This is a genomic window from Kushneria sp. AK178 (assembly GCF_053903105.1).
Genome location: NZ_CP096381.1, coordinates 2,063,482 through 2,120,566 on the forward strand (window position 1 = coordinate 2,063,482; position 57,085 = coordinate 2,120,566).

Consider the following 57,085-nt stretch of genomic DNA (forward strand, 5'->3'; position numbering starts at 1 on the left):
AATGGCGCAAAGTGGCCGCATGAGGGCGGCCACGCGTCACGCCGGGAGGTAGCCATGCCGCACAGGACACTCTGGATCATTACCCTGACCAATGAACGCCCGGTGAGCGAAATGGCCAGTCGCCTCAGCCAGGAGGGCCTCGCGATCAGGGAACAGCTGGATGAAATCGGCTGTATTACCGGTGAAGCGGACAACGACGTGGCCGAGCGCATACGCGGTCTCGAAGGCGTGGTCGATATTGCGCTCAACACCCCCATGGACATCGGCTTTTCCTGAGTCACGCCCGTCAGGAGAACGAGCAAGGGTCCGGTTTGAACAGCACCGCGCCCTGGCTAGCGCGACACGCGGCGACGACAGATCACCATAAAAGCCCCGCCATTTGGCGGGGCTTTTTGCGTCGATCATCACGCTCAGACAGTGCCCTGATCGTCGCCACTCTTATTATCACGGCGGGTCAACGGCCCTCCCCGATCGCGAAGATGCGCCAGCGGCGTGTTCGATCCGGGTTCGGCTGTTGGTTCACATGCCCTACTGACGCATCCCGATGGCGAGGCGGTTGTAGGCGCTCATCAATGAGACGGCGAAGGTGAGATCGCTGATCTCGGCGTCAGAAAAGTGCACTTTCAGCGGCTCGAAGTCCCTGTCGGCGGCGTGAGAACCGGCGATGTTCACCAGCGATTCGGCCCAGCCGAGAGCGGCACGTTCGCGCTCACTGAACCGGGCGCTGACGCGCCAACCGGCGAGGCTATCAATTTTGGCGTCGGGCACGTTTTTCGCCCGGAGTGCTTCGGCGTGCATTTCGAGGCAGAAGGCGCAGCCGTTGATCTGCGAGACGCGCAGGTACACCAGCTCGATCAGTTCCTTGCCGAGGCTGCTGTCATCGAGTGCTTTTTTGGTGGCGCTCAAACCCTTGTAGGCGTCCGGGGAGAGTGAGGCGTACGGCAGACGAGGGGTCGACATGGCAAAGCTCCTGCGATGAACGAGGTTGAACGGGTCATCAAAAAAGACCGTCCTAGAGTCAAGCCTACGCGCCGGGTCGTACGCAAGGGCGGGTTTGCCAATACCGGATACTGGTGCGACGGCCAACTGCGGTAGATTCATCAAGTGGCCAGGGCCCGGCCACGACGATACGACCAACAATAACACCGCAAAGGCGACCCCCGATGAAGAGACCCGCGCTTCTTTTGATCACCACCCTGCTTGCGATGACGAGTACGAGTGCATTCAGCGGCGACAAGGCCCCGAACCGCGATAACCGGCCAACCCGGAAGAACCCGGACCGCGATTACGCTCGCAGCGTGCTGAGCTTCGAGGCGCCGATCGATAGCCCGTACGAGTGGATGAACAAATCCATCTTTCTGGGCACGGTCGAACGTGGGCCAAACTTCGAGAACGACCCGTCCGTCATCATTCGCGTGTGGGAAGTGCTGTAAGCCAGGATTTCATGACACCAAACAAGCGCCGGGCTGTGTAATGCGGCAAGGCTGCAGAAGACACGATGGCGTCGTGCACAAGCAGTTCATGTGTCAGCAATTTGAGACGCGAGGCACGTACTGGGAATGCTGGAAGGGTCAGTGGCGCCCGAGGCAGGACTCGAACCTGCAACCCACGGCTTCGAAGGCCGTTGCTCTATCCAATTGAGCCACTCGGGCAGTGATGCGTTGCACATCGGCGCTTATTCTAACGGCTCATGCCCCGAGTGAACAGGGGCGGTTTTCATTGTCTTTTCAAGATGCTGTGGCACCGCCTGCCATCGACGGACCCCCGGATCGGGGGCCAGCCGGATCAGCACGGGTCAACGCTGGCACGAGCGGCGTTTCTCCCTCATGCTGAGAGGTACCGCCCCTGCCCGCCCGGCCCTGTCGCATCACCGGGCCGTGGCGCCGCGCCACCAGGATGCGAGACAATACCGTCACCGGCCGGGTCGATGCCCCGGCCGGGGTCACTCGTTACCGGAGCCGTGCTCGCCGTCATATGCCGATTCCCGATTTTCACGCCCTGATGTACCCGCTGCTGCAGCTGACCGCCGGGGCCGAAACGCTGCGCCTGCGCGACAGCTACGCAACGCTTGCCGATGCCTTCGAGCTGACGCCACAGGAGCGCCATCAGCTCAGCCCCAGCGGCCAGCAGTATCTGTTCAACAACCGCGTGACCTGGGCGGCCAGCTATCTACGCAAGGCCGGGCTTCTGGAGTCCCGCGGCCGCGGGCTGGTGGCGATCACGCCGCAGGGCTACATCACCCTGCGCGAGGTGCGCCATATCGACATGGCCTATCTGATGGGCTTTGAATCCTTTCAGGCGTTTCGCCGGCGCACCAGCAGCACGCCTCGCGTCCGTGGCCCGGACGATCAGGACACCATGGAGGACGTGCCGGACTGTCTCACCCCGCTGGAGAGCATGGAAGTTTCATGGCGCGCCATTCGTGCCGATCTCGAATTCGACCTGATCGAGCGGATGCAGCAGATCCATCCGGCGCGCTTTGAACAGCTGGTCATCGATGTGTTGATGACGATGGGCTACGGCTGCGGCGAATCGGCGGGCCAGAACGTGGGGCAAAGCGGGGATGGCGGCATCGACGGCATCATCAACGAGGACCCGCTGGGCCTTGAAACCCTCTATCTGCAGGCCAAGCGCTGGGCCAATCCGGTGGGCCGCCCGGACATTCAGAAATTTTCCGGCGCGCTGTCCGGCAAGCGGGCGCGCAAGGGCGTGTTCATCACCACCTCGCATTTCACCCGCGAGGCGCAGGAGTACGTCACCGGCCTTGAAGCCCGCATCATTTTGATCGACGGCCCGCAGCTGGCGCGGCTGATGATCGATCACAACGTCGGCGTCTCCACCGTGGACCGCTTCGAGATCAAGCGGCTGGACAGCGACTATTTTCTGGAGGAGTGACGGGCTGGAAGCCTGACGTTCAAACGCCGTGACGCGTCGAAAGCAGAGCATACCTGACATGCCATCGCCGCCGCCCTCTCGGGTCGGCGGCGATGGTGTCTCAAGCAGACGTTTTCTAGAAAAACAGCCGCACGCCCAGAAACAGCACCGTGGGCGCCAGCAGAATCCCCAGTCCGGTATAGAAGGTGGCGGTCATCGCCCCGTAGGGCACCAGACGCGCGTCGGTGGCGGCAAGCCCCGCCGCCACGCCGCTGGTGGTGCCGATCAGCCCGCCAAAGATCATCGCCGAGCGCGGGTTATCCAGCCCGATCAGACGCGCCACCATGGGCGTGGCGATCATGGTCAGAATCGATTTCACCAGCCCCGCAGCGATCGACAGCGCCACGACCTCGGAGCTGGCGCCCAGCGTCGCCCCGGTGACCGGGCCGACGATGTAGGTCACCGCGCCGGCCGCAATGGTGGTGATGTCCACGGCGCTGGTGTAGCCAAAGCCGATGGCGACCACGGCACCGGCCAGAAACGACACCAGTACACCGGCAAACAGCGCGACCAGCCCGCGCATGCCGGCCTTTTTGATCTCGTTGAAGCGTACCCCATAGGCGGTGGCGATGATCGCCAGATCACGCAGCATCCCGCCGCCCATCAGGCCCAGGCCCGTAAACAGGGAGATATCCGCCAGCCCGTTGCTGCCGCCAGTGTAAATGCCACCGAAATAGGCCAGTGCCAGCCCGATCAGAATGGCGATCGCCGAGCCGTGCAGCCGGTTGGCGGTCAGATGTTTGCTCATCCAGTGCGACACGAACATGGTCAGGCCGATCACGGCGAAGGCAGCGATCAGGTGATACTTGTCCAGCAGTGACATGATGGAATCGTTCATGAAACTCTCCGTAAGCCGTCGCGCAACGCCCTGTGACGGCCCTCAGTGGTAGGGTGGCAGGACAGGATCAATGCTGTGCACGGCCCTGAACCGGCGGTGCCGGACGAGCATCCAGCGGCGCGGCGTCTTCCACGCGCTTGCCGGTGAGCAGCGGCACCATGGCAAGCCCCAGCGCCACGGCCAGCGCGCCGGCCAGAATGGCCACCATGCCACCGCTGAACGCCGCCGCCACGTTCTGGCTGGCGGCCATGGCCACCACGATGGGGATATACATCGCGTTCCAGAAGTTGATGCCGCTTTCGGTACTCGCCGGCAGGTGGTCATGCGCCTTGAGATAGCCGGTCACGAAAATCAGCAGCAGCATGGCGATCCCCACGCCGCCGAGGTTGGCGTTGATGCCCAGAAGCTGCCCCAGCACATCACCAATGATCAGACCGACCAGCATGCAGCCGGCCAGCAGTGCCACACCATAAATCACCATGATCCATCTCCTTGTATTTGTCGGGTCGGCCCAACCACCGCAGACACGCTGTGATGGCCGCGGCCGACCATGACGTCATGGAAGGCGTTATTGTTGTTGCCCGTCGGTCTCAGTGATGGGCGGCCGCCGCCTGATAGATGTCGGCGTAGCGCTCGCGCAGGACGTTTTTTTGCACCTTGCCCATCACGTTGCGCGGCAGCGCCTCGATGAAAAACACACGCCCGGGCTGTTTGTAGCGGGCCAGCTTTTCCTTTAGCGCGGCCAGTACCTGCGCTTCCTCGAGCCGCGCGTTGTCCCGCAGTACCACCGCCGCCGTCACACCCTCGCCCAGATCCGGATGCGGCACGCCGATGACCGCCGACTCCAGCACCTCGGGCAACTCATCGATCCACTGCTCGACCTCTTTGGGGTAGACGTTGTAGCCCCCCGAGATCACCAGATCCTTGTCACGGCCGACGATGCTGAGATAGCCCTTGTCATCGATCAGACCCAGATCGCCGGTGATGAAAAAGCCGTCGTCACGGAACTCCTCGCGGGTTTTCTCCGGCATGCGCCAGTAGCCCTTGAAGACGTTGGGCCCGCGCACCTCGACCAGCCCCGTCTCACCGTCCGGCAGTGTTTCGCCGCTGTCGCGGTCGGTAATGCGCACCTCGCTGCCGGGCAGGGCCATGCCCACCGTGCCGGGGCGACGCTCACCGTCGTAGGGATTGGAGGTGTTCATGTTGGTCTCGGTCATGCCGTAGCGCTCCAGAATGGCGTGACCGGTGCGCTCGGAAAACTCGCGATGGGTCTCGGCCAGCAGCGGCGCCGAGCCCGAGATGAAAAGGCGCATGTTGGCGGTGCGCTCGCGATCGAGCCGCGGGCTGGTCAGCAGTCGCGTATAGAAGGTCGGCACGCCCATCAGCACCGTGGCGCGCGGCATCAGATCCAGCAGCTGCTCGATATCCAGTTTCGGCAGCAGCGTCATGGAGCCGCCCACCGTCAGCGTGACGTTGCAGGCCACGAACAGGCCGTGGGTGTGGAAGATCGGCAGCGCATGCAGCAGGTGATCGGCCTCGGAGAACTGCCAGGTCTCGACCAGCGCCTGGCTGTTGGCGGCCAGATTGCCGTGGGTCAGCATGGCGCCCTTGGAGCGCCCGGTGGTGCCGGAGGTGTACAGGATCGAGGCCAGATCATCCCGACCCACTTCGGCAATCCCGGTCTCCTCGGCGGCCGCTTCGGCCTTTTCCATCAGGGTGCCGTCACGCGCCACCCCCAGACTCTCGACATGGGCCACACCGCAGCGGCTGGCCAGCTCGCGGGCCCGCCCCAGATCCTCGGGTCGGCAGACATACAGGCGCGGCTCGGCGTCATTCAAGAAGTATTCGATCTCGGATTCGGTATAGGCGGTGTTGAGCGGCAGCCAGGCCGCGCCGACCTGCAGCGCGGCCAGATAGAGCATCAGCGCCTGCGCACTCTTGTCGACCTGCACCACCACGCGATCGCCCGGCGTCACGCCCTGCGCCAGCAAAACGCCGGCAAACCGCCGCGACTGTGCCAGTACGTCGGCGTAGCGATACTGCTCGCCTTCGGGCGTATCGATGAGCACCTTGTCGGGATGGCGCTCGAAGTGCGGATAAAACTGCAGATAAAGATTATGGTTCATGGGAACTCCTGCCAGTAGATCCTTGCCCCCTTGCTGCCCCGCAAGAGGCCGACTGCCCTGCTCGCGTCAGGCGTTGTCCCGCGAGGCCAGACGCTTGCGCCCGGTTCTGGCCAGACGACGGATGTCGCTGGCGCAGACCACCGTGCCCTCCCGGCTGAAGGCCTCGTGGTTCTGTTCAATGCGATCGAGCTCGTAGAGATAGTTGACCATCAGGCCATGGGCCTGCTGACACCCCTTCTCCGAGGTATCCCCCGGCCAGTTGATGCGGTGCAGGCTGGCGCCGTTGCCCAGATGAAAGCGGGCCACCGGGTCCAGCGGCTGCCCGCGGTTGTTGCGCGCCTCCAGCAGATAGTGTGCGGCCAGCCCGCGCAGCTCGGGGGCCAGACGCTGGCGCTCCTTGTCATCGATGGCCCAGGTGCCGCGATCAAGGGCGGCGCAGACGTCATCGTCCTCGGCGAGCTCGCCCTCTTCACGCTGTGTCTCCAGCCAGCGGGCAAAGCCCGGGACCGGCGAAAGCGTGACGAAGTTGGTCAGCCCCGGCAGGTCGCGCTTGAGCTCCTGAACCACCTGCTTGATCAGGAAATTGCCGAACGAGATGCCCTTGAGCCCGGTCTGGCAGTTGCTGATGCTGTAAAAGGCCGCCGTATCCGCCTCGCCCGGCGCGACCTCCTGACCGCCGGCCAGAATGGTCTGAATGTTGTCGGGAATGCCCTTGCACAGCGCCACTTCAACGAAGATCAGCGGCTCATCGCCGGTGGCCGGGTGGAAAAAGGCGTAGCAGCGCCGATCACCGGGATCGAGCCGGCGGCGCAGGTCCGACCAGTCCTGGATGGCGTGGACCGCCTCGTAGCGGATGATCTTTTCCAGCACCGCCGCCGGCGTGTTCCAGCCGATGCTCTCCAGCATCAGAAAACCGCGATTGAACCAGGAGGCGAACAAGTGCTCGAAGTCATCATCGAGCGGCGCCAGTTCGGGATTGGTTTTCAAAAAGCGCAGCAGATCGGCGCGCATGGTGACCAGTTCATAGGTGCCGCCCGGGCAGAGGTTGAGCCGGCGCAACAGGTGCTGGCGACGCGGTTCGCAGGCGGCAAAGAGCTTTTGAAGGTTGGCGTTGTCCTCGCGCTCGCTCCAGTCCCGGTAGGCCTTGTGAATGTCGTCGCTGTCAGCGGCGTAGCGTTCGGCCAGCATCTCGAAAAAGGCCAGCTTGTCGGCGTCATCCAGACTTCGATAGCGCACCAGCGCCTGCTGGGCGATCAGGATCTGGGAGGCCTCCCCGCCGCGCTGCATGAGCGTGTCGCAGCTCGAGGCCAGCTGCGCCAGGCTGGCCTTTTTATCGTTGCCTTCACCACCGGTGCTGCGAAACCGCTCACGAGTGCGGCGCTCGATGCCCGATAGCAGCTCCTGGAGAAAGTTCATGTTGACGTTCATGGCGGCCCTCATCGGTGGCGTGAACGGGAGTCGCGGTGCCCGGTGCTGTCGCTTGCCTGTCATTCACCGGAAAGGTATTTTTCATATACATGTCACCGCGTTGTTATATACAACAATCTGCGCGCCGCCATGGGGTGTCAACATGAAAGAAAGTCTATTGAATGAAAGTCCAGGAGGGCGCATTCCACAGGCGCAGCGGCTTCGTGATCTGCTGGAAGACGCCATCGTGGAAGGCCACTACGCCCCGGGAGATCGCCTCGACCCCGAAGCGCTGGCGCGCCAGTATCAGTGCTCGCGCACGCCCATTCGTGAAGCGCTGACCCAGCTGGCCGCCTCCGGCATGGTGAAGGTGGCCCCCAAGCGCGGCACCTTTGTGGCGCGGCTGAGCGTGACCGAACTGGTCGAGCGCTTTGAGGTCATGGCAGAACTTGAAGGCATGTGCGGCCGGCTGGCCGCGCGACGCATGCCCCGTGAGACCCTGACGGCGCTGCAGCAGGCGCAGGCCGAGTGTCGTCAGTGCATGCTCGAAGGGAATGTCAACGGCTACTACTACAAAAACGGCGAATTTCATCGCCTGATCTATGAAGGCGGCCAGAACGGTTTTCTGGCTCAGGAAGCCAGGCGACTGCACGCCATGTTGAAGCCCTACCGACGCCTGCAGCTGCACGCCCGCCACCGGCTGGAAAGCTCCTGGTGCGAGCATGAGCGCATCGTGGCAGCACTGATGGCCGGCGATGCCGACACCGCGCAGCGCGAACTCAGAGACCATGTTCTGCTTCAGGGGGAGCGGTTCAACGACTTCGTCGCGTCGATGCAGCGCCTGGGACAGGGGCAGGCGCAGGCCTGACCCGAACCGTGGCAACATCGACGTCCGACCCCGGCATCAGTGCTGTTCGCGGTAGGCCGAATAGGTCTGTCTGGCCCGGGAGAAGTGATCCCTGACAGCCTGGTCGGCGCGCTCGGGGTCACGCGCCAGTACAGCATCCAGAATGGCCTGATGCTCTCCCGCCACCATCTCCAGATAACGCCGGGCCGCCTCGACATTCAGCTCGTTGTCGACCAGCCGGGCACGGGGAATGGCCTCCTGGCTGAGCGGCTCGTAGAAGGAGAGAAAGAAGGGATTGTGTGTCGCCTCGATCAGGGCGTGGTGGAACCGGTAGTCCTCGTGACGGGCCTGTCGGCCCTCCTTCATCGCCTCCAGAAAGGCCGCATGGGCGCTTTCGAGCCGGCGCGCATCTTCCTCGTCATGGCGCTCGGCGGCCAGGGCGGCCGCCTGCGGCTCCAGCGTCAGGCGAAGCTCCAGCACGTGCAGGATATCCTCCACCGTATGGGCACTGATACGCCGGGCCGGCGACGGCTCCGACTGACGCGCCTGGATGACACGCGTGCCGATACCGCGACGGGTTTCGATCAGCCCCGAGGAGCGCAGGTGCGCGATCGCTTCGCGCACCGCGGTGCGGCTGACGCCAAACATGTCACACAGCTCACTCTCCGTGGGCAGCTTGTCGCCCACGGCAATCTGCCCGTTGGCGATCGAGGTTTCCAGCTGCCGGGCAATCTGCCCCGACAGACTGCCCTGCTGGGTAATACGTTCAAGCTTGAGCGTTTTCATGTTGACCATCTTCTGCCCTGTCGTGGCACATATCCGTTCCATGAAACACAGCGCCCGATGGCACATCGAAGTGTCGAACACGGCGCGTTCACGGGTCAGGGTAATACATCATACATGGACCATATCGCTTTTTTGAGCGTCGCACCCGGCCGGCGTGAGCAGCGTCGAGCGCTACCATGAGCTGACGTTATCATGAAAAGGGCCCGCCTCTCGGCGGGCCCTTTCGTTTACAGCTGATCTGACAGCAGACCGGATCAGCCCTCTTCGCGCTTGCCATCCACCAGTCGATTGAGCTGATGCGGATTGTCATCGCGCAGCGCCTGCGGACGCAGGGCATCCGGCAGGTTCTGATAGCAGACCGGACGCAGAAAGCGCTTGATGGCGGCCGTACCGACCGACGTGGTACGGCCATCGGAGGTTGCCGGGAACGGACCACCGTGGACCATCGCATCGCTGACCTCGACACCGGTCGGCCAGCCGTTGACCAGAATACGGCCCGCCTTGCGCTCCAGAATCGGCACCAGCGCGCGAGCGCTTTCCATATCGGCATCATCCATCTGCAGCGTGGCGGTCAGCTGCCCTTCCAGATGCTCGGTCACCGCCTTGAGCTCGTCGCTGTCAACGCATTCAACGATCAGCGAGGTGGCCCCGAAGACCTCATCCTGCAGCCCGGTATCGGCCAGAAAGGTCTGCGCCGAGGCAGTATAAAGACCGGCCTGACACATGTAGGCGCCCTCACCGGTCGGGCCGCGGCCCAGCTCGGTCACACCGCTGTGCTGCGACAGACGTTCAACGCCCTCGCGGTAGGCATCGCTGATACCGGGGGTGAGCATGGTCTGGGCATTGGCATCGGCCAGCGCTTCAGTCGCCGCCTGTTTGAAGGTCTCGAGCGCCTCGCCCTTGATGGCGATGACCAGCCCCGGATTGGTGCAGAACTGACCGGCACCCATGTTCAGGGAGCCGACAAAGGCCTTGCCCATGTCGCGACCGCGCGCCTTGAGCGCTTCCGGCAGCGGGAAGACCGGGTTGATGCTGCTCATTTCGGCGTAGAAGGGAATCGGTTCCTCGCGCGACTGCGCCACTTTCCACAGCGCCATGCCGCCGCTGCGCGACCCGGTAAAGCCGGCCGCCTTGATGCGCTTGTCGCTGACCAGCGCCGTGCCCACGTCGCGGCCCGTGCCGTACAGCAGCGAGAAGACGCCTTCCGGCAGGTTGCAGCGCGCCACCGCTTTCTGAATGGCACGACCGACCAGCTCGGACGTGCCCGGGTGGGCGCCGTGGGCCTTGACGATGACCGGGCAGCCGGCGGCGAGCGCCGAGGCCGTGTCGCCACCGGCGACCGAGAAGGCCAGCGGGAAGTTACTGGCGCCGAAGACCACCACCGGGCCCAGGCCGATGTGGCGCTGGCGCAGATCGGTACGCGGCATCGGCTGACGATCCGGCATGGCCGGGTCAACGCGCACGTCCAGCCACTCGCCGTCGCGCACCACGCGAGCAAACAGCCTCAGCTGCCCGCAGGTCCGCCCGCGCTCGCCCTGAATGCGCCCTTCGGGCAGACCGGTTTCAGCCACGGCGCGCTCGACCAGCGCATCGCCGATTGCCTCGATCTCCTCGGCAACGGTTTCCAGAAAGACGGCGCGGTCTTCCAGTGACGTCTCCCGGTACTGATCAAAGGCCTGCCAGGCCAGCGCACAGGCCTGTTCGACCTCGTTGCTGCTGCCGCCGTTGTAGACCGGCTCCATTGTCTCGCCCGTAGCGGGATTGATGGCCTGAACCGGATCGCGTGTGCCCTTGATGGCGTGCTGTCCGATAAGAAGTTCGCCTGTCAGTTGCATCTTTGTCTCCTGATGGTTGCATTGCGTCTTGCCAGGTTCAGCGCACCAGCGCGGGGCGCTTGGGATCGAAGGTCCAGCCATCGATCAGATACTGCATGGCGGTGGCATCGTTGCGGGCGCGAACGTCCAGCGAGCGATACAGCGCATGCGCTTCATCCAGCTTGCCCTGATCCAGTGTCACGCCAAGCCCGGGCGTTTGCGGCACGCTCAGCTTGCCGTCACGAATGTCAAAGGGCTGCTCGGTCAGGCGCTGACCGTCCTGCCAGATCCAGTGGGTATCGATCGCCGTGATCTCGCCCGGGCAGGCCGCGGCCACGTGGGTCATCATGGCCAGCGAGATATCAAAGTGGTTGTTGGAGTGCGATCCCCACGTCATGCCCCACTCGTCGCAGAGCTCGCCGACCATGACCGCGCCCTGCATGGTCCAGAAGTGGCAGTCCGCCAGCGGGATGTCGACCGAGTTCATGATGGCGGCGTACTGCAGCTGCTTGAAGTCGGTGGCAATCATGTTGGTGGCCGTGCGCAGTCCGGTACGGCGCTTGAACTCCGACATGGTTTCGCGCCCCGACCAGCTGCCCTCCTGACCACAGGGGTCCTCGGCATAGCTGAGAATGTCGCGGATCGGCTCCAGCACTCGAATGGCCTCCTCCAGTGACCAGGCCCCGTTGGGATCCAGCGTCAGGCGCGCCTCGGGGAAGATCTCGTGCATGGCGCGGATGCAGTCGGCTTCCTGTTCGCCCGGCAGCACGCCGCCTTTCAGCTTGAAATCGCGAAAGCCGTAGCGCTCGTGCGCGGCCCGGGCCAGCTCGGCCACGGCGTCCGGCGTCAGTGCCTCCTGACAGCGTAGACGCTCCCAGTCATCGCGCGGGTTGTCGGCCTTCGGATAAGGGAGATCCGTCTTGTCGGGATCACCCAGCAAAAAGAGATAGCCCAGCGCCTCGACCTCATCACGCTGGCGCCCCATGCGGCCCAGCAGATCGGCGACCGGCGTCTCGACGGCCTGACCGTAAAGGTCCAGCAGCGCCGATTCGATCGCGGTCAGCACATGCACTGCCACCCGCAGGTCAAAGGTCTGGCGCCCGCGCTCTTCCGGCCCACCCCGGGCCAGCAGCTGTCGGGCGTTGTTGAGCGTGCCCTTCCAGGCATTGAGACGGGTGCCCTCCACCAGCGAACGGCACTTTTCGAGCCCTTTCAGAATCCCCTCGCTGGAGGGGATTTCGCCTACACCGCGATTGCCGGCATTGTCTTCCAGAATCAGGACACAGCGCACGAACCAGGGCGCGTGACCTCCGCTGAGATTGAGCAGGAAGCTGTCGTGACCCGCGACCGGCACGATGGTCATGCGTGTAATGGTAGGCAGTGACATACAGGGCTTCTCCTATGAATGGGGGGTCGTTTGGCGACGGTTCTGCCACAGGGTGAAGAACAAAAAGGCCGCGGATACCAGCAAAAAGGTCAGGCTGATCGGCCGTGTGACCAGCACGCTCCAGTCTCCTCCGGAGAGCAGCAGCGCCCGGCGGATGTTGGATTCGGCGATCGGCCCCAGAATCAGCCCCAGAATGACCGGCGCCGTGCCGAAGTCATAGCGGTTGAGGAAATAACCCAGCACCCCGAAGCCCAGCATCAGATAGACGTTGAAGATGTCAGCATCCACGGCATACACGCCGATCACACAGAACATCAGGATCAGCGCCATCAGCAGCTTGCGCGGCACCTGCAGCACCTTGACGAACATCCGGATGCCGAACCACTGAATCAGCAGCATGAAGACGTTGGCGACCAGAAAGGCGATAAAGATGCCGTAGATGATCGACCCGTTATCGGTAAACAGCGTCGGCCCCGGGCTGATGCCCTGGATCATCAATCCGCCCATCAGCACCGCCGTGGCCGCTTCCCCCGGGATGCCCAGCGTCAGCATCGGAATCAGCGCCCCGCCGACCAGCGCATTGTTGGAAGACTCGGACGCCACAATTCCTTCAGGATGGCCGGTGCCGAATTTTTCCGGCGTCTTCGACATCTTCTTGGCCTGATCGTAGGACAGAAACGAGCCGATACTGCCGCCGGCGCCCGGAATGGCGCCGACCACCGTCCCGATCACCGAACTCGAGGCCAGCACCTTCCAGTGGCGCAGGGTTTCCACCCAGCGCGGCCGGGCGTGGTCCATCCTGCTCTTGCTGTGCTCAATGGGTCCGCCGCCGAAATAGTCAACCACGTCCTTGAGCACCTGGGAGACGGCAAACAGACCGATCAGCGCCGGCAGCAGGTTAACGCCGGTCAAAAGCGACAGATTGTTGAAGGTATAACGCTGCACGCCGGCCACCGGGTCGGTACCAACCGTGGCGATCAGCAGCCCGATCAGACCGGCCACCAGCCCCTTGATCAGCGACTTGCTGGAGACCGAGGCGATGATGACCAGCCCGAAGACGCTCAGCGCGAAGTATTCGGCCGGACCGAAACGCAGCGCGAAATCGGCAATGGGCGGTGCCAGTATGCTGAGCACAAACGCACTGAACACACCGCCGATGAACGAGGAGACGATACAGATGCCCAGCGCCCGACCGGCCTCGCCCCGGCGCGCCATGGGGAAAGCATCCAGCGTCGTGGCCACCGAGGATGGCGTACCCGGAATGTTCAAAAGCGTGGCCGACACCGACCCGCCCGCAATGGCACCGCACAGGGTGCCCAGCAGCATGCCCATGCCCATGACCGGCGGCATGCCAAAGGTCAGCGGCAGCAGCAGCGCAATCGCCATCGCCGCCGTCAGACCCGGCAGGGCCCCCATGATCAGGCCCAGCAGTGTGCCGGCACCGATCACCAGCAGCACATGCCACTGAAAGACCAGACCGAGCGCTTCCAGATAATCTCCCATGTTATACCCCCATCACGCCGATGGTGGGCAGCACGAGTTCGAACCCCACCGAGAAGATTAAAAAGATGGCAACGGATACGGCTGCAGCAAACAGGGCCAGCATCAGGACACGAACGGGTTTGATCGTGTCTCCGTGTCGGTGTGACAACGCGCTGACAATGGCCACGCACAAAAAGAGGAACAGCGTCGTGGAAATGACATACCCCAGCGGCTCCAGCAGCACGGCATAGAGCACCAGCAACAGGGCGACGGCACACCAGGCCACTACCGGCACCCATACCGGCGCCGCATCCGCCTCACCGGAGGCGTCACGCGCGAACAGCGTGCCCGCGATCAGACCGCGCACCATCGACAAAAGCAGCAAAACCACGATGGCCGAGGAGATGGCCCGGGGGAAAAACGCGGGGGAGAGACTCCCCCCCGCGGCATTGGCCGGCAGATGCCAGGCCTGCTGCAGAAACCAGCCCGCCAGCGCCAACAACACCAGATGGAAAAGCGCATCGCTGCGTGTCTTGACCATGGAGCCTCCCGGTTCCTTACTGGCGAATGGCCTGGGCTTCTTCGATCAGCGGTCCGGACGTTCTTTCAACGAACCGGTCCAGCTCATCGCCATACAGCGGACTGATGTCAGACCCCATACTGCGGGCGGCCTTCTGGAACTGCGGGTCTTCCACGGCCTGCTTGACCGCCTCGACCCACTTCGCCTCGATCTCCGGATCAAGTCCTTTCGGGGCGGCGATACCGCGCCACTGGGCCAGTTCGAAGTCATGACCGGCCTCGGTCATGGTCGGCGTATCCGGCAGTGCTCCGCTGCGCTCTTCGCCGGTGGTAACAATGGAGGTCAAACGGTCACCGTTGATGGCAGACACCACCTCGGAGGGGTTGAGTACCACACCGTCGATGTGGCCCCCCATGGCCGCGGACACCGCCGCGGAACCGCTGTCAAACGGAATGACCTGCATCTCGAGGCCCAGCTCCTCTCCCAGCATCAGGGTCATGATGTGCGTCGATGATCCCACCCCGGAGGCGCCCATGCGCAGCGGCTCACCGGAGGCCTGGCGCTCGGCGATCAGGCTTTCCAGATCCGACCAGTCGTCGTTGGGACGCACCGCCATGACATAGGGCTCGACCAGCACGCGTGCGATGTAATCGAAATCATCCTTCGTGAAGGCGACGTTCCCCAGCCCTTCCAGTGTGAAGGTGGCATTGGTCGGGATGGTAACGGTATAACCATCCGGTTTTGAGGCGATCGCGCGTGAAAATCCCACGGCACCGCCGCCCCCTGAAATGTTGCGTACCACGATCGTGGTGCCCAGTGCCTTTTCCAGTGACGGCTGTAGGGCACGTACCACGTTGTCTGCACCACCGCCGGCCGACCAGGGGACGATAAACTCAACGTTTCTGGACGGGTAATCGGCCGCCATCGCCATGCTGCTGGACAACAGCGTGGCAGCACCCAGAAGACTCATCAGCTTTTTCATGTCATCGATCTCCTCGACTGCCCGGGCCGGTGATCCCGCACGAGCAGACTGCTGTAATAAACGTTTAGCGAACGCGCTCGATCAGGGTCTTGAGCTGCTCAACTTCTTCAACGCTGGGCATGGTCAGCGGCGCACGCACGTTGCCCGCAGGGTGTCCGACCTGTGCGGCCCCGGCCTTGATCAGGCTCACCGCATAGCCACGGCAGGTATCGCGCAGGGCGATGAAGGGGATGAAAAAGTCATTGGTCAGGCGGGCCACGGTGTCGTGGTCGCCGGCACGCAGGGACTTGTAGAAGTGGATGGCCATTTCCGGCACGAAATTGAACACCGCCGAGGAGTAGGTGTTCACGCCGATGGAGAGATAGGCTTCGGCAAAGATTTCGGCGGTCGGTACCCCGCCGATATAGATCAGACGATCGCCAACGGTCTTGATGATGGTGTTGAGCGACTGAATGTCGCCGCGACCGTCCTTGAGACCGATCAGATTGGGGCAGCGGTCGGCCAGCGCTTTCACGGCCGGGGCTTCCAGCGCCCCGTTGGCACGGTTGTAGTAGATGACGTTGATGCTGGTCGAGTTACAGATTTCGGCCGCGTATTCGACGATGCCTTCCTGTGAGCACTCGGTCAGATAGGGCGGCATCAAAAGGATGCCATCGGCACCGGCGGCTTCGGCCGCGGCAGCATGGGCCTTCGCCATGGTGATGCTCTGGCCGGCGCTGGCAATCACGGGAACGCGACCCGCGGTTTCCTCTACGGCGACGCGTACCACTTCCTCGAACTCTTCAAGGCCCAGATTGAAGAACTCGCCCGTCCCGCCGGCGACGAACAGCGTGGAGATCTCGTATTCAAGCAGCCAGGCGATGCGCTGGCGATAGCTGTCGGCGTCGAAGCGGCCGTCGCTGTCGAAATCCGTCACCGGGAAGGAAAGCAGGCCATCGCCTGCAGCACGCGTCACGTCAGATCGTGAAAACATCATAAGGGATCCTCTGGTTTGGCCTGCTCCGCCGCGCGGTGGAGCGTTAAAGCTACTTTGTCATACATCATACTTTTAAAGCCATTATACGAAGGGCATAGTCCGCCCTTCGCACGATGCTCAGGCACCGAAGGTCTGATGAGCCACCGTCCACTGGCGTGCCTGCTCGGTCAGGGTAATGCCAAGGCCCGGGCGGTCCGGCACGATCATGCGGCCATCGCGGGTTTCAAGCGACTCGTTGAACAGCGGCGCCAGCCAGTCGAAATGTTCGACCCACGGCTCGGTGGGATAGGCCGCCGCCAGATGCAGGTGAATTTCCATGGCAAAGTGCGGCGCCAGCTGCAGTCCGGCCTGCGAGGCCATGGTGGCCAGTTTCAGAAACTGGGTAATGCCGCCGATGCGCGGTGCGTCGGGCTGGATAATGTCGGCGCTGCGGTGCTCAATGAGTGTCATGTGTTCGGCAACGCTCGAGAGCATTTCGCCGGTGGCGATCGGCGTGTCCAGCGCCGCGGCCAGGGCGGCATGGCCTTCGGCGTCGTGGGCATCCAGCGGCTCCTCGATCCAGACCAGCTCGTATTTTTCCATGGCGCGGCCAAAGCGCAGGGCACTGGCGCGGTCCCACTGCTGATTGGCGTCCACCATCAGCGGCACATCATCACCGATATGGGCACGCACCGCCGCCACCCGCTCCAGATCGATGCGCATGTCGGGCTGGCCGACCTTGATCTTGATGCCCTTGATACCGCTTTCCAGCGACTGCGTGGCGTTTTTGAGTACCTCGTCGATCGGCGTGTGCAAAAACCCGCCGGAAGTGTTGTAACACTGTACCGAATCGCGGTGTGCGCCGATCAGCTTGGCCAATGGCAGACCGGCCCGTTTGGCCTTGAGATCCCACAATCCGATATCGACCGCCGCGATTGCCTGGGTGGAGACACCGCCCCGCCCCACCGACGCGCCGGCCCAGACCAGTTTCTGCCACAGCTTGTCGATGTCGTTGGGGTCTTCACCGATGATGGCCGGCGCGATTTCACAGGCGTGGGCGTACTGGGCATAGCCGCCGGCGCGCTTGGAGTAGCTGAAACCGATGCCGGTATGGCCGTCCCGCGTTTTGATCTCGGCAAACAGAAAGGAAACTTCGGTCATCGGCTTTTGCCGGCCGGTCAGCACCTTGGCATCGCTGATGGGGGTGGCCAGCGGCAGCAGGACATGGGAGAAGGTAATCGAGGCAATGGCATCAAGGGACATGGGGACTCCGAAGGCACGTGGACCGGCCCGGGCGGGGCTGCGGCCTGATTATGTTAGCGCTATCATTTCGCGGCGGTCAGCGCGTCATGTCAACCGGAACCAAGGTCTAATGCACGCGATACTGCCTGCGCAGGGGCTGTTCAGCGGCCATTGAAGCCCTTTAAGACCGGGGCGCCAGCGTGGTCTGGCGCGGCACGATCTCGAAACCGACATCAAGGACATCACGGGCAGGTGCCGACCTGCCGGCATTAAAGCGCTGCAGCAGATGGGTCGCGGTCAGTCGCCCGATTTCGGCGCCATCGATACGCACCGTGCTCAGCGCCGGCCAGGTCGCCGCGGCAAAGCTCATGTCGCCAAAGCCCATGACCGCCAGCGTCTCCGGAATGGTCATGGCACGGCTCTGCGCCTCGGCAATGACGCCCATCGCCAGGGTATCCGAGCCGCAGACAATCGCTTCGCAGCCGGGCATGTCGGCCAGCACGGCCGCGGCGGCCGTACGTCCGCCGGCCAGACTTGCCGGTATTTCTGCCCAGTGCGTGATAACGGTGATACCAGCGTCCGGATGCGCCTTCTGTTCGGCCGTGATGCGCGCGTTGAAGCCTTCGGCACGCTCATGCGAGCGCGGATCATCGGCCATGACCTGGCCGAAACGCCGATAGCCGCACTCCAGCAGATAGTCGGCCACCGCCTCCCCGACCGCACGGTGGGAAAAGCCGATCAGCATGTCCAACGGATCGTGACTCATGTCCCAGATCTCGACCACCGGGATACGGGCTGCTTCAAGACGCTGCCGCGTGGCTTTTGAGTGGCGGGTGCCGGCCACGACCAGCGCATCCGGTCGTCGGCTCAGCACGGTTTCCACCACTGCGGCCTCCTCCCCGGTCTGATAGCCGGTCAGCCCCAGCAGCACCTGATAGCCCTCGCCGGCCAGCGTATCGGTAATCGACTGCACCACATCGGCAAACAGGGAGTGCGCCACGGTAGGCACCAGCACTGCCACCATTTTGCTGCGGCTCGACGCTAGGGCGCCGGCCACCCGATTGGGAACGTAGCCGGTCTCGATCACAGCGCGCTGAACGCGCTCGCGGGTGCGTTCGCTGACCAGCTCCGGCTGATTGAGCGCCCGCGACACGGTCATGGACGCCACGCCGGCGGCAGCGGCCACGTCGCTCAGACGTACGGCACCGGTCGCGCGCGGATTGTCGCGGCCGCCACCGCCAGCCTCGTCAGTGCGGGAATCGGAAAAACGTCCCATGCATATCTCCAGCAGACCATTCCAGCAAAACATCGGGTACACGGCGGAGTTCATGGTACAGGCAAGGCACCACCCCCGGGTAATGGCGCCTGTCATATCGCCTTCAATCCCCGGCCTCCCCTTCCCTGTCCTGGATCCTTCAGTGCCACGATGGTCGCAATGATAGCGCTAACAGAATCGGCGTAAGATGCCTTCTGCTGTCCGACAACAACCGTGGGCGAGCGTGACACTGCCTGGCGGTCGTCATGTTTCTACCCGAGAGGGGTTTGCCACACATGAAAAAGACACTCTCCGTACTGGTCATGGCCACTGCCCTGCCGACAGCGGCATTCGCAGCCGACTATCCGACCCGCAATCTCGACATGATCGTGCCCGCCTCCCCCGGCGGCGCCTCTGATACCCTGATGCGGGCGCTGCAGCCCGGGCTCGAGTCTGCCTTGGGTCGCACCATCGTGGTTCGCAACATGGGTGCCGGCGGCGGTGCGCTGGCACTGACCCGCACCGTGACCGCCAAACCCGATGGCTACACCCTGACGCTGGCCAACAACCAGAACTTCACGCTGGAGGGCCTTGGCAACGTCGACTTCAAGTATCAGGACTTCGACTATCTGGCACGTGTGACCGAAGAGCCCTATCTGCTGGTCAGTACGCCCAATGACCAGTGGCAGGATGCCGAGGCGCTGGTCGCCGATCTCGGGGACAGCGGCCGACCGCTGCAGGTCGGCACCTCGGGGGTGGGTTCCTCGACCTATGTCGTGGCCTCCACGCTGGGCAGCCAGCTGGGTATCGAGGTGCAGGTGGTGCCCTTTGACGGCGGCTCACCGGCCATCTCGGCGCTGATGGGCGGTCATGTGGATGCCGTGGTGGTCAATCCTTCCGAAGTGCTGTCCCAGATCCGGGGCGATCGATTGCAGGCCGTGCTCTCGACTGGCAGTCAGCGCAGCGAACTGCTGCCCGAGGTCAGGACCATGCAGGAGCAGGGCTACGATCTGGCGGTCAGCCAGTGGCGCGGCATCGCCGTGCCTTCCGGGGTCAGCGACGAGGTGGAAGATGCCTGGGTCGAGGCGGTCAAGCAGGCCATCGAGGCGCCGGAGTTCAAACGCTTTGCCGACAGTACCGGCGTCGAGGTCAGCCCGCTGTTCGGCGAAGAGCTGGACGCCTACGTCACCGGGATGGCCGAGATCATGATTCCCGCCTCACGGAGGGTCGCCGAAGACAACAATCAGTAACCCCTTTCCGCGCCGTGCACCGACCGATCGGGCGGCGCGTCAGGGCGCTGCCCCTTCTCCTGCCAGGCGCTGAACGGCTTCCCAGGTATCGGGATTGACCGTGATATCGGTCGTGTCATGACGACGATGGAAAGTCGCCGCCCCCGGCCAGCGCACTGCCCGACCGGACTCATCCGGCGTCGCCTGCGACAGGTGCGCCGTCATGTCATCCACCATGGCCCGGCAGGCCTCGATACCGCCGAGCCGCTCTGGATCAAGGACCATGAACACCTGAGAGCAGCCGGTGCCGCTGCCACGCTGCACCTGATCAATCTCGTGCGTGGGCCGTCCCTGCGATAGGAGTGCCGCCATGGCATCCAGCAGAATCGACAGTCCCGAGCCTTTCCAGTAGCCGGTGGGCAGAATACGACGCGTGGCCTGAATGGCGTCCGGATCGCGCGTCAGCCGCCCCTGATCGTCGAACCCGCCATCCACCGGCAGCTGTTCACCGCGCGCTTTCAGTACACCCAGACGGCCATAGGAGAACTGCGACATGGCCATGTCGAGCACCAGCGGCGCCCGCCCACCGGGGATGCCCATGACCAGCGGATTGTTGCCGATACCCTGACTGCTCGCGCCCCAGGCCGGCATGCAGGACTCCGTATTGGTCCACATGATGGCCGCCATGCCCTGCTCTACCGCGTGCCAGCCGTAGGTGCCCCCGCGCATCCAGTGAGTGGTATTGCGCACGGCCACCAGCCCCATGCCATGTCCCCGGGCCAGCGCAATGGCGCGCTCGGTCGCCCGCATGGCGTGACATACCCCCAATCCCAGGTTGCCGTCATACACTTCAAGCGCTCCCAGCGCCTGCACCGGCGCCAGAGCCCCCTGTGGGTCGACCCAGCCACGCGTCAGGTAATCCACCAACCGGGGAATGCGATCAAGACCGTGAGAGCTCACGCCGTCACGGGTACTTTCGGCGTGAATCCGGGCGCATTCGGCCGCATTTTCCGGAGCCAGCCCGGCACGCCATAGTGCCCGTTCGATCACGTTCTGCAGGCAATCAAGAGTGACGGTGGTCATCCTGTCTCTCTCCGGAAGATGGGGTGGTCACGCGCCCGGCCCGATAGTTCTGCCACAGCGTCAGTGCCAGAAGCCCCATGGCAATCACCAGAAAGGTCAGGCTGATGGGCCGGGTGACAAACGGCGTCCAGTCCCCCTCGAAGGCCTGCAGCCCACGGCGCAGATTGGACTCGGCGATCGGCCCCAGAATCAGGCCCAGAATGACCGGCGCGGTGCCAAAGTCATAGCGGTTGAGGAAATAGCCCAGGATGCCGAAGCCCAGCATCAGATAGAGATTGAAGACATCGCCATCGACGCCATAGACCCCGATGAAACACAGCACCAGAATTGCCGAGAACAGCTGCTTGCGCGGCACCATCAAAACGCGAATGAACACCCGGATGCCCAGACACATGATCAACAGCATGCAGATGTTGGCCACCAGATAGGCCAGAAAAATGCCGTAGACAATGCCGCTCTGGTCATCGAAGAGCATCGGGCCGGGCGTGACGCCCTGAATCATCAGTCCGCCGAGCAGCACCGCCGTGGCCGCCTCGCCCGGAATCCCCAGCGCCAGCGTCGGAATCAGGGCGCCGCCCAGCAGGGCATTATTGGCGCTTTCAACCGAGACGATGCCGGGCGCATGGCCGGTGCCGAATTTATCGGGATGTTTCGAAAAGCGCCGCGTCTGGTCGTAGGCCACCAGCGAGGCGATGCTGCCGCCGGCGCCGGGCACGGGGCCGACCACCGAGCCGGAGAGAATACCGGCCAGCAGTGCCCGCCAGTTGCGTAGCGTTTCCACAAACCGCGGGCGCGCCACATCCACGCGATGACCGCTCTCCTTCAGGCGCTGATGCGGGTCGTACTCAAAGGCATCCTTGAGCACCTGGGAGACGGCAAACAGACCGATCAGTGCCGGCAGCAGATTGATGCCGGTCAGAAGCGACAATTCACCGAAGGTAAAGCGATCAACGCCGGTAATGGGGTCCGTACCGATGGTCGAGACAAAAAAGCCGAGCAGCCCCGCAATCAGCCCCTTGAACAGTGACTTGCCGGCCACCGAGGCGATGATGACCAGACCGAATACGCTCAGCGAAAAGTATTCGGCGGCGCCAAAACGCAGTGCAAAATCCGCGATCGGTGGCGCCAGAAGGCTCAGGATCACCATGCTGGCCACCCCGCCACAAAAGGAGGCCACGATCGACAGTCCCAGTGCGCGCCCCGCCTCACCCTTCCGGGCCATGGGAAAGCCATCAAAGGTGGTCGCCACCGATGACGGCGTGCCCGGGATGTTGAGCAAAATGGCTGGAATCGAGCCGCTCGCGCCGGCGCCGCACAGCGCGCCCAGCATCATGCCGATGCCCATGACCGGCGGCATGCCAAAGGTCACCGGCAGCAACAGCGCTACTGCCATGGCGGACGTCAGCCCCGGCAGCGCCCCCATGATGATACCCAAAAGCGTACCGCCGGCAATTGCCAGCAGCGTGGTGAACTGCAGCACCATGCCCAGTCCATCGAGATAGCCGGAAATCATGAAACGCTCCTAAGGGTCGTGCCGTGACAGCACATCAGGCCGGTAGCGGGATCTCGAACAGCTCGGTAAAGACATAAAAGATGACAACCGCCAGTACGACGGCAAAAACGCCCGCCCCCGCCAGGCTCTTGAGACGCTGCGCATTCGTCATCTCGCCCCATGCGCCGCCCGCGAGCAGCAACCCGATCACACAGGAGAAGGTGAATACTGCCGTGCTGACGATGTAGCCAAGCCGCTCAAAAACGAGGATATACATCAGCGCCAGCGCCACGATCAGCAGCCATTGCACCACGCCGCGCCGGGAGCCGGCTCCCTGGCTCTCGCTGCCTGCGGCCTGCCATTCGCGCCAATCCCTGATCAGGCAGGGCACGGCGAACAAAAAGACCAGCGCCGAGATCAGCATGGGAAAAAATGCTGGTGAGAGATCGCCGACGATTTCGATATTGGGCAGCGTCGTCGAGACAGCAAAGGCCGCGCTTGAGGCGATCAGCAGCAGCAGGTCGAATAGCGGCTTGCCGATATCACGTTGCATGCTTGTGACTCCATTACTGAAGAAACCAACGTTGACCGTCATCTGAACCGGGTTGGCACGCCGCCATCGTGCAACGGCGTGCCCGGCCCCCTATTTCGCCAGATCACCTGCCGCTTCACGCATGACATCCGCCGAGTCATCGATGAAGGCATCGAGTTCATCACCGTAGAGCGGCGACAGTTGTGTGCCGAGGTTTTCAGCCGTTTCTTCGTAGGAGCCATCGGCCACGATCTGCTGAATGGCCTCGACCCAGCGCTGCTCGACCTCTTCGGGAATGCCCTTTGGCGCCGCGATCCCGCGCCAGACCGTTAGCGTCAGGTCGTAACCCGCTTCCTGAAAGGTCGGCACCTCGGGCAGCGAGTCGCTGCGCTCGGCGTAGCTCATGGCCAGCGCTGTCAGTCGACCGGATTCCAGCGCCGAACGCAGCTCGGCACCGCCCAGCACAACCGCATCGACATGGTTGCCCATGGCCGCGGAGATTGTCTCGGAGCCGCCGGGATAGGGAATGATGTTGAAGTTTGCGCCGGTGCGATTCTGCATGGCCACCGCCGCGATATGCGCTGAAGAACCGACCCCGGAGACCCCGACCCTGACACGGTCGCCATCCCTTGTGGCCTCGACCAGACTTTCCAGATCGGTGTACTTGTCGTTGTCACCCACCGCAATCACGTAGGGTTCTTCGATGACCTTGGCGATGAAATCGAAGTCATCATGGGTGAAGGCCACATTGCCCATGGCTTCGAGCGTCAGCATGGCGTTGCTGGCCGCCAGCATGGTGTAGCCGTCAGCGTTTGACGCGGCGACCCGGGACGTACCCACTGCCCCGCCGCCACCGGCAATATTGCGGATGACCAGATCCTGGCCAAGCTGTTTTTCCAGCAGCGGCTGCAGGGCGCGAATAAAGGTGTCGTTGCCGCCACCGGCAGAAAACGGCACCACCATGTCGACACTTTTGGTGGGGTAGTCAGCGGCCATGGCCGGGGCGCCCAGTACCATCGTGGCCGCGACCGTCAGCGTACCCAGTAATCTTTTCATGAGTTCTCTCCTTGTCGTGTGCAACCGGTGATCAGCGCACCAGGGCCGGCCGTTTGGGGTCGAATGTCCAGCCGTCGATCAGATACTGCATGGCCATGGCGTCGTTGCGCCCCCCGGCCGGCAGGGATTTATACAGTGCGTGTGCCTTTTCGATGGCGTCCATGTCGGGCTCGATGCCCAGCCCCGGCGCGTCGGTGACGGCCACGTGGCCATCGATGATTTCCGGAGATTCGCGGGTCAGACGGGCATCGCCCTCCTGCCAGATCCAGTGGGTATCCAGCGCGGTGACCGAGCCAACAGCCGCGGCGCCGACCTGGGCAAACATGGCCAGCGAAATATCGAAGTGATTGTTGGAGTGTGAGCCCCAGGTCATGCCGTGATCGGCGCAGAGCTGGGACACGCGCACGGCCCCGGAGAGCGTCCAGAAGTGCGGGTCCGCCAGCGGAATGTCCACGCTGCGCAGCATCAGGGCGTGGGCCATTTCGCGCCAGTTGGTGGCGACCATGTTGGTGGCCACCGGCAGCCCCGTGGCATGACGAAATTCGGTGAGAATCTCGCGGCCGGAGAAGCCCTCCTCGGCGCCGCAGGGGTCTTCGGCGTAGGCGAGCACGCCATGGAGGTCCTTGCACAGGCGGATCGCCTCCGAAAGCGACCAGGCCCCGTTGGGGTCGATGGTGGTACGCGCCCCGGGGAAGGCCTGCGACAGCGCCGTGACCGCCTCGATTTCACGCTCACCGGACAGCACACCGCCCTTGAGCTTGAAGTCGCGAAAGCCGTAGCGATCCTGCGCGGCCCGGGCCAGCTCCACGATGCGTTCGGGCGTCATGGCCGCCCGGTCACGCTGTTGATACCACTCATGTGACTGGCCGGGCGTCGACCGGCGATAGTCCAGCGGCGTCTGCTCGCCGTCGCCGACGAAAAAGAGATAGCCCAGCACCTCGACGCTGTTGCGGCGTTTGCCCTCGCCCAGAAGCTCCGCCACGGGCACGCCCAGATGCTGGCCCATCAGGTCCAGCAGCGCGGCTTCAAGGGCGGCGACGGCATTGACGCGCAGTTCAAAGGTCCAGGCACCCTTGCCGAAATCGTTGAAGTCGGCGCGCTGGCCGCTGGCCGCCAGGCTCGAGACCATCGAGCGCAGCTTCCCCAGCGACTGCCCTTCCACCACCGAACGCGCCTGCTCCAGCGAGTGCTGAATGGTCTCGCCGCCGGGGGCTTCTCCGACCCCGACGCGCCCGGCACTGTCCTTGAGTATCAGGATATTGCGCGTAAAGAACGGGGAGTGAGCTCCCCCTATGTTGAGCAGCATGCTGTCGCGGCCGGCCACGGGGATGACCTGCATGGATACGATGGTGGGTGTCCCGGTATTTGACGCCATGACAGCTCCCTGATAAGTGGCGTTGTCGCTGGGCTACCGACACATCGCACGCGCCGGCAAGCGCTTGTGGTTGAAATCGTGAGGTACTCGATGTGCCGGGCGATGCTCGAAAGCAGTGTCCGCCTACAGCGCTTCAGCCCCTGAATGTGACCCCAAAATGTCATACATCATACTTTTAGAACTACGCGACCTTGGTACATTGAACTTTGGGCAAAATCGCTGCTGATATCGTCACAGGGCGGCAACACAACAAGGTGGGGACGGGGCCACAAAAAAGCCCGCTCTCTCGAACGGGCTGACAACCACCATTGGCGCGACGGCACGCCTTTCAGACAGGGGCCGGCTCAGTCGTCGGGATGACCGGTCGCCGCAAACTTGCCGCCCTGATAGACCACGGCCGGATCGTCCGGATCGATCTCTCCGGCCGCGGCTTCGGTTTCAGCCCGCCACGGCTCGGAGCTGTCCTTCGGTACCCAGCCCAGAAACGAGGACTTGCGGTTGTCCCACCAGCCCTCGCTGTTGTGCGAGACACCATAGATCACCGTACACCCCAGCTTCGGCGCCACAAAGGCGCGCTCCAGCAGCGCCACGAAATCCTCGACGCTCATCCAGGTGGCCAGCATGCGGGTATCGGCCGGTTTCGGAAAGCACGAGCCGATCCGCACGTTGAGGGTTTCGATATTGAACTTGTGGTAGTAGAGGCTGGCGAGATCCTCGCCGAAGCATTTGGAAACGCCGTAGAGCGAATCGGGCCGGCGCGGCGACTCGGTGTCAATAAGGGTCGTGCGCGGATAGTAACCGATGGTGTGGTTGGAGCTGGCAAACACCACTCGCGGGCGACCGTGATGTCGGGCTGCTTCATACAAGTTGTAGGTACCGATGATGTTGGCCTGCAGGATGCTCTGCCAGGGACTTTCCACCGAAATGCCGCCCAGGTGCACAATACCATCGCAGTCGCGTACCAGCTCGCTGACGGCATCGGCATCGGAGAGCTCGCAGCGCACGATTTCCTCGTGTTCGCCGCCCTTCTCCAGCTCGACAATGTCTGACAGACGCACATGGCGCGCCAGACGGGACAGATACGGCCGCAGGGCCTTGCCCAGTCCACCACCGGCGCCGGTGACCAGAAGACGATTCAGCACGGTATTCTCCTTGTGAGGTATTAACGTTCAAAAACCGGTGGCCACTGCCTGTCCGGCAATGGCCACCGTCTGCCCGTCCCTGCCCTGTGCTCATGTGTCTTCAGGCATATGGACAGCTACACCGACAAACGCTCGATCGCCTGGATGATCTTCGCAGACTGTGTCGACTGCGCGGCAATCTCGTCTCGAAGTGGCCGGGTTCTCTCGGCGAAGGGGGTCTGGTCAAGTTCGATGAACTCAACGCCCATGTCCGCCCTTGCGGTCACAACCGCCTGTTCGCTGGCTTTTTCCCAGGCACTTTTCTGGAACATCATCGATTCATGGGCCGCCTGATAGAGCGCCTCTCGCTGCGCACTCGACAAGCGCTCCAGCGCTTTTGATGACATCACGAGCATGTCCGGCACCCGGGTATGTTCATCCAGCGTGAAGTATTTGGCGACTTCACCATGGCGGGCGGTCACCAGTGCGGTGGGGTTGTTCTCGGCCCCGTCAACGACGCCCTGCTGAAGGGCCGTGTAGAGATCGCCGAAGGCCAGCGGGGTCGGACTGGCGCCCAGCAGCTGCGTCATGGCGATTGCCGTGGCGCTGGGCTGCACCCGAATCTTCATGTTGCGAAGATCCTCCGGGGCATGGATCGGCCGGGTAGCATAGAAACTGCGCGCGCCGGAGTCATAAAAGGTGACCCCCTCGAATCCCCTGCTGCGCGAGGCCTGAAAGAGTTCGCGACCGATATCCCCCGTCAGGGCCTCATAGAAATGCTCCCGGCTCCGGAACAGATAGGGCACGTTCAGAACGGAAAACACGGGATCAAAGGCTTCCAGCTCGCTGGCGTTGGTCTTGGCCATGTCCAGGATGCCGCGCTGTACAAGCTCGACCGATTCACGCTGGGTACCCAGCTGGGCCCCGGGATAGATACGCAGGCTCACGGCGCCGTCGGTCAGTTCCGAAAGACGCTCTCCCATCAGGGTCATCGCCTTGTGAACGGAGTGATCGGTCGTCAGATTGTGGCTCAATCGTAATTCTTTTGATCCCGACGGCGCCGCCCGGGTAGAGGCCATCGGCCCCAGCAGCAGGCTCCCGGCTGCCAGCGTACAAAACTTGCGACGATTGATCACGCAGCCGAACTCCCCGATCCAGTAAAAACTTAAAAAAAGCTAATCAGCCTATTCCGTCGCCGTCAAAGCGACCAATGTCCAGGTTGATGAAGCTTTCCTGTCGCGACATGCTGACGCCCACCGCCAAAGGTCATACATCATACATGGTGACAACAGGATGCCGCCCTCTCAAGGTTTTTTCCCTGCATTGAACAAGGTCTCCACCTTTCTTGACCGTCTTCTCGGCGTACTGTTGATCGGCCTGTTTCTGGTTCTGGTCATCGTGGTCGTGGTTCAGGTCGGCAGTCGCTATCTGACCGATTCACCGACGACCGCTACCGATGAAATGGCCCGCTTTGCCCTGATCTGGCTGGGGCTTCTGGGTGCGGCCTACGCCGCCGGCAGAATGCGCCATCTCTCGATCGATCTCCTCCCCGAGGCACTGCCCTGGCCTGCCAGGCGATGGCTTCTGGTACTGATTCAGGCGCTGGGTCTTTTTTTTGCGGGTTATGTCATGGTCTACGGTGGCGGAGAACTGGTCATGACCACGCTGGCCACGGCGCAGACCACGCCCGTTCTGGGCTGGCACATGGGATGGATCTATCTGGCCCTCCCCCTGTCCGGCCTCTTTATTGCCTTTCATGCCTGTCTGCAGATTCTGCGTCTTGTCTGGTCAAGGGACATGGCGAGCTACGAGGGAAGTAACCCGTCATGGTGATTGAAGCCGCTCTTCTGTTTGGAACGTTTTTTTTGTTGATGCTGCTGGGTCTGCCCATCATCTATGCCATTGGACTGGCCTCATTGACCACGCTGTGTACGGCCTTTTCACTGGATACCAGTGCCTATGTAGTGGCACAGCGCATGCTGGCAGGGCTGGATAGTTTCACCCTGCTGGCCATCCCCTTTTTCATTCTGGCCGGCAGCCTGATGAATCACGGCGGCATCGCCATTCGCCTGATTGACCTGGCGCGGCTGATCGTGGGGCGTCTGCCCGGTGGGCTGACACATTGCAACGTCGTGGCCAACATGCTCTTTGGCTCCATTTCGGGGTCAGCCGTGGCCTCCTGCGCCGCCGTCGGCAGCGTCATGACCCCACTGCAAAAGCGCGAGGGCTATGAGCCGGGTTACGCCGCGGCCGTCAATATCGCCTCGAGCCCGGCCGGGCTGCTCATTCCCCCCAGCTCCACCTTTATTGTCTATTCCCTGGTGTCCGGCGGCACCTCGATCGCCGCCCTGTTTCTGGCCGGCTATCTGCCCGGTCTTTTGATGGGCCTCGGGCTGATGGTGGTCTCCGGTATCATCGCCAAACGCCGCGGCTATCCGACCTCGCCTCGCCCTACCGGGACGCATGTCGCCACCACGCTGTTGCACGCCATTCCCTCGGTACTGCTGATGGTGATCGTGATCGGCGGGATCATTACCGGCGTGTTCACGGCCACCGAGGCCTCGGCCATTGCCGTGGTCTACACGCTGATTCTGACCATGCTGATCTATCGCACCGTGACCTTTCGCACCCTGCCCGGGATCGTGCTGGACGCGGGCATGACCACGGCCATCGTGCTGCCGCTCATCGCCGTCTCCGGCGCCATGTCCTGGTCGATGTCACTTGAAAACATTCCGCAGCAGCTCTCCGATCTGCTGCTGGGGCTTTCCGACAATCCGCTGGTGATCCTGCTGTTGATCAATTTGCTGATTCTGTGTATCGGCATGTTCATGGACATTACCCCGGCGCTTTTGATCTTCACCCCGATTTTTCTGCCCATCGTCACCGGCTTCGGCATGGACCCCGTTCACTTCGGGGTGGTGTTGACCTTCAATCTCTGTATCGGCATCTGTACCCCACCGGTGGGCAGCGCCCTGTTCGTGGGCAGCTCGATTGCCAACGTACCGATCAGCAGTGTGATCCGGCCCCTGATTCCGATGTTTTTCATGCTGTTTGCGATGCTGCTGGCGATTACCTATATCCCCCAGATCAGCCTTGCGCTTCCCCATCTGTTTTTGAACTAACGAGGTTTACATGCGCTTTCTGTCCGACTGGTCACTTCATGACGTCAAGGAAGATCGCCTCGTGCTGGAGGCCGGCGACCGGCATATGGTCATTTTTCCGCTGGGCAGCCAGACGGTGCGCGTTTTCGTTTACCGCCCCGAACAGCCGCGACCGGCCAACACCTGGTCGATCGATCCGCAGGGGGATCTGCCTCGCGAGGGCCGTCACCGCCTGTCAAACGAGGGATTCGAGATACCGCAGTGGCGCTGGGAAGAGACCGCCGAGGGCCTTGTCATCGAACTGGACAACCTGCGCTTGACCGTGCACCGCCCCCTGCGGCTGGCGTGGTCGGTCCGCCATCAGGGCCAGTGGATCACTCTGGCCCGGGATCGCCCGACCGGCGGCATTGCCGTGTCGCGCCACGGTCAGGGCGTTGAGCACTACATGACCCGCAGCGCCGGGGAGCGCTACTACGGGCTGGGCGAAAAAAGCGGCGATCTGGAGCGCTCCGGCCGCCGCTTTGAAATGCGCACGCTGGATGCCATGGGCTATCGCGCCGACCGCACCGACCCGCTCTACAAGCACATCCCCTTTACCCTGACGCGCACACCCGAAGGACTTTCCTACGGCATCTTCTACGACAACCTGTCGACGTCGCGCTTTGACCTGGGCAACGAACTCGACAATTATCATCCGCCCTACCGCGCCTTTCGTGCCGAGGACGGTGATCTCGACATGTGGTTTCTGTTCGGCCCTGCCATGCTGGATATCGTCAAGGACTTTACCCGGCTCACCGGCGGGGTCGCCTTCGGACCGAAATGGTCGCTGGGTTATTCGGGCTCGACCATGCACTACACCGACGCGCCCAACGCGCAGGAGCGCCTGGGCGAGTTTGTCGAGCTCTGCCGGCAGCACAATATTCCCTGCGATTCGTTCCAGCTCTCCTCGGGATACTCCTCGATCGGCGCCAAACGCTACGTCTTTACCTGGAATCGCGACAAGGTGCCCACCCCCGAGGCCATGGTGCAGCGCTTTCATGATGCCGGCATGCGGGTGATCGCCAACATCAAGCCCTGCCTGCTGACGGACCATCCGGCCTACGACGATGCCGCCGACAAGGGGCTTTTCGTCGCCGATTCCGATACCGGCACCCCCGAAATCTCGCCGTTCTGGGATGCCGACGGCTCGCATCTGGACTTCACCAATCCGGCCACCCAGCAGTGGTGGCAGGATAATCTCACGACACAGCTGCTCGAACTGGGCGTCGACAGCAGCTGGAACGACAACAACGAGTTCCAGATCATCGATGAGCAGGCGCGTCTGGAAGGCTTTGGTACGCCGCTGACCGCCTCGGTCGGCAAGCCCGTGCTGTCGCTTTTGATGGTGCGCGCCTCCCATGAGGCGCAGGCGCGCCACACTCCCGACAAGCGCCCCTTTCTGATCACGCGCTCGGGCGGCCCGGGCCTGCAGCGCTACGCGCAGACCTGGACCGGCGACAACCGCACCGAATGGCCCACGCTGCGCTACAACCAGCGCATGGGGCTGGGACTGGCGCTGAGCGGCATCTCCAATATCGGTCACGATGTCGGCGGCTTTGCCGGCCCCCGCCCGGACGCGGAGCTCTTTATCCGCTGGGTGCAAAACGGCGTCATGCATCCCCGCTTTACCATTCACTCCTGGAACGATGACGGCACGGTCAACGAGCCCTGGATGTATCCGGAGGCCGTGGACGCCGTGCGTCAGGCCATCGAGCTGCGTTACCGGCTGCTGCCCTATCTCTACACGCTGCTGTGGCAGGCCCACACGGCGCACGAGCCGATGATCCGCCCGACCTTTCTGGATCATGAGCACGACGCGCAGACGTTCGAGGAAAACGATGAGTTTCTGCTCGGCCGGGAGCTGCTGGTCGCCACGGTCATGGAACCGGGCGCCCGCGAGCGCACGCTTTACCTGCCGGACAACCATGAGGGCTGGTACACCTTCGAAGGCGACCGGCACTTTGCGCCCGGCACGACCGTTACGGTGGACGCCCCGCTGGCGCACATGCCGCTGTTCGTCCGCGCCGGCAGTATCATCCCCACCTCCGAGCGCATCGCTTATGTGAATGCCGAACGCGACACCGCGCGCGCCCTGCGGATCTATCCCTTTGCCCGACAGGGCCGGCGTACGCTGACGGTCTTCGATGACGACGGCGAAAGTCATGTTGATCGGGGCCCCGGCACGCTGGTCATGACGCTGACGCTGGTCTGCGACGATGACAGCATCCATCTGGACTGGCAGACACAGGGGCAGTATCAACCCGCTTATCAGACGCTGCGTATTGAGCTGCCCACCCATGACCCGCGCACGCTGATCGTCAACGGTCAGCCGGTGGCAGCAGGCGATTCGGTGCCGCTTAAGCCCTGATCCTCCCTGACAGGCCCGCTTTCGACATAAAAAAGAGGCTTTTCAAAAGCCTCTTTTTTTGATGCTGAAACAGTAAGCGGCTATTCGATCAGCCCCGGCAGCCACATGGAGACCATGGGCACGTAGGTGACCAGCATCAGCACGGCGAACAGCGCCAGATAAAACGGCCAGATGGTGCGCACGGCCTGCTCCATCTTGATCTTGCCGATCACGCTGCCCACGAACAGGCACCCGCCGACCGGCGGTGTACAAAGCCCCATACCGAGATTGATCATCATGACCACGCCAAACTGAATGGGATCCATGCCGAACTGCATGGCGATCGGCAAAAAGATCGGCGTGCAGATCAGGATCAGCGCCGCCATGTCCATGATCATGCCCAGTCCCAGCAGCGTCAGATTGAGCATCAAAAGGATCACGAGCGGATTATCGGAGATATCCAGCAGCAGATCGGTCAGAAGCTCGGGCACGCTGTAAAGCGCCAGCAGCCAGGAAAACGCCGAGGCGCAGCCGACCAGAATCATCACCAGCGAGGTGGTACGTACCGACTGATACACCGCCTTTTTAAAGTTCTCCCAGCGCAGCTGACGATAGACCAGCGCCGTAATCACGATGGCGTAGATGGCACCAAACGCGCCCGATTCGGTCACGGTCAGAATGCCCGAGAGCACCCCGCCGACAATGATAACCGCCGTCAAAAGCCCCGGCAGGGCGGCAACCAGGCTGACAAACAGCGCCTGCCACCCGGGAAAGGTCTCGGCCGGATAGCCCCGCTTGACCGCCACCACATAGGCGGCCACGCCAAGCGCCACACACATCAAAATGCCCGGCACGACGCCGGCCATGAACAGCTGGGTCACCGAAAGACCGCCGCCGGCGGCCACGGCGTAGAGGATCATGTTGTGGCTGGGAGGAATGACCACACCGGCAATCGAGGAGGTCACCGTGACGTTAACGGCGTAATCGGCATCGTAGCCCTTCTCTTTCATTACCGGCACCAGAATCGAGCCCAGCGCCGAGGTATCGGCCACGGCCGAGCCGGAAATGCCGCCAAAGAGCATCGAGGAGCTGACATTGACCAGCCCCAGACCGCCGCGCACGCGCCCCACCGCTGCCGAGGCCAGCCGTACCAGTCGATCGGAAATACCGCCGTGGAGCATCAGCTCGCCGGCAAAGATGAAAAACGGGATCGCCAGCAGTGAAAACACCGAGATGCCCGAGAGAATGCGTTGAAAGCCGACAAACAGCGGCAGCCCTTCATACAGAAAGGTCACGACGGCAGCCAGCCCCACGGCAAAGGCCACCGGCGCCCCGATCACCAGGCCGATAAAAAATACCCCGAAAAGAATCATCAGGCCCATGCTGTTTACATCCCTGTTTTATGGGTAAGACGCTCGACGATGTTGGCGCCGGCGAAGAGCACCATCAGTGCGCCGCAGATGGCCAGCGGCGCCGCCCGCCAGCTCTCCGACAGACCGATCATGGGAATCGCCCGGGTCGTGTTGTCCAGCACCAGATTGGTGCCCTGCCAGGCCATGAAGACACCGAAGGTCAGGACAAACAGATCGGCGAGATGGCACATGATGGCTCTGGGAATCGCCGGCAGGGCCTCGCGCACCATATCGATGCTCAGATGCGTGTTGTGACGTACTCCGGCGGCGGCCCCCAGACAGGTGATATACACCACGATCAAAAGCGAGGACTGCTCGACCCAGGTCGGCGTGTTGTTGAGCACATAGCGGCCATACACCAGCCAGCCAAACGAGGCGATCAGAAACACCAGCAGCGCCCCGGAGACCATGATGCACAGATGGGCCAGCCCATCGAGAATGCGGCCTGCAACGCCGGCGCTCGAATGCTTTTGCGGTACGTCTTCGATCTGATCGGTAGGGCTATTCATGGTGGGCATACTCCCGGACACGCCTCCCGTGAGACAGGCGGCATGCCCTTCGCCGTGGTCGTTTTACTGAGCGTTGCGAATATCGTTGAGCAGGGGCTCAAGATCGGGATGGTTGTCGATGAAGGCGGCGTAGATCGGCTCCATGCGCTCCTGGAAGGCCGACTTGTCCACTTCATTGATGTCAACACCGGCGGCAATCACCGCTTCGCGACTCTCCCTGGAGCTCTCCTGCCAGAGCTGACGCTGCAGGGTGGCGGCATCAAGCGCGGCCTGGCGTACGATCTCCTGATCCTCTTCCGACAGGTTGTCCCAGCTGCGCTTGGCGATACACAGGCACTCGGGCAGGATCAAATGCTCGGTTTCGGAGAAATATTGGGCGATCTCGTCATGACCGCTGGATTCAAAGGAGGGATAGTTGTTCTCGGCGCCATCCAGCACACCGGTCTTGAGCGACTGATAGACCTCGCCATAGGCCATGGGGGTGGCGTTGCCGCCCAGGGCGTCGATCATCTCCACGTAGAGATCGTTGTTCATGACGCGAATCTTGAGCCCCTGCATGTCCTCGGGCTCGTTAATGGGACGCTGGGTGTTGTAGACACTGCGCGAGCCCGAGTCGAACCAGGACAGTGCCACCAGATTCTTCTTCTCGAGGGCATCGGCGAAGCGCTGGCCGATCTCACCGTCCATGATCTGGTGCATGGCATCGATGTCCCTGAACAGAAACGGCAGCGACAGCACGTTGGTTTCCGGCACGATCGGCCCCATCGGCCCCATGTTGAAATTGGCAAAGTTCAGCGCGCCGTTTCGGGTCTGCTCGATGGCATCGGGCTGATCGCCCAGTACGCCGTTGTGAAAGATTTTGGCATTGATGCGTCCGTCGGTCTTCTCGGTGACCTCCTTGACGAAACTGTCGAGCGCTTCACTGTTGGGATAGCCCGGCGGATGGACGTTCCAGCCCCGCCAGTTATCGGCCTGGGCCGGCAGTGCCATGCCGGCCAGAATGCCGGCCACGGCTGCGGCCTGAAGACAGCGGACAGGATTCAGGGACGATCTGATCGACATGGCATGCTCTCCTTGCAATGAGTAAACAAGCGTTTCGCTAAACGGCGTTGTTCTCGTGACGCCGGGCAGCAGATAGCCATGTCGGATGAGGGATCAGCGATTTTATGGAACCTGTCGGCTGTCGAACAAAAGACACCGAATCAGGGGAGGCGACATGACTGACGGTAATTTGTCATACATCATATCTGAACGACCACTATACGATGTGTCATTGAACCTTGTATGTAGGACGTATATATTGACTTTAGTGTTTTATTTGTTGTTGGTTGTTAGCGCTATCATTTACCTATTGATCATTAAAAAAGGGAAGGCCCTGATTGGCCTTCCCTTTTAACGATCGACGTCTCATCGACAGCATCGAAGCCTTAACGACGCGCGATGATCCAGATGGCGTGGATGATGCCGGGGATATATCCCAGCAGGGTCAGCAGGATGTTGACCCAGAACTGCAGTCCAAGGCCGACCTGAAGAAAAACGCCTACCGGCGGCAGCAAAATGGCAAAAATGATTCTGACGATATCCATATCCTGACCTCACTTCGTTTCCAGAAAGTGTTATGACGATGCCGGCCATGCCGGTCACCCGATGTTCCACCAGCGCTGCATCCTGCTGCCGTGGTCCGTACGGATATGAGGGCTTTCAACCCCAAAGCCAAGCCCCGGGCCATAACAGCCTGAAATGACCCTCTCCCGAAGGGCCCTGTCATATCCGCCCGGAAAACACGCAAGTGTAGACGCTCGCTGTCGATCGCGCGATCAACGCCGACGCGGCAGGCCGTTGAAGGCCGGGTGGCGCCTTCACTGTCGGCCTGCCCCGGTTGAAACAAGCCGGCGCAGCGACAGACGATGTCCCCTCAGCAGGGTGACTTCTGCAGGCTGGCCTGGGAGACATTGCTGTGCGGCTCGACACTGCGGGTCAGCCAGACATTGCCGCCGATGATCGAGTCGTGGCCGATGGTCACGCGGCCCAGGATGGTCGCCCCGGCGTAGATGACCACGTCGTTTTCCACGATCGGATGGCGGGCATGCCCTTTCTCCAGCTGGCCGTTGTCATCGGCCGGAAACCGCTTGGCACCCAGCGTGACGGCCTGATAGATCCGCACCCGGTCGCCGATGATGGCGGTTTCGCCGATGACCACGCCGGTGCCGTGATCGATGAAAAAGCCCGAGCCGATACTGGCGCCGGGGTGAATATCGATGCCCGTGGCCGAATGCGCTGCTTCGGAGACCATGCGGGCCAGCAGCGGCGCACCGGTGGAATAGAGCTGGTGCGCCAGGCGGTGGTAGATGATGGCGGTGATGCCCGGGTAGCACAAAAGCACTTCATCCACGCTGCGCGCGGCCGGGTCGCCGCGATAGGCGGCCATGATGTCGATATCCAGCCAGTGGCGGATGGTGGGCAGCATGGCGCCAAAATCGCGCACGATGGCAATGGCCTGCTCGGAGTGATCCTGTGGTGCTTCACCGCGACGCATGGCCGTATGGTCCAGCTCGAGCACCACCTGATCGAGCAGCGCATTGAGCGCAGCATCCAGCGTGTAGCCGATAAAGTAGTCTTCGCTGTGATGGCGCAGATTGGAGGGCCCCAGCCGCATGGGGAACACGGCGCCGATGACGGTCTCGATCACCTCGTTGATGATCTCGCGCGACGGCAGGCTGCGCCCGCCGGACTCGTTGGTGCGCCCGTGGTCGGCACGCCACTGTTCGCGAGCGTCCCTGAGTGCATGCACCACGTTATCGAGCTGCCAGTCGATGGCGTGATCCGCCTTGCTGTAATGATTTAACCGTGCCATGTCAGTGTCCCGGAGTGTCGAACGCCATCGCGGGCCGGACGGTCCACGATGCGTCATGTCATGAATCGATATGTGGTTGAGCGTAGCGCAGTCGCTCCGGCACGGCCCGTTGAACTCGCCCCGACCTTTTTCGGGCAGACGCATGACGAACCGCAGCGACAGGCACAATGGCCCCTTAAGTGGGCCCCGGGAGCGCTCTTTTCAATGACGCCCCATGCTATCCGGCGACATCATCCGATCGACCGGGCGGCGGCAGCGTCCACCAGCGCGGCAGCAGTGACTGTATCTCGCCCCGCCGGAAACGATCATCGATGAGATGAATGACGCCCCGATCATCGGGGGAGCGAATCACGCGACCGGCGGCCTGCACCACGCGGGTAATGCCCGGATAGAGATAGGCGTAGCGATAGCCATCGCCGAACAGTGTCTCCATGCGCGTTTTCATCTGCTCGTTGACCGGATTGAACTGCGCAAGCCCCAGTGTCGCGATAAAGGCACCGATCAGCCGCTCCCCCGGGAGGTCGATGCCTTCGCCGAAAATGCCCCCCAGCACCGCAAAGCCGATGCCCTGCCCGTCCGGCGCAAACCGGGCCAGAAAGGCGTCACGCTCCGGCTCCAGCATACGCCGTGCCTGAGACCACTGCGGCACGTCGGGAGCATATTCGGCCAGCGCCTCGCTGACCTGCTCGAGATAGTCAAAGCTGCTGAAAAAAGCCAGATAGTTGCCGGGGCAACGGCGATACTGGCGCGCCATCAGTTCGGCGATGGGTCCGAGGGAGGCATGGCGGTCGCGATAGCGCGTCGAGACATGATCGGCCAGATGGATCTCGAGCTGCCCACCGGTAAAGGGCGAGGCCATCTCGAGCCAGGGCGTCGAGGCATCAAGCCCCAGCTGGTCGCGATAGTAGTGGCCCGGCGACAGCGTGGCGGAAAACAGGATGGCGGCATGGGCAGCTTCGAAACGCGCCGCCAGCAGCGGCGCCGGTACCACGTTGCGCAGCGACAGCGTGGCGCTTTTACCGCGCCGTTCGATATCAAACAGGTAGTGCTCACTGTCGCACTCACCGGCGAGCTCGGCGATACGCACGATCTGCATGGCATCAAACCACGCTTCCAGCAGCGCACTCTCCAGGGCAATGGGCGTCTCGACCATCAGATCACCGACCGCCGTGACGAACTGCGACAGCGCGTTGAAGAGCTTGCGCGGTGGCGCCTCCAGACACACGTAATCGCCCTCATGTTCCCGCAGCAGCGCCTTCCACTGGCGCCAGAGCCGATCCAGCGGCCGCTTGAGCGCCGCCGGGGCGTCGCGCCGGGCCGCGGCAAAACGGCCCTGATCAAACCCGGCGCCGTACATGGCACGTCCGCGCTCGACGAGATTGTGCGCTTCATCGACAAGGAGGCTGACCCGCCACTGGTGCTGCCGCGCCAGGGCGTAGAGCATGGCGCTGGTGTCGAACCAGTAATTGACGTCACCGATCACGACGTCGCACCAGTGCACCATCTCCTGACCGAGATAGTAGGGACAGACGCGATGGGCCAGGGCGATTGTTCGGAGCCCGGCATGGTCGAGCCAGCCCTTGTTCACTGCGGCCTGACGCGCCCCGGGCAGCCGATCGTAAAAGCCGCTCGCCAACGGACAGCTGTCGCCGTGACAGGCCAGCTCCGGATGCTCGCAGGCCCTGTCGCGGGCGATCAGCTCCAGCGTTCGCACCGCCGGGCTGTCCTGCGCGTCACCGGCATCCGCCATGCCCAGCGTGGTCAGCGCTTCCAGCGCCAGCCGGCGTCCGGTGGTACGGGCGGTCAGAAAAAACAGCCGATCGAGCTGCTGGCCCGGCATCGCCTTGAGCGCGGGAAACAGCGTGCCCAGCGTCTTGCCGATGCCGGTCGGTGCCTGCAGCAGCAGATCACGCCGGGTACTGATCGCCTTGTAAACGCTCTCGGCCAGCACACGCTGACCGGGTCGAAAATCGGCGTGCGGAAACTCGAGCTGCGAAAGTCGCCGCGCGCGCGCCGCCCCATGGGCCAGTTCCTGCTCGGCCCAGTCGATGAAGCGCTCGCACTGCGCGGTAAAGAACGCCTCCAGCGTGGAACGCGCCATCGTCTCCGCCAGCACGGTTTCACGCTGCTGCTCGATATCGAAATAGACCAGCGCCACTTCGAGACGCTCAAGCCCGCGCTGACGGCACATCAGTGCGGCGTAGACCTTCGCCTGCGCCCAGTGCAGCGCGCGCTGATTGGCCGGCATGGCATCGACGTCACCGCGGTGGGTCTTGACCTCCTCCAGCCGCTGGCGCACCGGGTCATAGCCATCGGCCCGGCCCCGCACAACCAGCGCGCCGTACCGACCTTCCAGCGTCACCTCAGGCTCGTAATCCTCGCCCCGACGCGATGCCACCACCTGATGACCGGCGATGCCCTGCTGCGCCGAGGGGGCCGGCGTAAAGCGCAGATCCAGATCGCCCGTGCGCGCGGTAAATTCACACAGCGCCCGTACCGCCACGCGATAGCGCGGCGCCTCATCCTCCGTGGTCACATGATCCGCGCTCACGTCCTGTCCTCATCACCCCAGCGCACATGACACACCGTGATCGGCATGTCGTGGCGGGCACAAAAGGCGATCCAGCGCTTTTGATTGTCCTGCAGCCGATCCCCTGGTCCCTTGACCTCGATCATCTCGTAGCGAAGCGTCCCTTCCGGAGCGTGGGGATAAAAGCGAATCAGATCCGGCATCCCGGTGCGATTGGCACGAACATCGGTCAGAAGCCGCTCGAACCAGGCGCGCAGATGCTCGGGCGGCAGGCACGCCAGCGCCAGGGCCAGCAGCTCGTCACTGAGCGCGCCCCAGTGCACGAAGGGCGACTGGATGCCCTGCTTCTCCCGGTAGCGCTGCCGGATGGTCTCGCGCCAGCTGCCCTCTTCCAGACGGGCCAGGCAGCGCTGGAAGTGCTGCTCGCGCTGCGGATAGAACTCCGGGCGCATCAGATCGGCCGGGCCGCTCTGAAACGGGTGGAAGAAGGCCCCCGGCAGCGGCGCAAAGATGGCCTCCCAGCACAGCAGCCCGAAAAGCGCGTTGATCAACGTGTTCTCGACAAAAAAGACCGGCGCCTCCGGTGATTCGAAATGCTCGCACACGGCGCGCTCCACCGAAGTACTGCGCGGCAGGATCAGATCACACCGCCTGACCGGCGCTTCCGCCTCGCTCGACGGTTTGGCCATGCCCAGGCCACGATGCAGTCGCGGCTGGATACGCGCCGCCTGCTGGCGCTCGGCCTCGCTGGTCGGCGACGCTTGTGCCGCAAGACACAGGGTCAGTGCCTGTTCATGCTCCCCGAGACGCTCCAGCACTCGAATACGGCGAACGCGCGCCTCCGCGTGGCCGCTGTGGCCGTAAAGCCCGGCGGCCCGCACCAGCTCGCCCTGTCGCTCGCAGTGGCGGGCAATGGCGTGGATCACCCGCCCCCGGCGCGCCTCCAGCCAGACACTGTCACCGATGTAGCCGGGCAGTGCCGCCAGCACCTCCTCGATGTCGTGCCCGGCGTCGAAGCGCTCTCGACAGTCATGGATCTGCCAGTAGCGCTCAAGATCCGCCCGGGACTGAAACGCCCGGGAATCCGGGGTGAAGGGCACCACCTCAAAGCGATAGATGCCCTGATCCGCCAGCACGAATTCGGAAAACTGCTGGCGCAGGTTGCCAAAAAACATCAGGCGCAGGCGTTCGCATACCGGCATGACGGTCAGGCGAACCACATCGGCGGCCATGGGCTGCCCTGCCGCAGCGTGCCACCCGTCGGATGTCAGCGGCTGTTCGAACACCGCCACAAGGACCTCCTTCAGCAGCGCCTTGCGATCGCGGGGTCTGGGCAGGTGGTCACGAAACATGGCCACCAGCTCATCGCGTGTGAAAAGATCGAAGAGCTGCTCCAGGCTCAGACACGGCCGGTCATCCACCAGCCCCTGCTCGACCAGCGGCGCCAGTGCCGCACCGACCTCGCCGATCTCGTCATAGCCGAGCCGGTCGCGGCGAAAGTGCTCGCCCTTGCGCATCACCATGCGAACGAGCAGCGCCTTCGACGCCACCGGCAGGGCCTGAAAGCGCACCATGAAGTCACGCTCGTCATCGTCGAGCAGGTCCGCATAGCGCTCACCGACCCAGGTCAGCACGTTGTCAAAGTTGACCAGGTAATAGCGCGGATCATTCAGAGAATCCGCAACATTTAAAAGCGGCGCGCCATGAGGCGCCGGGCAGGCAGAAGCACTGTTCATGTATCCATGTTATCAGCGGGCCAGGGCCGGTGGCGAGAGGTGTCGCAGGGCCTGTTGTGCGTTGTCATGGCAGGTATACACTCGGCACTCGTGTCGATGACGACCCCCCGATTCAGGACAATGAAAAGATTTTTGAGTGCCACCTGCATTGCCACGCTACTGATATCGGGTAGTGCCATGGCTCGCACGCCGGACGATGTCACACTGGCCATTGATGTTCCCTATGATCCCTTCGTATACCGAGCGCCCAATGGTCAGCTTGAAGGGTTCGAGATCGACCTGGGCAATGAACTCTGTCGGCGCGCCAAGCTCGAATGCAGCTGGGTCGAGCAGCCCTGGGATGGCATTATCCCGGGCCTGATGGCTCGCAAGTACGATGCCATTTTGTCTTCCATGGCGATTACGCCCGAGCGTGAACGCCAGGTGCTCTTTTCAATTCCCTATTACAACACCCCCAGTCTCTGGATCACGTCACGTGATCGCGATATCAGCATCGATGACCGTGACAGCCTCGAAGGCCTGAGTGTCGGCGTGCAGCGCGGCTCCATTCGCGATGTCTACGTCACCGAGATGTACGGTGATGTGCTCGACATACGCCGCTATGGCTCTTCCCGGGACGTTAAAAATGATCTTGAAGCCGGACGACTGGATCTGGCCTTTGAGGATTATCCGCTGGCCATCGAGAGTATCGACTTTCGAAATGAAGACAGTCCCTTCAAGCAGATCGGTCCTGAAATCAGTACTCCCGAACGCATTTTTGGCAGCGGCGCGGCGATGGCCTTCAGACCGCGTGACAAGGCATTGGCCGAGAAATTCAATCAGGCCATTCGTGACGTCTATGCTGATGGCACTTTTGACAGACTGATGCACCAGTACTTCGACTATGATCTGTCCATTCCATCGGACAGCCGCCAGCCCTGAGTGGACCGTGCGCAGCACTCCGCTTCGCGATACCGGGTGGCGCTCGGCGCCACCTGCATGACCTCACAAAAGCTCCCTGGACAATATCGTGCAACACCGTATTCATGAGCTCATGTCCGCCGTACCCGGTACTGCCACACAACTGCACAGCTTTCACTATGGCCCGCCGGACAGCGAACACAGCATCTATATCCAGAGCTCACTTCATGCCGATGAGCTGCCGGGCATGCTGGTGGCCTGGAAGCTCAAGCAGCGCATGGCCGAGCTTGAGGCCGCCGGTCTTCTACACGCGCGCGTCTGTATCGTGCCGGTCGCCAATCCGATCGGGCTGACCCAGCAGCTGATGGATGTCCCGCTGGGGCGTTATGAGCTGGAAACCCTGAAAAACTTCAATCGCCACTACCCGGACATGACAGCCGACATTGCCGAGGGGCTCGACGCCGCGCTGGGCGAGAGTGAAAACGACAATGCCCGTATTATCCGGACACGCTTTCTGGCAGCACTTGACGCCAGAACGCCGGCCAACACTCTCGAGTCACTGCAGCTGACCCTACAACGCCTGGCGTGCCAGGCCGACTACGTGCTGGACCTGCACTGCGATTTCAACGCCGTCGAACATCTGTACACCACGCCGGCCGCCTGGCCGACGTTCGAGCCACTGGCGCGTTATTTCGGCTCTCGTGCCAGCATGCTGGCGACGGACTCCGGGGGCCAGTCCTTTGATGAGTGCTTTACGCTGGTCTGGGAGCAGCTACGCGAACATCTGGGCGATCGTTTTCCGATCGGTTATGGCACACAGTCCATTACTCTGGAGCTGCGTGGGCAGGATGATGTCGACCATGGGCTGGCCGACCATGACAGCAATGCCATTGTGCACTGGATGATGCAGCTTGGTCTTGCGCATGGCGAGCCCCCTGAACTGCCGGCGCTGCTTTTCCCTCCCACGCCTCTGTCGGCCATGGAATTTCTGACCGCTCCCGAAGGTGGCCTGCTGGTCTTTCATGTTGCAGCGGGAGACCGGGTTGCAAATGGCCAATTGGTGGCGGAAGTCATCGACCCCATTCGCGATGTGGCACATGAAGTACGCGCGACACAGGACGGCATGATCTATGCCAGAAGCCAGCGACGCATGGCCACCGCCGGCATGATTGTGGCGGATCTGGCCGGACACGACAGCCGCCGTAGCGGCTATCTTCTGGCGCCCTGACACCGGGGTGCGCGTCGCCCATGGATGGCTCCGACGTGCTGCCTTCATGTGACAATTTTGTTGTGCCGAAATGCAGATAATGCTGGCGTAACTGCCAACATGAGATAGATTTAAGAAAGTACAAGCTTTATTCACCCATCGGAGTCAGGACACCATGTTCAAGAACCAGATTGAAGGCGAAACCAAAAACGCGGTAGGCAAGGCGCAGGAAGCCTATGGTGACTTTACCGATGATAACGAGCATCGCTCCGAAGGCAGGCTGCGCAGCGCCGCAGGCCAGGTGCAGTCCCAGTATGGCGAAGTCGTCGACAGCGCTCGTGAATTCACAGTCAAGCAGCCGGTAGGCGCACTGGCCGTGGCAGCCACCGTCGGTTTTGTACTGGGTGCGCTGATCACACGTCGTTAAGCACTGATCGGTACGACAGATATCAAAAAACCGGCTCCCGTGAGAGCCGGTTTTTTGTGTCCGTACGCCCGAAGCGGCGGAATAACACACTTGTGGTGTTGTGCAGGCCATAAAAAACCGCCCGGGGAAAGGGGCGGTGAACAGGAAACCAGAAGTGTTGACAGGAAGTATAGATCACCTCATCCGAACTGCCAGTTTTCCGGATACCGATTGACCGGCGCAGACCCTTTACCAGTCCAGCGCCTGCTTGACAAAGGGGATGGTCAACCGGCGCTGTGCAGAGAGCGAGGCGCGATCAAGGCGCGTCAGCAGTGCCAGCATGTCGCCCAGCCGGCGCGGACCGCGATGCAGCATGTAGCGGGCGACTTCATCGGGAAGCTGCATGCCGCGCTGATGCGCGCGCAGGCGCAGCACTTCCAGCCGGTCCTGATCGCTCAGCGGCTGTAGATGAAAGGTCATTCCCCACCCCAGTCGCGAGGCCAGATCCGGCAGCACGACAGGCAGCGCCCGGGGCGAGGCTTGAGCGGCAATGACCAGGCGACAGTTGGCGTCCCGAAGACGGTTGAAGCAGTGGAAAAGCGCTTCTTCCCAGCGCTTGCGGCCGATCACGCGCTCGAGATCGTCGATGGCGATCAGATCCAGCGTCTCAAGGTCCTCGAGCATGTGTGGCGGAAAGTGCCCCAGGTCATTCAGCGGCAGATACAGCGCTCTGGCCCCCCGGTCGCTCGCCTCCAGACAGGCCGCCTGAAGCAGATGGGTCCGCCCGCTGCCGGAAGGCCCCCAGAGATAGACAAACTGCTCGCCGCTGTCATCGAGCTGTTGGCGCAGATGGGCCACAAGGCCTGCATTGGCACCGGGCCAGAAGCTGGCAAACGTGGCGTCGTCACGCACACCGACGCCTAGCGGAAGCTGTAGGGTATCCGGACTCATTACGGCGTCCATGCTCAAAACAAGAGGAGTGACGGACACATTATCATGAACCCGGCGATTCGGGGCAGCCTGTCAATCCCCGGTCATCGCGGTCTGTCGTTGCGATGCGATTGACCATGGCCGATGGTACAATGCCGCCCTTCTTGAATATCGCTCTGGCCCCGGCCGGAACCCCGTCTCATTTTCAGTGACAGGACCCCAACATGACCGAGCCGTCGTCTCGTGAATCCCTTTCCTACAAGGATGCCGGTGTCGATATCGATGCCGGTAATGCGCTGGTCGAGCGCATCAAGCATGTCGCCAAAAGTACAATGCGACCGGAAGTGATGGGCGGGCTCGGCGGTTTTGGCGCGCTCTGCGAGCTGCCCAGCGGTTATCGTGAACCGGTGCTGGTCTCGGGGACCGATGGCGTCGGCACCAAGCTGAGACTGGCCATGGAGCTGGGGCGTCATGACACCATCGGTATCGATCTGGTGGCCATGTGCGTCAATGACCTGGTCGTGGCCGGGGCCGAGCCCCTGTTCTTTCTCGACTACTACGCCACCGGCAAGCTCAATGTCGAGATGGCAGCGGATGTGGTCACGGGAATCGGCGAGGGGTGCCGTCAGGCAGGCTGTGCGCTGGTCGGCGGCGAAACGGCGGAAATGCCGGGCATGTATGAAGGCTCTGACTATGATCTGGCCGGCTTTTGTGTCGGTATCGTCGAGAAATCGGAGATCCTTGATGGCACCCGGGTCGGCGAAGGTGACGTGGTGCTGGGGCTGGCGTCCAGTGGGCCGCATTCCAATGGCTATTCGCTGGTTCGCCGCATCCTCGAGCGCAGCGACATCTCGCCCGATACCCGGCTGGAGGACGGCCAGACCCTGCGCGAGGCACTGATGGCGCCGACGCGGATCTACGTCAAGTCGCTGCTGGCCATGCTTCATGACAGCGATATCGCCGTGCACGCCCTGTCTCACATCACCGGCGGCGGTCTGCTCGAGAATATCCCCCGCGTGCTGCCGCCGCATACCTGCGTTCACATCGATACACAGGCCTGGCCCCGCCCGGCGGTATTCGACTGGCTGCAGCGCGAGGGCAACATCGACGACACCGAGATGCATCGCGTCCTCAACTGCGGCATCGGCATGGTGGTCGTCGTCCCCGCCGCTCAGGCCGATCAGGCCGAGACCTTTCTGGAAAGCACGGGCGAAACCGTTTACCGACTGGGACATGTCACTCGCTCGGATGAGTCGCAGCCGAGCGTGACGCTCGACAACGCACGCCCGTAACCAGGCAGGAATTTTCATGTCCGATACCGACACCACCGAGCAGGAAGACCAGTTCGAACAGCCCGACCGCCAGCGGCTGGTGGTCCTGATCTCGGGCAGCGGCAGCAATCTGCAGGCGCTGATCGATGCCGAAGCCCACGATGAGCTGGGCGGCGAGATTGCCGCTGTCATCTCCAATCGCGGCGACGCCTACGGGCTGGTACGTGCCCGGGAAGCCGGCATTCCTGCCGTGGTACTCCCTCATCACGAGTACGACTCCCGGGACGCCTTCGACGCGGCCCTGGTCAAGGTCATCGACCGGCACGCGCCGGATCTGGTCGTACTGGCCGGATTCATGCGCATCCTGACGCCGGCCCTTGTACGACGCTATTACGGTCGCATGCTTAACATCCACCCCTCGCTGCTGCCGGCGTATCGCGGTCTGGATACGCATGCCCGGGCGCTTGCCGATAACGCCCGGGAGCATGGCGCCAGCGTGCACTTCGTCACCGATGAGCTCGACGGCGGCCCGGTGGTGGTCCAGGCCGCAGTCGATGTCATGACTGAGGATGATGAAGCGACGCTGGCAGAGCGGGTGCTCACGCGAGAGCATGTGATCTATCCGATGACGGTGCGCTGGTTCTTGCAGGGTCGTCTGAAGCTGACACAGGAGGGCCCGCGCCTGGACAGCCATCCGCTGCCTGCGAACGGCCTGCGGCTGTCTCCCGACGACGTTACCGAAGAAGACCTTTAACACCGGCCGCCCCCCTGTTTGATGATCGCCGGCACCCTGTATTGATGCCGGCGATCCATCCCCCCTCTTCCGTCCTCTCTTTTTCTGCTCCCCTTTCAACTGCGATACGCCCCGGTCGCTTCAAAATGGGCGCCTCGTCACATCATTGTCATCAATGGGCCCTCATGCTGAGCGGGATCGGGTCACACAGTGAGCACGCTTGACTGCCCAACGAGGAAAGGACGATGGCCGAAGCAACAGGCAAAACGGTGGATCAGTCCGCCGATGACCGGGGAGACAGTGCGCCGCGTAGCGAACGAATCAGACAGTGGCTGACGCTTTTCCTGCTGATTTACTGTCTTGTCTGCGCGGTATCCATCATTGGCGATGGCTTCAGTACAGCGACGGGCGATCACGCCGAGCAGCTTTTCAATTTTGCCACCAACCCCTTCGTGGGGCTGATGGTGGGCATCATGGCCACGTCGCTGATTCAATCCTCCTCGACGGTAACTTCCATTATTGTGGCCATGGTCGCGGGCGGCCTGCCCGTGGGCATTGCGGTGCCGATGGTGATGGGAGCGAACATCGGCACCACCATGACGAATACCCTGGTCAGCCTCGGACACGTGCGTCACAGGGACGAATTTCGTCGCGCCTTTGCCGCAGCCACTGTGCATGATTTCTTCAACTTTCTGGCGGTCGTCATTCTCCTGCCTCTGGAGATACTCTTCAGCCCTCTGGAACGGCTGGCCGAGCAAGTAGCCGTGTTGTTCTACGGCGATGCCGACCTGTCCATCGACAATGCCAACCTGATCGGTATGGCCACCGACCCCGTCACCGGCATGGTCGACAATCTTGCCTCGATACTGCCGACCGTTTTGAGCGGTATCGTGATGATTGCGCTGGGGATCGCGGCGATCTTTCTGGCCATCCGCTACATTGGCAAGCTGCTCAGGAAGCTGATGGTCGGGCGCGCCAGGCGCATCATGAATGGCGCCATAGGCCGCGGCCCGGTGGCCGGGGTCACCTCCGGTGCGCTGGTCACCCTTCTGGTGCAGTCCTCCTCCACCACCACCAGTCTGATGGTGCCGCTGGCGGGGTCGGGAACCTTCAGCCTGAAGCAGATCTATCCGTTCACGATCGGCAGCAACATTGGTACCACCTTTACCGCGCTACTGGCCGCCACGGCGATCAGCGGCGCCAACGCCACGCTGGCGCTGGAGATTGCTCTGGTGCATCTCTTTTTCAATCTGCTGGCCATGCTGGTCATTGGCGGCCTGCCATTTTTACGACTGCTGCCCGTCAAGGGCGCTCTGCGGCTGGGTGAACTGGCCGCGGAGCGCAAGGTACTGGCAGCCGCCTGGGTCATGGGCGCGTTCATTGCGCTGCCTGCTGCCCTGATTGCCATCACTGCCGTGACAGGATAGTGCCATGAGTATCGAACATCGCATTGAGACGACATCAACGGCCGAGCTCGAAGCCATGCTCAATGAGTCCGCCGAGCTGATAGAAGAGATCAGGGCCGAACTCGCGACGCGGGAGGCTCAAAGGCGCGAGCTGGAGTCGGTGGATACGCTCATCCATGAAGCCCGTCCCAGACTTCAGGAGATTCGAGGCTTTTGCGCGCTGGTGCTCGACGAACTGCGCGAGCGTCATCGGGATCGATAACCTGCAACCTCGGTGTCTTCTTTCGGGTCAATGATTCATGACTTGCCGCTCTGGTCCGATCTGCCAGGCTTGTGCCTCGACCAATCACTCGATGGTCTTGTTCGGAAAACAGGGAAGCTTTCAACATGAAATATCGTCCGCTTGGCAACTCCGGCCTGCTGGTATCCGAAATCGTGCTGGGCACCGTGCCCTTTGGTGGCAGCGGTGGCTTCGAGAAGGCGGCCAGCGTTGATATCGATGGCGCGCGACGCCAGTTCGACATGGCCCTGGATGCCGGCGTCAATCTGATCGATACGGCCGATCTCTACTCCATGGGCGAAGCCGAAGAGCTGGTGGGTCGCGCGCTTGGTGACAAGCGCAACGACATCATCCTTGCCTCCAAGGCGCGCAGCCCGATGGGCAACAATCCCAATCACAGCGGCTTTTCACGCTATCATCTGATCAATGCCTGTGAGGCAAGCCTCAAGCGTTTGGGCACCGATCATATCGATCTCTATCAGATGCATAACTGGGATGGCGTGACGCCCGTCGAAGAGATGCTCTACGCCCTCGATCATCTGATCCAGAGCGGCAAGATTCGCTACTATGGCACGTCCAACTTTACCGGCTGGCAGATGATGAAAACCATCGGCAAGGCCGAGCTGCATAATCTGGCACAGCCGATCAGCCAGCAGATCTACTACACGCCCGAGGCACGCGAGGCCGAATACGAGCTGATGCCGCTGGCCATCGATCAGAACGTTGGAACTCTGGTCTGGGGCCCGCTGGGGGAAGGCGTTTTCAACGGCAAGCTGCGTCGCGGCCAGAAGGCGCCGGAAGGCACCCGTCAGGGCAACGACTGGCCCGAGCCCTATATCCATGATATGGAACGCGCCTATGACATCATCGAGCTTCTGGCCGAGATCGGCGACAAGCACAACGCCTCGATCCCGCGTACCTGCCTGGCCTGGCTCAAGGATCGTCCGGGCGTGACCTCCCTGATCATCGGGGCACGCAATGAAGAGCACCTCAGGGATGATCTGGCCGCCGCCGAGATGACGCTGGATCAGGAAGATATCGATCGTATCGAAGCGGCCACGCGCCCGGCGCCCCAGTATCCATACTGGCACCGGGTCGTGGCCGGCATGGATCGCATCGACAAGGCGGAACAGCCCTTTATCGACAACTACCGAAAGACCATCGACAACCGTAACGATCAGCGGTGATGGTTGGTATCACGGCGCCATGACATCCGACAGGCCCATCCCCGGGATGGGCCTTTTTTATGAACGCTTGTGCAGCACCACGACATGAAAAGGCCCCCAATGAAGAATCATCGGGGGCCTTTCGCGTTCGATACCCGAGGGTATCCCGTCATGCCTGTGGCATTAACGCTTGGGCTTCGGACGGCCCTGAACGGCCTTGAAGCGCGGGTTGGACTTGCAGATGACGTAAACGCGACCGCGGCGCTTGACGACCTGGCAATCCTTGTGGCGAGTCTTGGCTGACTTGAGTGAGCTGACGACCTGCATGTTACCTCCGTCTCCCTGAGTGATCAGGGGCGATTGAATCCGTGATTTCAACACTGTCGCCAGCCGGTCCGGCCCTGCTGACGACAGCATCATTCATGTATCTGAACACACTTCGGCGGCCATCCAGCGATGGCCACCCGCGTGCTATCAGTCCTGATTCATCTGCTGCTTGATCAGATCACCGATAGTGGTCGGACCGGAAGTATCGGTCTCCTGCTCACGCATGTTGCGCATGTTCTGACGCGTCTCGTCCTGATCCTTGGCGCGGATGGACAGGTTGATGACGCGGTTCTTGCGATCGACGCCAACGATGCGCGCTTCGACGCTATCGCCTTCGCTGATCACGGTGCGTGCGTCTTCAACGCGATCAGTGCTGATCTCGGAGGCCTTGAGCACGGCAATCACGTCGGTTGCCAGTTCAACATAGGCTTCACGAGCGTCAACTTCCGTGACACGACCGGAGACCATGGCGCCCTTGTCGTTGACGGCCAGGTACTCGGACATCGGGTCGCTTTCCAGCTGCTTGATGCCCAGCGAGATGCGCTCGCGCTCCGGATCGATCGACAGGATAACCGCTTCGGCCTCTTCGCCCTTGCGATAGCGGCGAACGGCTTCTTCACCGGTCTCGTTCCAGGAGATGTCGGAGAGGTGCACCAGACCATCAATGCTGCCTTCCAGCCCGATGAAGATACCGAAGTCGGTGATCGACTTGATGGTACCGGAGACACGATCGCCCTTGGCAAAGCGCGAGCTGAAGTCTTCCCACGGGTTGGAAGTGCACTGCTTGATGCCCAGCGAGATACGACGACGCTCTTCGTCGATATCCAGCACCATGACCTGAACATCATCACCAACCTGGACGACCTTGGAGGGATGAATGTTCTTGTTGGTCCAGTCCATTTCGGAGACGTGAACCAGGCCTTCAACACCCTCTTCCAGCTCGGCAAAGCAGCCGTAGTCGGTCAGGTTGGTCACGCGTGCGTTGACCTTGGTGCCTTCGGGATAGCGGTTCTTGATGTTGACCCACGGATCCTCGCCCAGCTGCTTCAGGCCCAGCGACACGCGGTTGCGCTCGCGGTCGAACTTCAGCACCTTGACGTTGATCTCATCACCCACGGCCACGATTTCGCTCGGATGCTTGATGCGCTTCCAGGCCATGTCGGTGATGTGAAGCAGACCGTCAACACCGCCGAGATCGACGAAGGCGCCGTAATCGGTCAGGTTCTTGACGATACCATTGATCTGCTGGCCTTCCTGCAGTGTCGCGAGCAGCGCTTCGCGCTCGGCACTGTTTTCGGCTTCCAGCACGGCACGACGGGAAACAACAACGTTGTTGCGCTTCGGGTCGAGCTTGATGACCTTGAAGTCGAGTTCCTTGTTTTCCAGGTGCGCGGTGTCGCGAACCGGACGAACGTCGACGAGCGAGCCCGGCAGGAAGGCACGGATGGAATTGACATCGACGGTGAAACCGCCCTTGACCTTTCCGTTGATCACGCCCTTGACGACTTCGTTTTCCTCGAAGGCTGCTTCCAGCTCCTTCCAGGCTTCGGCACGCTTGGCCTTCTCGCGAGACAGGCGCGTCTCGCCAAAGCCATCTTCAACGGCTTCCAGCGCAACCTTGACTTCATCGCCGACACCGATGGTCAGTTCACCGTTATCGCTACGAAACTGTGCCGCAGGGATCTGCCCTTCGGACTTCAGCCCGGCATTAACAGTGATCCAGTCACCTTCAATGTCCACCACGGTCGCCATGACAATGGCACCGGGTTCCATGTTGATGTCCTGAAGAGACTGTTCAAACAGTTCTGCAAAGCTTTCGCTCATGGTATTCCTATAGTGATCAACGAAAAGCGACCAGGACGGTCGCATTCTCCACGCCACCAGCAAGCGCGGGCCAATGACAAACTCCCCGGGGACGTTAACGCTGGTTAGACGTGGCAGGGTTTACAGGTGTTGACCGCTGCCACCCCATGACGTCTTGCCGGGGCCTCCGGAAACTCAGGCGCTCATTGCGGGCCTTTCAAACCACGCCGGGAGAGAAGCGCTTCAATGCGTGCCACGACATCCGGGATCGAAAGCTCGGTCGTGTCGATGGTGACGGCATCCTCGGCGGGCCTCAATGGCGCCACCGCCCGTTGCGTGTCACGCGCGTCCCGAGCCTCTATCTCCTTTAAAAGGCTCGAAAGGCTAGCATGATGGCCCGCTTCACGCAACTGATCAAAGCGTCTGCGCGCGCGCTCCTCGGCACTGGCCGTCAGAAACACCTTGAGCGGCGCGTCGGGAAACACCACGGTGCCCATGTCACGACCGTCGGCCACCAGGCCCGGCGGCGTGGCGAAATCACGCTGACGTGCCAGAAGCGCTTCGCGCACGACCTGAATGGCGGCCACCTGCGAGGCCAGACCGCCTACGTGTTCATTGCGGATGTCGGTGCTGACGTCCTCGCCTTCCAGCATGATGCGCGTATGCTCGCCTTCGCTGATGAACACGACATCCAGCTCCCGCGCGATGGCTTCAAGGGCCGACATATCCGTCATGTCGACACCGCGACGCTCGGCAGCCAGTGCCGTGAGGCGATACAGGGCACCGGAATCGAGCAGGTGCCAGTCAAGCTGTCGGGCGACCAGCCGGCTGATGGTGCCCTTGCCGGCGCCCCCCGGCCCGTCGATGGCGATCACCGCCGTGGCTGTATGCTGAGTCATGCGCCCTCCGGGACAACCTCGATCTGCATGCCGACCTCACGGGCCAGCGCAGGAAAATCGGGAAACGACGTGGCGACGTTGGCGCAGTCACGAATGGTGATATCACCTTCGGCGCGCAGGGCCGCTACCGCAAAGGCCATGGCGATACGATGATCGCCCAGGCTTTCGACCTCGCCGCCCTGATAGCGGCCGCCCACGATGTCGATGCCATCCTCGACCACGGTATTGACCACCCCCAGCACCTCCAGACCGTCCGCCATGGCCTTGATGCGATCCGATTCCTTGACCCGCAGCTCCAGCGCATCGCGCAGGCGTGTCGTACCGCGGGCATTGGCGGCGGCAATAAAGAGGACCGGGAATTCATCGATGGCCAGCGGTACCTGATCCACCGGAATATCGATACCGTGCAGCTCGGCGTAACGCACGCGCAGATCGGCCACCGGCTCCCCGCTGACCCTGCGCTCGTTGAGCAGCTCGATACTGGCGCCCATCCCGCGAAGGATATTGATGACACCGATACGCGTGGGATTGATGCCAACATGCTCGAGCGTCAGATCCGCGCCGGGCGTAATGGACGCCGCCACCAGGAAAAAGGCCGCCGACGAGATGTCTGCCGGTACATCCACGAACCCGCCCGAGAGGCTGCCACCTCCTTCGATATGAGCCACATCCTCGTGACGGGCCACCGGATAGCCAAAGGCTGTCAGCATGCGCTCGGTGTGATCCCGCGTGGGAGCCGGCTCGCGCACCCGGGTGTCGCCGGTGGCATACATGCCGGCCAGCAGCAGACAGGACTTGACCTGGGCGCTGGCCATGGGAAGGTCGTAATCGATACCGGCCAGCCGCTGCCCGCCGCGGATGGTCAGCGGCGGCCGGCCGCCTTCACCGGTATCGATCACGGCTCCCATCAGACGCAGCGGATCCGCCACGCGCCCCATCGGACGACGATTGAGCGAGGCATCACCGGTCAGGGTCACATCAAAGGCCTGGCCGGCCATGAGCCCGGCAAACAGACGCATGCTGGTACCGGAATTGCCCAGATACAGCGGCCCCTGCGGCTGTTTCAGGCCATGAAGGCCGACGCCGTGGATGACCACGCGACCGGCCTGCGGGCCCTCGATCGCCACGCCCATTTCACGAAAGGCCTGCAGCGTGGCCAGGCTGTCCTCGCCTTCGAGAAATCCTTCCACGGTGGTCACACCCTCGGCCAGCGCGCCCAGCATGATGGAGCGATGCGACATCGACTTGTCACCGGGCACGCGAATACTGCCCCGCACCTGCCCGCCGGCGCTCGCACGGTACACAACGTTTCTGGTTTCCATGGCCTGATAGCTCTTCTGGCTGAGTAATCTGTCAAAATAGTGTCGCGCGTGGCTGGCGCGGGAAAAGATGCCCAGCATGGCGTCCCCGTCGCTGTCCACCACGGCGGCGCGAAGCTCGCTGATCCCGGCTTCGAACTCGGCAAGCGCCTCGAGAACGGCCGCCCGGTTGGCCAGATAGATATCGCGCCACATGACCGGATCGCTGCCGGCGATACGGGTAAAGTCACGAAAGCCGCCGGCGGCGTAGCGAAAGATATCAAGCCGATCATCCTGACGCGCCAGCGTATTCACCAGTGAAAAGGCCAGCAGATGCGGCAGATGGCTGGTACGCGCCAGCACTTCATCATGGCGCTCGACCGTCAGGCGCTCGATATGGGCGCCGCAAAGGCGCCACAGACCTTCGATCCGACGCAGCGCGTCGGGGTCGGTATCGGCATCGGGGGTGAGAATGACACGGTGGCGCTGATAGAGCGTCGGGTTGGCCGCCTCGACGCCGCTCTTTTCGGCACCGGCAATGGGATGCCCCAGCACCAGCCAGCTCGGCACCTCGCCCAGGGCCGCCTGAATCTGATCGCGGATGGCCGACTTGGTACTGCCGACATCGGTCACCACCTGACCGGGTTGGCGCAGCCGGCTCAGCTGGGCCATGACCGGTGCAATGGCCATGACCGGCACGGCCAGCACGATCAGCGAGACGCGCGGCAGAAAGGTCGCCGGATCCGCGCCGCCGTCATCGATCAGTGCCATGCGTCGCCCCAGCGCGACCTCGTTGGGATTGAGATCCACGCCATAGCAGCGCCCCGCATAGCCGGCCTCGCGCAGGGCCGCCAGCAGCGAGCCGCCGATCAGCCCCAGACCGATCACCAGAATGCCGGGCTCTTCCGACAGGACGGTCGACGTCTTCGCAGTGCCCGGCTCGCTCAAAGCACACCCACCGGATACGAGCCCAGCACGCGCACATCGGCAGCGCGCAGCCGCACTTCTTCCAGCGCGGCCTGAACCCGCGGCTCTTCCTGATGCCCCTTGAAATCGATGAAAAAGACATAGTTCCAGAGACCGTGGCGCGAGGGCCGGCTCTCCAGGCGTGTCATGTCAACATGATGACGATGGAAGGGCTCCAGCAGATCGTGCAGGGCGCCGGGCTGGTTGCGCATGGCGGCCACCAGCGACGTCTTGTCCTCACCGCTTTGCGGCACGTCGTGATTGCCGATGATCAGAAAGCGCGTCGAATTGTCCGGCATGTCCTCGATCTTTTCCTCGAGGCGCTCGAGATCATAGAGCCGCGCCGCCATGTCACCGGCGATGGCGGCAGTATGCCATTCGCTCTTGACCCGCCGCGCCGCTTCAGCGTTGGAGGACACGGCCACACGTTCGGCATGCGGATAGTGGGCATCCAGCCACTTGCGACACTGCGCCAGCGACTGTGAGTGGGAGTAGATGCGCGACACCTTGTCCCGCTGGGTGTTGCTGCCCACCAGCAGGTGGTGGTGGATACGCAGTACCACCTCACCGCAGATCCGCAACGAGGTGTCCATGAAGGAGTCGAGCGTATGGTTGACCACGCCCTCGGTCGAGTTCTCGACCGGCACGACACCGTAATGGGCCGCGCCCGCCTCGACTTCGCGAAAGACCTCATCGATGGCCGGCAGCGGCGTGCAGATGGCGCTGTCCCCGAAATGCTTGAGCGCGGCCTGCTGGGTAAAGGTGCCTTCCGGCCCGAGATAGGCGGCGCGCACCGGCTTTTCCAGCGCCAGACAGGCCGACATGATCTCACGGAACAGACGCGCCATCTCCTCGCCGGGCAGCGGCCCCTTGTTGAGGGCCATGATGCGCTTGAGCACCTGAGCCTCACGCTCGGGCCGGTAAAACAGTGTCTCCGGGTCCTCGGTCAGTTTGACGTGCGCGACCTGCTGGGCACAGGCCGCCCGCTCGCTGATCAGATCGAGAATCTGCTGATCCAGCGAATCGATGCGGTCCCGCAGGGCGCCAAGGTCCACGTCCTGACCGCTGTTGTCATGAGATGAAGGGTGATCCGTCATGGGCTCTATCCGTAGCGACGCTCGAAATCCTGCATGAAGGTTACCAGTCGATCAACGCCCTCTTCCGGCATGGCGTTGTAAAGGCTGGCACGCATACCGCCCACACTGCGATGCCCCTTGAGTGTCAGAAGACCGGCGGCCTCGGACTCGTCAAGGAAGGTCTGGTTGAGCGACTCATCATGAAGCACAAAGGGTACGTTGGTCAGCGAGCGGTTGGCCGTTGCGATCGGGTTGGAATAGAAACCGCTGCTGTCGATGGCGTCGTAGAGTTTTTGTGCCTTGCGGCGGTTGACCTTTTCGATCGCGTCGACCCCACCCTGGCCCTTGAGCCATTCAAACACCAGCCCCGATAGATACCAGGCATAGGTGGCCGGCGTGTTGAGCATTGAACCGTTATCGGCAAACGCTTTCCAGTTCAGCATGGAGGGTGTTTCACGGCGGGCGCGATCCAGCAGGTCGTTGCGTACGATCACGATGACGATACCGGCCGGACCGATGTTTTTCTGCGCCCCGGCATAGATCACGCCGAATTTCGACACATCCACCGAACGCGACAGGATCGAGGAGGACATGTCACAGACCAGCGGCGCGTCGACCTGCGGTACGTAATCCATCTGAAGCCCGCCGATGGTCTCGTTATCGCAGTAGTGCAGATAGGCGGCGTCCTCTGACAGCGTCAGCGCTTCCTGACCGGGCACGGCGGTATAGCCGTTGCTCTCGGCCGACGCCACCAGATGCGCCTCGCTCAGATGCCGGCCCTCCTTCAGCGCCTTCTGCGACCAGATACCGGTGTCCAGATAGTTGCCGCGACCGCCCTGTCCCAGCAGATTGAACGGCACACATCCGAACTGCTGCGTGGCACCGCCCTGCATGAACAGCACGCTGTAATTGTCCGGCACCTGCATCAGTTCACGCAGATTGGCCTCGGCCCGCTCGGCCACGGCAATGAAGGCCTTGCTGCGATGACTCATCTCCATGACGGAAAGACCGCGCCCCTCGAAATCGAGCATCTCATTGCGCGCGCGCTCAAGCACGGCGGTAGGCAGCGTGGCGGGGCCGGAACAGAAATTGAAATGTCGGGTCATGTCAGGTCTCGACGGGCTTGAAAAATAACGGCGCCCCTCCATGAAAGGCGCCGGTGGTGCGGGCTCTAGCGGGCCGGATCGGCATCGCCGTCATCGGTGGCATCCGGCGATGTCGCGGTCTCTCCGGCCGCTGCCTCCTTTTCCTCGACGAGCGCTTCATCGTCCTGCTCCAGCTCGTCAAGGCGCACGGTGGAAACCAGGCTTTCGCCCTTGACGGTCCGGATCAGGGTGACGCCCTGGGTGTTGCGCGAACTGATGGAGACCTCATTGACGCGGGTACGCACCAGGGTACCGCGATCGGAGATCATCATCATCTCGTC

The 57,085-nt window shown here is 62.4% G+C and carries 52 protein-coding genes and 1 tRNA gene (1 of these 53 cut by a window edge); 16 read left to right on the forward strand and 37 right to left on the reverse strand.

Annotated features, from left to right (window positions below):
* Window positions 1-54 precede the first annotated feature (54 nt).
* A complete protein-coding gene (locus tag M1D97_RS09360) occupies window positions 55-276 on the forward strand; it encodes a hypothetical protein (RefSeq protein WP_456267476.1) in 222 nt (73 codons plus the stop codon).
* Between the two features lie 252 nt (window positions 277-528).
* Here M1D97_RS09360 and M1D97_RS09365 read toward each other — a convergent pair whose 3' ends face one another.
* Entirely contained in the window at window positions 529-960 is a 432-nt protein-coding gene (locus tag M1D97_RS09365) for a carboxymuconolactone decarboxylase family protein (protein ID WP_456267477.1), read from the reverse strand.
* 203 nt (window positions 961-1,163) lie between these two features.
* Between M1D97_RS09365 and M1D97_RS09370 the strand changes: the two genes are divergently transcribed.
* The gene (locus M1D97_RS09370; protein WP_456267478.1) at window positions 1,164-1,433 is read left to right on the forward strand and encodes a DUF3237 family protein; all 270 of its coding nucleotides are present in this window, start codon (window positions 1,164-1,166) and stop codon (window positions 1,431-1,433) included.
* A gap of 142 nt (window positions 1,434-1,575) precedes the next feature.
* On the opposite strand, the gene M1D97_RS09375 is transcribed toward M1D97_RS09370, so the two are convergent.
* Window positions 1,576-1,652 (reverse strand) — tRNA-Arg (locus M1D97_RS09375).
* Between the two features lie 244 nt (window positions 1,653-1,896).
* Here M1D97_RS09375 and M1D97_RS09380 point away from each other — a divergent pair.
* Window positions 1,897-2,895: a restriction endonuclease gene (locus M1D97_RS09380; RefSeq protein ID WP_456267479.1), complete on the forward strand. Its 999-nt coding sequence runs from the start codon at window positions 1,897-1,899 to the stop codon at window positions 2,893-2,895.
* 115 nt (window positions 2,896-3,010) lie between these two features.
* Here the strand turns inward: M1D97_RS09380 and madM are convergent, their stop codons facing one another.
* The 4 genes from madM to M1D97_RS09400 all read right to left on the reverse strand — a co-directional run bounded on the left by madM (window position 3,011) and on the right by M1D97_RS09400 (window position 7,326).
* Window positions 3,011-3,772 (reverse strand): malonate transporter subunit MadM, encoded by a 762-nt coding sequence (gene madM, locus M1D97_RS09385; protein ID WP_456267480.1) that lies wholly within the window; start codon window positions 3,770-3,772, stop codon window positions 3,011-3,013.
* 67 nt (window positions 3,773-3,839) lie between these two features.
* Complete coding sequence (gene madL, locus M1D97_RS09390) at window positions 3,840-4,253, reverse strand: malonate transporter subunit MadL (RefSeq protein WP_456267481.1); 414 nt, start codon at window positions 4,251-4,253, stop codon at window positions 3,840-3,842.
* A 109-nt stretch (window positions 4,254-4,362) separates the two neighbouring features.
* Window positions 4,363-5,898, reverse strand: a complete 1,536-nt coding sequence (locus M1D97_RS09395) for a malonate--CoA ligase (RefSeq protein WP_456267482.1) — start codon at window positions 5,896-5,898, stop codon at window positions 4,363-4,365.
* Between the two features lie 66 nt (window positions 5,899-5,964).
* Window positions 5,965-7,326, reverse strand: coding sequence for a malonyl-CoA decarboxylase (locus M1D97_RS09400; RefSeq protein WP_456267483.1), 1,362 nt, complete (start codon window positions 7,324-7,326; stop codon window positions 5,965-5,967).
* A gap of 142 nt (window positions 7,327-7,468) precedes the next feature.
* Here M1D97_RS09400 and M1D97_RS09405 point away from each other — a divergent pair, with 142 nt between their 5' ends.
* Window positions 7,469-8,173, forward strand: coding sequence for a GntR family transcriptional regulator (locus tag M1D97_RS09405; RefSeq protein WP_456267484.1), 705 nt, complete (start codon window positions 7,469-7,471; stop codon window positions 8,171-8,173).
* A 36-nt stretch (window positions 8,174-8,209) separates the two neighbouring features.
* On the opposite strand, the gene M1D97_RS09410 is transcribed toward M1D97_RS09405, so the two are convergent.
* The 9 genes from M1D97_RS09410 to M1D97_RS09450 all read right to left on the reverse strand — a co-directional run bounded on the left by M1D97_RS09410 (window position 8,210) and on the right by M1D97_RS09450 (window position 18,596).
* On the reverse strand, window positions 8,210-8,980 hold the full coding sequence (locus M1D97_RS09410; RefSeq protein ID WP_456267485.1) for a FadR/GntR family transcriptional regulator: 771 nt from the start codon (window positions 8,978-8,980) through the stop codon (window positions 8,210-8,212).
* A 212-nt stretch (window positions 8,981-9,192) separates the two neighbouring features.
* A complete protein-coding gene (locus tag M1D97_RS09415; protein WP_456267486.1) occupies window positions 9,193-10,773 on the reverse strand; it encodes an aldehyde dehydrogenase (NADP(+)) in 1,581 nt (526 codons plus the stop codon).
* Window positions 10,774-10,810: 37 nt separating this feature from the next.
* Complete coding sequence (locus M1D97_RS09420; protein WP_456267487.1) at window positions 10,811-12,139, reverse strand: enolase C-terminal domain-like protein; 1,329 nt, start codon at window positions 12,137-12,139, stop codon at window positions 10,811-10,813.
* A gap of 12 nt (window positions 12,140-12,151) precedes the next feature.
* On the reverse strand, window positions 12,152-13,642 hold the full coding sequence (locus tag M1D97_RS09425; RefSeq protein WP_456267488.1) for a tripartite tricarboxylate transporter permease: 1,491 nt from the start codon (window positions 13,640-13,642) through the stop codon (window positions 12,152-12,154).
* 1 nt (window position 13,643) lies between these two features.
* The gene (locus M1D97_RS09430; RefSeq protein WP_456267489.1) at window positions 13,644-14,162 is read right to left on the reverse strand and encodes a tripartite tricarboxylate transporter TctB family protein; all 519 of its coding nucleotides are present in this window, start codon (window positions 14,160-14,162) and stop codon (window positions 13,644-13,646) included.
* A gap of 16 nt (window positions 14,163-14,178) precedes the next feature.
* A complete protein-coding gene (locus tag M1D97_RS09435; RefSeq protein ID WP_456267490.1) occupies window positions 14,179-15,123 on the reverse strand; it encodes a Bug family tripartite tricarboxylate transporter substrate binding protein in 945 nt (314 codons plus the stop codon).
* Window positions 15,124-15,187: 64 nt separating this feature from the next.
* Window positions 15,188-16,099 (reverse strand): 5-dehydro-4-deoxyglucarate dehydratase, encoded by a 912-nt coding sequence (gene kdgD / locus M1D97_RS09440; protein WP_456267491.1) that lies wholly within the window; start codon window positions 16,097-16,099, stop codon window positions 15,188-15,190.
* Between the two features lie 117 nt (window positions 16,100-16,216).
* Entirely contained in the window at window positions 16,217-17,341 is a 1,125-nt protein-coding gene (locus M1D97_RS09445) for an L-talarate/galactarate dehydratase (protein WP_456267492.1), read from the reverse strand.
* A gap of 160 nt (window positions 17,342-17,501) precedes the next feature.
* The gene (locus M1D97_RS09450; protein ID WP_456267493.1) at window positions 17,502-18,596 is read right to left on the reverse strand and encodes a LacI family DNA-binding transcriptional regulator; all 1,095 of its coding nucleotides are present in this window, start codon (window positions 18,594-18,596) and stop codon (window positions 17,502-17,504) included.
* A gap of 275 nt (window positions 18,597-18,871) precedes the next feature.
* Between M1D97_RS09450 and M1D97_RS09455 the strand changes: the two genes are divergently transcribed.
* Entirely contained in the window at window positions 18,872-19,825 is a 954-nt protein-coding gene (locus tag M1D97_RS09455) for a tripartite tricarboxylate transporter substrate binding protein (RefSeq protein WP_456267494.1), read from the forward strand.
* A 39-nt stretch (window positions 19,826-19,864) separates the two neighbouring features.
* Here the strand turns inward: M1D97_RS09455 and yiaK are convergent, their stop codons facing one another.
* From yiaK to M1D97_RS09490, 7 genes are all read right to left on the reverse strand, one after another.
* On the reverse strand, window positions 19,865-20,887 hold the full coding sequence (gene yiaK, locus M1D97_RS09460) for a 3-dehydro-L-gulonate 2-dehydrogenase (RefSeq protein WP_456267495.1): 1,023 nt from the start codon (window positions 20,885-20,887) through the stop codon (window positions 19,865-19,867).
* Window positions 20,868-22,400, reverse strand: a complete 1,533-nt coding sequence (locus M1D97_RS09465) for a tripartite tricarboxylate transporter permease (protein WP_456267496.1) — start codon at window positions 22,398-22,400, stop codon at window positions 20,868-20,870. The genes yiaK and M1D97_RS09465 overlap by 20 nt, the downstream gene beginning before the upstream one ends.
* A gap of 34 nt (window positions 22,401-22,434) precedes the next feature.
* Window positions 22,435-22,974 (reverse strand): tripartite tricarboxylate transporter TctB family protein, encoded by a 540-nt coding sequence (locus tag M1D97_RS09470; protein ID WP_456267497.1) that lies wholly within the window; start codon window positions 22,972-22,974, stop codon window positions 22,435-22,437.
* 48 nt (window positions 22,975-23,022) lie between these two features.
* On the reverse strand, window positions 23,023-23,967 hold the full coding sequence (locus M1D97_RS09475; protein ID WP_456267498.1) for a Bug family tripartite tricarboxylate transporter substrate binding protein: 945 nt from the start codon (window positions 23,965-23,967) through the stop codon (window positions 23,023-23,025).
* A gap of 31 nt (window positions 23,968-23,998) precedes the next feature.
* Complete coding sequence (locus tag M1D97_RS09480) at window positions 23,999-25,342, reverse strand: enolase C-terminal domain-like protein (RefSeq protein ID WP_456267499.1); 1,344 nt, start codon at window positions 25,340-25,342, stop codon at window positions 23,999-24,001.
* A 344-nt stretch (window positions 25,343-25,686) separates the two neighbouring features.
* Window positions 25,687-26,484, reverse strand: a complete 798-nt coding sequence (locus M1D97_RS09485; protein WP_456267500.1) for an NAD-dependent epimerase/dehydratase family protein — start codon at window positions 26,482-26,484, stop codon at window positions 25,687-25,689.
* 116 nt (window positions 26,485-26,600) lie between these two features.
* Window positions 26,601-27,599, reverse strand: a complete 999-nt coding sequence (locus M1D97_RS09490; RefSeq protein WP_456267501.1) for a TRAP transporter substrate-binding protein — start codon at window positions 27,597-27,599, stop codon at window positions 26,601-26,603.
* A gap of 157 nt (window positions 27,600-27,756) precedes the next feature.
* Between M1D97_RS09490 and M1D97_RS09495 the strand changes: the two genes are divergently transcribed.
* The 3 genes from M1D97_RS09495 to M1D97_RS09505 are packed head-to-tail and all read left to right on the forward strand — an operon-like array spanning window position 27,757 to window position 31,971.
* The gene (locus M1D97_RS09495) at window positions 27,757-28,296 is read left to right on the forward strand and encodes a TRAP transporter small permease (protein WP_456267502.1); all 540 of its coding nucleotides are present in this window, start codon (window positions 27,757-27,759) and stop codon (window positions 28,294-28,296) included.
* Window positions 28,290-29,585, forward strand: coding sequence for a TRAP transporter large permease (locus tag M1D97_RS09500; RefSeq protein WP_456267503.1), 1,296 nt, complete (start codon window positions 28,290-28,292; stop codon window positions 29,583-29,585). Before M1D97_RS09495 ends, M1D97_RS09500 begins: the two co-directional genes overlap by 7 nt.
* A gap of 10 nt (window positions 29,586-29,595) precedes the next feature.
* A complete protein-coding gene (locus M1D97_RS09505; protein ID WP_456267504.1) occupies window positions 29,596-31,971 on the forward strand; it encodes a glycoside hydrolase family 31 protein in 2,376 nt (791 codons plus the stop codon).
* Between the two features lie 80 nt (window positions 31,972-32,051).
* Here M1D97_RS09505 and M1D97_RS09510 read toward each other — a convergent pair whose 3' ends face one another.
* From M1D97_RS09510 to M1D97_RS09540, 7 genes are all read right to left on the reverse strand, one after another.
* Entirely contained in the window at window positions 32,052-33,332 is a 1,281-nt protein-coding gene (locus M1D97_RS09510; protein WP_456267505.1) for a TRAP transporter large permease, read from the reverse strand.
* A gap of 5 nt (window positions 33,333-33,337) precedes the next feature.
* Window positions 33,338-33,871, reverse strand: a complete 534-nt coding sequence (locus tag M1D97_RS09515; protein ID WP_456267506.1) for a TRAP transporter small permease — start codon at window positions 33,869-33,871, stop codon at window positions 33,338-33,340.
* Between the two features lie 63 nt (window positions 33,872-33,934).
* Window positions 33,935-34,933: a TRAP transporter substrate-binding protein gene (locus tag M1D97_RS09520; protein ID WP_456267507.1), complete on the reverse strand. Its 999-nt coding sequence runs from the start codon at window positions 34,931-34,933 to the stop codon at window positions 33,935-33,937.
* A 365-nt stretch (window positions 34,934-35,298) separates the two neighbouring features.
* The gene (locus M1D97_RS09525) at window positions 35,299-35,457 is read right to left on the reverse strand and encodes a YqaE/Pmp3 family membrane protein (RefSeq protein WP_108843789.1); all 159 of its coding nucleotides are present in this window, start codon (window positions 35,455-35,457) and stop codon (window positions 35,299-35,301) included.
* 329 nt (window positions 35,458-35,786) lie between these two features.
* Entirely contained in the window at window positions 35,787-36,725 is a 939-nt protein-coding gene (epsC, locus tag M1D97_RS09530) for a serine O-acetyltransferase EpsC (protein ID WP_456267508.1), read from the reverse strand.
* A 217-nt stretch (window positions 36,726-36,942) separates the two neighbouring features.
* On the reverse strand, window positions 36,943-39,276 hold the full coding sequence (locus M1D97_RS09535) for an ATP-dependent DNA helicase (RefSeq protein ID WP_456267509.1): 2,334 nt from the start codon (window positions 39,274-39,276) through the stop codon (window positions 36,943-36,945).
* Window positions 39,273-40,991 carry a VRR-NUC domain-containing protein gene (locus M1D97_RS09540; RefSeq protein ID WP_456267510.1) on the reverse strand — a complete coding sequence of 573 codons (1,719 nt, stop codon included), beginning with the start codon at window positions 40,989-40,991 and terminating at the stop codon, window positions 39,273-39,275. The genes M1D97_RS09535 and M1D97_RS09540 overlap by 4 nt, the downstream gene beginning before the upstream one ends.
* Window positions 40,992-41,111: 120 nt before the next feature.
* Between M1D97_RS09540 and M1D97_RS09545 the strand changes: the two genes are divergently transcribed.
* From M1D97_RS09545 to M1D97_RS09555, 3 genes are all read left to right on the forward strand, one after another.
* On the forward strand, window positions 41,112-41,912 hold the full coding sequence (locus M1D97_RS09545; RefSeq protein WP_456267511.1) for a transporter substrate-binding domain-containing protein: 801 nt from the start codon (window positions 41,112-41,114) through the stop codon (window positions 41,910-41,912).
* Window positions 41,913-42,000: 88 nt separating this feature from the next.
* On the forward strand, window positions 42,001-43,119 hold the full coding sequence (locus M1D97_RS09550) for a succinylglutamate desuccinylase/aspartoacylase family protein (protein ID WP_456267512.1): 1,119 nt from the start codon (window positions 42,001-42,003) through the stop codon (window positions 43,117-43,119).
* Window positions 43,120-43,273: 154 nt separating this feature from the next.
* Entirely contained in the window at window positions 43,274-43,525 is a 252-nt protein-coding gene (locus M1D97_RS09555) for a CsbD family protein (RefSeq protein WP_456267513.1), read from the forward strand.
* 228 nt (window positions 43,526-43,753) lie between these two features.
* On the opposite strand, the gene hda is transcribed toward M1D97_RS09555, so the two are convergent.
* The gene (gene hda / locus M1D97_RS09560; RefSeq protein WP_456267514.1) at window positions 43,754-44,455 is read right to left on the reverse strand and encodes a DnaA regulatory inactivator Hda; all 702 of its coding nucleotides are present in this window, start codon (window positions 44,453-44,455) and stop codon (window positions 43,754-43,756) included.
* Between the two features lie 203 nt (window positions 44,456-44,658).
* Here hda and purM point away from each other — a divergent pair, with 203 nt between their 5' ends.
* The 5 genes from purM to M1D97_RS09585 all read left to right on the forward strand — a co-directional run bounded on the left by purM (window position 44,659) and on the right by M1D97_RS09585 (window position 49,311).
* On the forward strand, window positions 44,659-45,726 hold the full coding sequence (gene purM / locus M1D97_RS09565) for a phosphoribosylformylglycinamidine cyclo-ligase (RefSeq protein ID WP_456267515.1): 1,068 nt from the start codon (window positions 44,659-44,661) through the stop codon (window positions 45,724-45,726).
* Window positions 45,727-45,742: 16 nt separating this feature from the next.
* Complete coding sequence (gene purN, locus M1D97_RS09570) at window positions 45,743-46,459, forward strand: phosphoribosylglycinamide formyltransferase (RefSeq protein ID WP_456267516.1); 717 nt, start codon at window positions 45,743-45,745, stop codon at window positions 46,457-46,459.
* A gap of 224 nt (window positions 46,460-46,683) precedes the next feature.
* Complete coding sequence (locus tag M1D97_RS09575; RefSeq protein ID WP_456267517.1) at window positions 46,684-47,865, forward strand: Na/Pi symporter; 1,182 nt, start codon at window positions 46,684-46,686, stop codon at window positions 47,863-47,865.
* Window positions 47,866-47,869: 4 nt separating this feature from the next.
* Window positions 47,870-48,106, forward strand: a complete 237-nt coding sequence (locus M1D97_RS09580) for a hypothetical protein (protein ID WP_456267518.1) — start codon at window positions 47,870-47,872, stop codon at window positions 48,104-48,106.
* Window positions 48,107-48,231: 125 nt separating this feature from the next.
* Complete coding sequence (locus tag M1D97_RS09585; RefSeq protein WP_456267519.1) at window positions 48,232-49,311, forward strand: aldo/keto reductase; 1,080 nt, start codon at window positions 48,232-48,234, stop codon at window positions 49,309-49,311.
* Window positions 49,312-49,473: 162 nt separating this feature from the next.
* Here the strand turns inward: M1D97_RS09585 and ykgO are convergent, their stop codons facing one another.
* From ykgO to gyrA, 7 genes are all read right to left on the reverse strand, one after another.
* On the reverse strand, window positions 49,474-49,617 hold the full coding sequence (gene ykgO, locus M1D97_RS09590) for a type B 50S ribosomal protein L36 (protein WP_086901426.1): 144 nt from the start codon (window positions 49,615-49,617) through the stop codon (window positions 49,474-49,476).
* Between the two features lie 147 nt (window positions 49,618-49,764).
* A complete protein-coding gene (gene rpsA, locus M1D97_RS09595; protein WP_456267520.1) occupies window positions 49,765-51,441 on the reverse strand; it encodes a 30S ribosomal protein S1 in 1,677 nt (558 codons plus the stop codon).
* 182 nt (window positions 51,442-51,623) lie between these two features.
* Window positions 51,624-52,319: a (d)CMP kinase gene (gene cmk, locus M1D97_RS09600; RefSeq protein ID WP_456267521.1), complete on the reverse strand. Its 696-nt coding sequence runs from the start codon at window positions 52,317-52,319 to the stop codon at window positions 51,624-51,626.
* Entirely contained in the window at window positions 52,316-54,565 is a 2,250-nt protein-coding gene (locus M1D97_RS09605; protein WP_456267522.1) for a bifunctional prephenate dehydrogenase/3-phosphoshikimate 1-carboxyvinyltransferase, read from the reverse strand. Before M1D97_RS09605 ends, cmk begins: the two co-directional genes overlap by 4 nt.
* Entirely contained in the window at window positions 54,562-55,680 is a 1,119-nt protein-coding gene (gene pheA / locus M1D97_RS09610) for a prephenate dehydratase (RefSeq protein WP_456267523.1), read from the reverse strand. The genes M1D97_RS09605 and pheA overlap by 4 nt, the downstream gene beginning before the upstream one ends.
* Before the next feature lie 5 nt (window positions 55,681-55,685).
* Window positions 55,686-56,765 (reverse strand): 3-phosphoserine/phosphohydroxythreonine transaminase, encoded by a 1,080-nt coding sequence (gene serC / locus M1D97_RS09615; RefSeq protein ID WP_456267524.1) that lies wholly within the window; start codon window positions 56,763-56,765, stop codon window positions 55,686-55,688.
* Window positions 56,766-56,830: 65 nt separating this feature from the next.
* On the reverse strand, window positions 56,831-57,085 hold the 3' portion of the coding sequence (gene gyrA / locus M1D97_RS09620; RefSeq protein ID WP_456267525.1) for a DNA gyrase subunit A. Its footprint extends 2,445 nt past the window's final position; only the last 255 of its 2,700 coding nucleotides appear in the window; its start codon lies beyond the right edge, outside the window; its stop codon occupies window positions 56,831-56,833.

What these genes read in the sequence shown, in the direction of transcription:
- M1D97_RS09360 (WP_456267476.1), top strand. Translation starts at nt 55, where the DNA reads ATGCCGCACAGGACACTCTGGATCATTACCCTGACCAATGAACGCCCG.
- M1D97_RS09365 (WP_456267477.1), bottom strand. Translation starts at nt 960, where the DNA reads ATGTCGACCCCTCGTCTGCCGTACGCCTCACTCTCCCCGGACGCCTAC.
- M1D97_RS09370 (WP_456267478.1), top strand. Translation starts at nt 1,164, where the DNA reads ATGAAGAGACCCGCGCTTCTTTTGATCACCACCCTGCTTGCGATGACG.
- M1D97_RS09380 (WP_456267479.1), top strand. Translation starts at nt 1,897, where the DNA reads ATGCGAGACAATACCGTCACCGGCCGGGTCGATGCCCCGGCCGGGGTC.
- madM (WP_456267480.1), bottom strand. Translation starts at nt 3,772, where the DNA reads ATGAACGATTCCATCATGTCACTGCTGGACAAGTATCACCTGATCGCT.
- madL (WP_456267481.1), bottom strand. Translation starts at nt 4,253, where the DNA reads ATGGTGATTTATGGTGTGGCACTGCTGGCCGGCTGCATGCTGGTCGGT.
- M1D97_RS09395 (WP_456267482.1), bottom strand. Translation starts at nt 5,898, where the DNA reads ATGAACCATAATCTTTATCTGCAGTTTTATCCGCACTTCGAGCGCCAT.
- M1D97_RS09400 (WP_456267483.1), bottom strand. Translation starts at nt 7,326, where the DNA reads ATGAACGTCAACATGAACTTTCTCCAGGAGCTGCTATCGGGCATCGAG.
- M1D97_RS09405 (WP_456267484.1), top strand. Translation starts at nt 7,469, where the DNA reads ATGAAAGAAAGTCTATTGAATGAAAGTCCAGGAGGGCGCATTCCACAG.
- M1D97_RS09410 (WP_456267485.1), bottom strand. Translation starts at nt 8,980, where the DNA reads ATGGAACGGATATGTGCCACGACAGGGCAGAAGATGGTCAACATGAAA.
- M1D97_RS09415 (WP_456267486.1), bottom strand. Translation starts at nt 10,773, where the DNA reads ATGCAACTGACAGGCGAACTTCTTATCGGACAGCACGCCATCAAGGGC.
- M1D97_RS09420 (WP_456267487.1), bottom strand. Translation starts at nt 12,139, where the DNA reads ATGTCACTGCCTACCATTACACGCATGACCATCGTGCCGGTCGCGGGT.
- M1D97_RS09425 (WP_456267488.1), bottom strand. Translation starts at nt 13,642, where the DNA reads ATGGGAGATTATCTGGAAGCGCTCGGTCTGGTCTTTCAGTGGCATGTG.
- M1D97_RS09430 (WP_456267489.1), bottom strand. Translation starts at nt 14,162, where the DNA reads ATGGTCAAGACACGCAGCGATGCGCTTTTCCATCTGGTGTTGTTGGCG.
- M1D97_RS09435 (WP_456267490.1), bottom strand. Translation starts at nt 15,123, where the DNA reads ATGAAAAAGCTGATGAGTCTTCTGGGTGCTGCCACGCTGTTGTCCAGC.
- kdgD (WP_456267491.1), bottom strand. Translation starts at nt 16,099, where the DNA reads ATGATGTTTTCACGATCTGACGTGACGCGTGCTGCAGGCGATGGCCTG.
- M1D97_RS09445 (WP_456267492.1), bottom strand. Translation starts at nt 17,341, where the DNA reads ATGTCCCTTGATGCCATTGCCTCGATTACCTTCTCCCATGTCCTGCTG.
- M1D97_RS09450 (WP_456267493.1), bottom strand. Translation starts at nt 18,596, where the DNA reads ATGGGACGTTTTTCCGATTCCCGCACTGACGAGGCTGGCGGTGGCGGC.
- M1D97_RS09455 (WP_456267494.1), top strand. Translation starts at nt 18,872, where the DNA reads ATGAAAAAGACACTCTCCGTACTGGTCATGGCCACTGCCCTGCCGACA.
- yiaK (WP_456267495.1), bottom strand. Translation starts at nt 20,887, where the DNA reads ATGACCACCGTCACTCTTGATTGCCTGCAGAACGTGATCGAACGGGCA.
- M1D97_RS09465 (WP_456267496.1), bottom strand. Translation starts at nt 22,400, where the DNA reads ATGATTTCCGGCTATCTCGATGGACTGGGCATGGTGCTGCAGTTCACC.
- M1D97_RS09470 (WP_456267497.1), bottom strand. Translation starts at nt 22,974, where the DNA reads ATGACGGTCAACGTTGGTTTCTTCAGTAATGGAGTCACAAGCATGCAA.
- M1D97_RS09475 (WP_456267498.1), bottom strand. Translation starts at nt 23,967, where the DNA reads ATGAAAAGATTACTGGGTACGCTGACGGTCGCGGCCACGATGGTACTG.
- M1D97_RS09480 (WP_456267499.1), bottom strand. Translation starts at nt 25,342, where the DNA reads ATGGCGTCAAATACCGGGACACCCACCATCGTATCCATGCAGGTCATC.
- M1D97_RS09495 (WP_456267502.1), top strand. Translation starts at nt 27,757, where the DNA reads ATGCCGCCCTCTCAAGGTTTTTTCCCTGCATTGAACAAGGTCTCCACC.
- M1D97_RS09500 (WP_456267503.1), top strand. Translation starts at nt 28,290, where the DNA reads ATGGTGATTGAAGCCGCTCTTCTGTTTGGAACGTTTTTTTTGTTGATG.
- M1D97_RS09505 (WP_456267504.1), top strand. Translation starts at nt 29,596, where the DNA reads ATGCGCTTTCTGTCCGACTGGTCACTTCATGACGTCAAGGAAGATCGC.
- M1D97_RS09510 (WP_456267505.1), bottom strand. Translation starts at nt 33,332, where the DNA reads ATGGGCCTGATGATTCTTTTCGGGGTATTTTTTATCGGCCTGGTGATC.
- M1D97_RS09515 (WP_456267506.1), bottom strand. Translation starts at nt 33,871, where the DNA reads ATGAATAGCCCTACCGATCAGATCGAAGACGTACCGCAAAAGCATTCG.
- M1D97_RS09520 (WP_456267507.1), bottom strand. Translation starts at nt 34,933, where the DNA reads ATGTCGATCAGATCGTCCCTGAATCCTGTCCGCTGTCTTCAGGCCGCA.
- M1D97_RS09525 (WP_108843789.1), bottom strand. Translation starts at nt 35,457, where the DNA reads ATGGATATCGTCAGAATCATTTTTGCCATTTTGCTGCCGCCGGTAGGC.
- epsC (WP_456267508.1), bottom strand. Translation starts at nt 36,725, where the DNA reads ATGGCACGGTTAAATCATTACAGCAAGGCGGATCACGCCATCGACTGG.
- M1D97_RS09540 (WP_456267510.1), bottom strand. Translation starts at nt 40,991, where the DNA reads ATGAACAGTGCTTCTGCCTGCCCGGCGCCTCATGGCGCGCCGCTTTTA.
- M1D97_RS09545 (WP_456267511.1), top strand. Translation starts at nt 41,112, where the DNA reads ATGAAAAGATTTTTGAGTGCCACCTGCATTGCCACGCTACTGATATCG.
- M1D97_RS09555 (WP_456267513.1), top strand. Translation starts at nt 43,274, where the DNA reads ATGTTCAAGAACCAGATTGAAGGCGAAACCAAAAACGCGGTAGGCAAG.
- hda (WP_456267514.1), bottom strand. Translation starts at nt 44,455, where the DNA reads ATGAGTCCGGATACCCTACAGCTTCCGCTAGGCGTCGGTGTGCGTGAC.
- purM (WP_456267515.1), top strand. Translation starts at nt 44,659, where the DNA reads ATGACCGAGCCGTCGTCTCGTGAATCCCTTTCCTACAAGGATGCCGGT.
- purN (WP_456267516.1), top strand. Translation starts at nt 45,743, where the DNA reads ATGTCCGATACCGACACCACCGAGCAGGAAGACCAGTTCGAACAGCCC.
- M1D97_RS09575 (WP_456267517.1), top strand. Translation starts at nt 46,684, where the DNA reads ATGGCCGAAGCAACAGGCAAAACGGTGGATCAGTCCGCCGATGACCGG.
- M1D97_RS09580 (WP_456267518.1), top strand. Translation starts at nt 47,870, where the DNA reads ATGAGTATCGAACATCGCATTGAGACGACATCAACGGCCGAGCTCGAA.
- M1D97_RS09585 (WP_456267519.1), top strand. Translation starts at nt 48,232, where the DNA reads ATGAAATATCGTCCGCTTGGCAACTCCGGCCTGCTGGTATCCGAAATC.
- ykgO (WP_086901426.1), bottom strand. Translation starts at nt 49,617, where the DNA reads ATGCAGGTCGTCAGCTCACTCAAGTCAGCCAAGACTCGCCACAAGGAT.
- rpsA (WP_456267520.1), bottom strand. Translation starts at nt 51,441, where the DNA reads ATGAGCGAAAGCTTTGCAGAACTGTTTGAACAGTCTCTTCAGGACATC.
- cmk (WP_456267521.1), bottom strand. Translation starts at nt 52,319, where the DNA reads ATGACTCAGCATACAGCCACGGCGGTGATCGCCATCGACGGGCCGGGG.
- pheA (WP_456267523.1), bottom strand. Translation starts at nt 55,680, where the DNA reads ATGACGGATCACCCTTCATCTCATGACAACAGCGGTCAGGACGTGGAC.
- serC (WP_456267524.1), bottom strand. Translation starts at nt 56,765, where the DNA reads ATGACCCGACATTTCAATTTCTGTTCCGGCCCCGCCACGCTGCCTACC.